Source organism: uncultured Campylobacter sp. (genome assembly GCF_937921625.1).
In the GTDB taxonomy this organism is placed as follows: Bacteria; Campylobacterota; Campylobacteria; order Campylobacterales; family Campylobacteraceae; genus Campylobacter_B.
Genome location: NZ_CAKZTI010000028.1, coordinates 1 through 57,671, shown reverse-complemented (window position 1 = coordinate 57,671; position 57,671 = coordinate 1). Strand labels below are relative to the sequence as shown.

54 protein-coding genes and 2 pseudogenes (1 of these 56 running past the window's edge) are annotated in these 57,671 nt (G+C 47.5%); 26 read left to right on the top strand and 30 right to left on the bottom strand.

Features of this window, described 5'->3' with window-relative positions:
• The 10 genes from Q0101_RS04495 to Q0101_RS04450 all read left to right on the top strand — a co-directional run.
• On the top strand, positions 1 to 705 hold the 3' portion of the coding sequence (locus Q0101_RS04495) for an inorganic phosphate transporter (RefSeq protein ID WP_297942761.1). It extends 858 nt beyond the left edge of the window; 705 of the gene's 1,563 nt are visible here — the last part of the coding sequence; its start codon lies beyond the left edge, outside the window; it ends in the stop codon at positions 703 to 705.
• A gap of 221 nt (positions 706 to 926) precedes the next feature.
• Positions 927 to 1,685 carry an AzlC family ABC transporter permease gene (locus tag Q0101_RS04490; protein WP_297942759.1) on the top strand — a complete coding sequence of 253 codons (759 nt, stop codon included), beginning with the start codon at positions 927 to 929 and terminating at the stop codon, positions 1,683 to 1,685.
• Positions 1,685 to 2,032, top strand: a complete 348-nt coding sequence (locus Q0101_RS04485; protein WP_297942757.1) for an AzlD domain-containing protein — start codon at positions 1,685 to 1,687, stop codon at positions 2,030 to 2,032. The genes Q0101_RS04490 and Q0101_RS04485 overlap by 1 nt, the downstream gene beginning before the upstream one ends.
• Positions 2,033 to 2,101: 69 nt before the next feature.
• Positions 2,102 to 3,454: a coproporphyrinogen III oxidase family protein gene (locus tag Q0101_RS04480; RefSeq protein WP_297942755.1), complete on the top strand. Its 1,353-nt coding sequence runs from the start codon at positions 2,102 to 2,104 to the stop codon at positions 3,452 to 3,454.
• Positions 3,455 to 3,569: 115 nt separating this feature from the next.
• Positions 3,570 to 3,923, top strand: a complete 354-nt coding sequence (locus Q0101_RS04475) for a hypothetical protein (RefSeq protein ID WP_297942753.1) — start codon at positions 3,570 to 3,572, stop codon at positions 3,921 to 3,923.
• Between the two features lie 91 nt (positions 3,924 to 4,014).
• The gene (locus Q0101_RS04470; protein WP_297942751.1) at positions 4,015 to 4,290 is read left to right on the top strand and encodes an Imm53 family immunity protein; all 276 of its coding nucleotides are present in this window, start codon (positions 4,015 to 4,017) and stop codon (positions 4,288 to 4,290) included.
• A 25-nt stretch (positions 4,291 to 4,315) separates the two neighbouring features.
• A complete protein-coding gene (locus tag Q0101_RS04465; protein ID WP_297942749.1) occupies positions 4,316 to 4,852 on the top strand; it encodes a hypothetical protein in 537 nt (178 codons plus the stop codon).
• Between the two features lie 64 nt (positions 4,853 to 4,916).
• A complete protein-coding gene (locus tag Q0101_RS04460; protein WP_297942747.1) occupies positions 4,917 to 5,549 on the top strand; it encodes a hypothetical protein in 633 nt (210 codons plus the stop codon).
• A 69-nt stretch (positions 5,550 to 5,618) separates the two neighbouring features.
• Positions 5,619 to 6,416 (top strand): hypothetical protein, encoded by a 798-nt coding sequence (locus Q0101_RS04455; protein ID WP_297942745.1) that lies wholly within the window; start codon positions 5,619 to 5,621, stop codon positions 6,414 to 6,416.
• A gap of 63 nt (positions 6,417 to 6,479) precedes the next feature.
• Positions 6,480 to 6,752: a hypothetical protein gene (locus Q0101_RS04450; protein ID WP_297942743.1), complete on the top strand. Its 273-nt coding sequence runs from the start codon at positions 6,480 to 6,482 to the stop codon at positions 6,750 to 6,752.
• 476 nt (positions 6,753 to 7,228) lie between these two features.
• Here Q0101_RS04450 and Q0101_RS04445 read toward each other — a convergent pair whose 3' ends face one another.
• The 7 genes from Q0101_RS04445 to gltX form a co-directional block, all read right to left on the bottom strand.
• Positions 7,229 to 7,960, bottom strand: a complete 732-nt coding sequence (locus Q0101_RS04445; RefSeq protein WP_297942741.1) for a DUF4197 domain-containing protein — start codon at positions 7,958 to 7,960, stop codon at positions 7,229 to 7,231.
• Between the two features lie 376 nt (positions 7,961 to 8,336).
• Positions 8,337 to 9,695, bottom strand: coding sequence for an NADP-specific glutamate dehydrogenase (gdhA, locus tag Q0101_RS04440; protein ID WP_297942739.1), 1,359 nt, complete (start codon positions 9,693 to 9,695; stop codon positions 8,337 to 8,339).
• The gene (locus Q0101_RS04435) at positions 9,692 to 10,384 is read right to left on the bottom strand and encodes an MqnA/MqnD/SBP family protein (RefSeq protein ID WP_297942738.1); all 693 of its coding nucleotides are present in this window, start codon (positions 10,382 to 10,384) and stop codon (positions 9,692 to 9,694) included. The genes gdhA and Q0101_RS04435 overlap by 4 nt, the downstream gene beginning before the upstream one ends.
• Before the next feature lie 77 nt (positions 10,385 to 10,461).
• Positions 10,462 to 10,833, bottom strand: coding sequence for a hypothetical protein (locus tag Q0101_RS04430; protein ID WP_297942736.1), 372 nt, complete (start codon positions 10,831 to 10,833; stop codon positions 10,462 to 10,464).
• Complete coding sequence (locus Q0101_RS04425; RefSeq protein ID WP_297942734.1) at positions 10,826 to 12,274, bottom strand: nicotinate phosphoribosyltransferase; 1,449 nt, start codon at positions 12,272 to 12,274, stop codon at positions 10,826 to 10,828. Before Q0101_RS04425 ends, Q0101_RS04430 begins: the two co-directional genes overlap by 8 nt.
• A gap of 44 nt (positions 12,275 to 12,318) precedes the next feature.
• Positions 12,319 to 13,575 (bottom strand): malic enzyme-like NAD(P)-binding protein, encoded by a 1,257-nt coding sequence (locus Q0101_RS04420; RefSeq protein ID WP_297942732.1) that lies wholly within the window; start codon positions 13,573 to 13,575, stop codon positions 12,319 to 12,321.
• 1 nt (position 13,576) lies between these two features.
• A complete protein-coding gene (gene gltX, locus Q0101_RS04415) occupies positions 13,577 to 14,956 on the bottom strand; it encodes a glutamate--tRNA ligase (RefSeq protein ID WP_297942730.1) in 1,380 nt (459 codons plus the stop codon).
• Positions 14,957 to 15,040: 84 nt separating this feature from the next.
• Here gltX and Q0101_RS04410 point away from each other — a divergent pair, with 84 nt between their 5' ends.
• On the top strand, positions 15,041 to 15,931 hold the full coding sequence (locus tag Q0101_RS04410; RefSeq protein ID WP_297942728.1) for a peptidylprolyl isomerase: 891 nt from the start codon (positions 15,041 to 15,043) through the stop codon (positions 15,929 to 15,931).
• Positions 15,932 to 16,049: 118 nt separating this feature from the next.
• Entirely contained in the window at positions 16,050 to 16,286 is a 237-nt protein-coding gene (locus Q0101_RS04405) for a hypothetical protein (RefSeq protein ID WP_297942726.1), read from the top strand.
• Between the two features lie 114 nt (positions 16,287 to 16,400).
• Here Q0101_RS04405 and Q0101_RS04400 read toward each other — a convergent pair whose 3' ends face one another.
• From Q0101_RS04400 to Q0101_RS04340, 13 genes are all read right to left on the bottom strand, one after another.
• Complete coding sequence (locus tag Q0101_RS04400; protein WP_297942724.1) at positions 16,401 to 19,496, bottom strand: type I restriction endonuclease subunit R; 3,096 nt, start codon at positions 19,494 to 19,496, stop codon at positions 16,401 to 16,403.
• Positions 19,497 to 19,516: 20 nt separating this feature from the next.
• Positions 19,517 to 20,608, bottom strand: a complete 1,092-nt coding sequence (locus tag Q0101_RS04395; RefSeq protein WP_297942723.1) for an AAA family ATPase — start codon at positions 20,606 to 20,608, stop codon at positions 19,517 to 19,519.
• A complete protein-coding gene (locus Q0101_RS04390) occupies positions 20,608 to 21,195 on the bottom strand; it encodes a restriction endonuclease subunit S (RefSeq protein WP_297942721.1) in 588 nt (195 codons plus the stop codon). Before Q0101_RS04390 ends, Q0101_RS04395 begins: the two co-directional genes overlap by 1 nt.
• Positions 21,182 to 21,847 carry a restriction endonuclease subunit S gene (locus Q0101_RS04385; RefSeq protein ID WP_297942719.1) on the bottom strand — a complete coding sequence of 222 codons (666 nt, stop codon included), beginning with the start codon at positions 21,845 to 21,847 and terminating at the stop codon, positions 21,182 to 21,184. Before Q0101_RS04385 ends, Q0101_RS04390 begins: the two co-directional genes overlap by 14 nt.
• Positions 21,844 to 22,836 carry a RhuM family protein gene (gene rhuM / locus Q0101_RS04380; protein ID WP_297942717.1) on the bottom strand — a complete coding sequence of 331 codons (993 nt, stop codon included), beginning with the start codon at positions 22,834 to 22,836 and terminating at the stop codon, positions 21,844 to 21,846. The genes Q0101_RS04385 and rhuM overlap by 4 nt, the downstream gene beginning before the upstream one ends.
• Positions 22,833 to 24,389, bottom strand: a complete 1,557-nt coding sequence (locus tag Q0101_RS04375) for a type I restriction-modification system subunit M (RefSeq protein WP_297942715.1) — start codon at positions 24,387 to 24,389, stop codon at positions 22,833 to 22,835. Before Q0101_RS04375 ends, rhuM begins: the two co-directional genes overlap by 4 nt.
• Positions 24,390 to 24,534: 145 nt before the next feature.
• Positions 24,535 to 27,798: a carbamoyl-phosphate synthase large subunit gene (gene carB, locus Q0101_RS04370; protein WP_297942713.1), complete on the bottom strand. Its 3,264-nt coding sequence runs from the start codon at positions 27,796 to 27,798 to the stop codon at positions 24,535 to 24,537.
• Complete coding sequence (gene mreC, locus Q0101_RS04365; protein ID WP_297942711.1) at positions 27,798 to 28,547, bottom strand: rod shape-determining protein MreC; 750 nt, start codon at positions 28,545 to 28,547, stop codon at positions 27,798 to 27,800. The genes carB and mreC overlap by 1 nt, the downstream gene beginning before the upstream one ends.
• On the bottom strand, positions 28,540 to 29,574 hold the full coding sequence (locus tag Q0101_RS04360; protein ID WP_005869818.1) for a rod shape-determining protein: 1,035 nt from the start codon (positions 29,572 to 29,574) through the stop codon (positions 28,540 to 28,542). Before Q0101_RS04360 ends, mreC begins: the two co-directional genes overlap by 8 nt.
• A 9-nt stretch (positions 29,575 to 29,583) precedes the next feature.
• Positions 29,584 to 30,822 (bottom strand): ATP-dependent protease ATP-binding subunit ClpX, encoded by a 1,239-nt coding sequence (gene clpX, locus Q0101_RS04355; RefSeq protein ID WP_297942709.1) that lies wholly within the window; start codon positions 30,820 to 30,822, stop codon positions 29,584 to 29,586.
• On the bottom strand, positions 30,822 to 31,610 hold the full coding sequence (gene lpxA / locus Q0101_RS04350) for an acyl-ACP--UDP-N-acetylglucosamine O-acyltransferase (RefSeq protein WP_297942707.1): 789 nt from the start codon (positions 31,608 to 31,610) through the stop codon (positions 30,822 to 30,824). Before lpxA ends, clpX begins: the two co-directional genes overlap by 1 nt.
• A complete protein-coding gene (fabZ, locus tag Q0101_RS04345) occupies positions 31,610 to 32,059 on the bottom strand; it encodes a 3-hydroxyacyl-ACP dehydratase FabZ (protein WP_177386946.1) in 450 nt (149 codons plus the stop codon). The genes lpxA and fabZ overlap by 1 nt, the downstream gene beginning before the upstream one ends.
• A gap of 33 nt (positions 32,060 to 32,092) precedes the next feature.
• Positions 32,093 to 33,226 (bottom strand): epoxyqueuosine reductase QueH, encoded by a 1,134-nt coding sequence (locus Q0101_RS04340; protein ID WP_297942705.1) that lies wholly within the window; start codon positions 33,224 to 33,226, stop codon positions 32,093 to 32,095.
• A 65-nt stretch (positions 33,227 to 33,291) separates the two neighbouring features.
• Here Q0101_RS04340 and Q0101_RS04335 point away from each other — a divergent pair, with 65 nt between their 5' ends.
• From Q0101_RS04335 to Q0101_RS04310, 6 genes are all read left to right on the top strand, one after another.
• The gene (locus Q0101_RS04335; protein WP_297942703.1) at positions 33,292 to 36,654 is read left to right on the top strand and encodes a DUF748 domain-containing protein; all 3,363 of its coding nucleotides are present in this window, start codon (positions 33,292 to 33,294) and stop codon (positions 36,652 to 36,654) included.
• Positions 36,655 to 36,704: 50 nt separating this feature from the next.
• On the top strand, positions 36,705 to 37,466 hold the full coding sequence (dapB, locus tag Q0101_RS04330) for a 4-hydroxy-tetrahydrodipicolinate reductase (protein ID WP_297942701.1): 762 nt from the start codon (positions 36,705 to 36,707) through the stop codon (positions 37,464 to 37,466).
• Between the two features lie 28 nt (positions 37,467 to 37,494).
• Positions 37,495 to 37,686: a nucleotidyltransferase domain-containing protein gene (locus Q0101_RS04325; protein ID WP_297942699.1), complete on the top strand. Its 192-nt coding sequence runs from the start codon at positions 37,495 to 37,497 to the stop codon at positions 37,684 to 37,686.
• A gap of 52 nt (positions 37,687 to 37,738) precedes the next feature.
• A complete protein-coding gene (gene purF / locus Q0101_RS04320) occupies positions 37,739 to 39,085 on the top strand; it encodes an amidophosphoribosyltransferase (protein ID WP_297942697.1) in 1,347 nt (448 codons plus the stop codon).
• Between the two features lie 19 nt (positions 39,086 to 39,104).
• Positions 39,105 to 39,461 carry a DUF488 domain-containing protein gene (locus tag Q0101_RS04315; RefSeq protein WP_297942695.1) on the top strand — a complete coding sequence of 119 codons (357 nt, stop codon included), beginning with the start codon at positions 39,105 to 39,107 and terminating at the stop codon, positions 39,459 to 39,461.
• Positions 39,462 to 39,933: 472 nt separating this feature from the next.
• Complete coding sequence (locus tag Q0101_RS04310) at positions 39,934 to 40,359, top strand: TOBE domain-containing protein (protein WP_297942693.1); 426 nt, start codon at positions 39,934 to 39,936, stop codon at positions 40,357 to 40,359.
• An 887-nt stretch (positions 40,360 to 41,246) separates the two neighbouring features.
• Here Q0101_RS04310 and Q0101_RS04305 read toward each other — a convergent pair.
• Positions 41,247 to 41,795 (bottom strand): NAD(P)H-dependent oxidoreductase, encoded by a 549-nt coding sequence (locus Q0101_RS04305; protein WP_297942691.1) that lies wholly within the window; start codon positions 41,793 to 41,795, stop codon positions 41,247 to 41,249.
• Positions 41,796 to 41,956: 161 nt separating this feature from the next.
• Here Q0101_RS04305 and Q0101_RS04300 point away from each other — a divergent pair, with 161 nt between their 5' ends.
• The 5 genes from Q0101_RS04300 (at position 41,957) to Q0101_RS04280 (ending at position 43,997) form a co-directional block, all read left to right on the top strand.
• Positions 41,957 to 42,097, top strand: a complete 141-nt coding sequence (locus Q0101_RS04300) for a hypothetical protein (RefSeq protein ID WP_297942689.1) — start codon at positions 41,957 to 41,959, stop codon at positions 42,095 to 42,097.
• Positions 42,098 to 42,163: 66 nt separating this feature from the next.
• Positions 42,164 to 42,691: a thioredoxin-dependent thiol peroxidase gene (bcp, locus tag Q0101_RS04295; protein ID WP_297942687.1), complete on the top strand. Its 528-nt coding sequence runs from the start codon at positions 42,164 to 42,166 to the stop codon at positions 42,689 to 42,691.
• Between the two features lie 257 nt (positions 42,692 to 42,948).
• Positions 42,949 to 43,521 carry an NAD(P)H-dependent oxidoreductase gene (locus Q0101_RS04290; RefSeq protein WP_297942685.1) on the top strand — a complete coding sequence of 191 codons (573 nt, stop codon included), beginning with the start codon at positions 42,949 to 42,951 and terminating at the stop codon, positions 43,519 to 43,521.
• Positions 43,522 to 43,592: 71 nt separating this feature from the next.
• Positions 43,593 to 43,790: a hypothetical protein gene (locus Q0101_RS04285; protein WP_297942683.1), complete on the top strand. Its 198-nt coding sequence runs from the start codon at positions 43,593 to 43,595 to the stop codon at positions 43,788 to 43,790.
• A gap of 21 nt (positions 43,791 to 43,811) precedes the next feature.
• On the top strand, positions 43,812 to 43,997 hold the full coding sequence (locus Q0101_RS04280; RefSeq protein WP_297942681.1) for a hypothetical protein: 186 nt from the start codon (positions 43,812 to 43,814) through the stop codon (positions 43,995 to 43,997).
• 30 nt (positions 43,998 to 44,027) lie between these two features.
• Here Q0101_RS04280 and pepT read toward each other — a convergent pair whose 3' ends face one another.
• From pepT to Q0101_RS04255, 5 genes are read right to left on the bottom strand one after another with little or no spacing between them, the layout of a single operon-like run.
• Positions 44,028 to 45,260 carry a peptidase T gene (gene pepT / locus Q0101_RS04275; RefSeq protein WP_297942680.1) on the bottom strand — a complete coding sequence of 411 codons (1,233 nt, stop codon included), beginning with the start codon at positions 45,258 to 45,260 and terminating at the stop codon, positions 44,028 to 44,030.
• An 11-nt stretch (positions 45,261 to 45,271) separates the two neighbouring features.
• Positions 45,272 to 46,615 carry a C4-dicarboxylate transporter DcuC gene (gene dcuC, locus Q0101_RS04270; RefSeq protein WP_297942678.1) on the bottom strand — a complete coding sequence of 448 codons (1,344 nt, stop codon included), beginning with the start codon at positions 46,613 to 46,615 and terminating at the stop codon, positions 45,272 to 45,274.
• 11 nt (positions 46,616 to 46,626) lie between these two features.
• Positions 46,627 to 47,325 carry a dipeptidase PepE gene (gene pepE, locus Q0101_RS04265; RefSeq protein WP_297942676.1) on the bottom strand — a complete coding sequence of 233 codons (699 nt, stop codon included), beginning with the start codon at positions 47,323 to 47,325 and terminating at the stop codon, positions 46,627 to 46,629.
• Positions 47,326 to 47,335: 10 nt separating this feature from the next.
• Positions 47,336 to 48,652, bottom strand: a complete 1,317-nt coding sequence (locus Q0101_RS04260; protein WP_297942674.1) for an amidohydrolase — start codon at positions 48,650 to 48,652, stop codon at positions 47,336 to 47,338.
• A gap of 10 nt (positions 48,653 to 48,662) precedes the next feature.
• A complete protein-coding gene (locus tag Q0101_RS04255) occupies positions 48,663 to 49,901 on the bottom strand; it encodes a Zn-dependent hydrolase (RefSeq protein WP_297942672.1) in 1,239 nt (412 codons plus the stop codon).
• A gap of 236 nt (positions 49,902 to 50,137) precedes the next feature.
• Between Q0101_RS04255 and Q0101_RS04250 the strand changes: the two genes are divergently transcribed.
• Positions 50,138 to 51,145: a hypothetical protein gene (locus Q0101_RS04250; protein ID WP_297942670.1), complete on the top strand. Its 1,008-nt coding sequence runs from the start codon at positions 50,138 to 50,140 to the stop codon at positions 51,143 to 51,145.
• A gap of 616 nt (positions 51,146 to 51,761) precedes the next feature.
• Here Q0101_RS04250 and Q0101_RS04245 read toward each other — a convergent pair.
• From Q0101_RS04245 to Q0101_RS04235, 3 genes are all read right to left on the bottom strand, one after another.
• Positions 51,762 to 53,099 carry an acetyl-CoA carboxylase biotin carboxylase subunit gene (locus tag Q0101_RS04245; RefSeq protein WP_297942669.1) on the bottom strand — a complete coding sequence of 446 codons (1,338 nt, stop codon included), beginning with the start codon at positions 53,097 to 53,099 and terminating at the stop codon, positions 51,762 to 51,764.
• Positions 53,096 to 53,554 (bottom strand): acetyl-CoA carboxylase biotin carboxyl carrier protein, encoded by a 459-nt coding sequence (gene accB / locus Q0101_RS04240; RefSeq protein ID WP_297942667.1) that lies wholly within the window; start codon positions 53,552 to 53,554, stop codon positions 53,096 to 53,098. Before accB ends, Q0101_RS04245 begins: the two co-directional genes overlap by 4 nt.
• Positions 53,555 to 53,975: 421 nt before the next feature.
• The gene (locus Q0101_RS04235; RefSeq protein WP_297942806.1) at positions 53,976 to 54,974 is read right to left on the bottom strand and encodes a type II asparaginase; all 999 of its coding nucleotides are present in this window, start codon (positions 54,972 to 54,974) and stop codon (positions 53,976 to 53,978) included.
• Positions 54,975 to 55,148: 174 nt separating this feature from the next.
• Between Q0101_RS04235 and dcd the strand changes: the two genes are divergently transcribed.
• Together dcd and Q0101_RS04225 are read left to right on the top strand one after the other, a co-directional pair.
• On the top strand, positions 55,149 to 55,712 hold the full coding sequence (dcd, locus tag Q0101_RS04230) for a dCTP deaminase (RefSeq protein ID WP_297942665.1): 564 nt from the start codon (positions 55,149 to 55,151) through the stop codon (positions 55,710 to 55,712).
• 3 nt (positions 55,713 to 55,715) lie between these two features.
• Positions 55,716 to 55,850, top strand: a pseudogene (locus tag Q0101_RS04225) (toprim domain-containing protein); the annotation flags it as partial.
• Positions 55,851 to 57,121: 1,271 nt separating this feature from the next.
• Here Q0101_RS04225 and Q0101_RS04220 read toward each other — a convergent pair.
• A pseudogene (locus Q0101_RS04220) lies at positions 57,122 to 57,352 on the bottom strand (cyclic nucleotide-binding domain-containing protein); the annotation flags it as partial.
• Between the last annotated feature and the right edge of the window lie 319 nt (positions 57,353 to 57,671).

Genomic DNA, 57,671 nt, shown 5'->3' with positions numbered 1-57,671 from the left:
CACAAGGCCCTAGAGTACGGGATCCCCGCCGTAGCGGGTATCGGAGCTTTCGTGATCTCGGCGATGTTGATATTTAAGGGGTTGCATAATCTAAATTTCGGGCTTACGAATTTTTACAACTACCTCATCATCGGTATGTCGACGCTGATTACCTGGCTTTTAATGTTTATTTTCGCTAAAACCCTGCGCCGCTCAAATTTAAACAAATCCGCGTTTTTGATGTTTAGCTGGCTGCAGGTGCTCACCGCTAGCGGCTTTGCCTTTTCGCACGGCAGCAACGACATCGCAAACGCCGTGGGTCCGTTTGCCGCCATCATCGATACGATGGCTACGAATAGTATCAATCCCTCCACTCCCGTGCCGCAACAGATTATGATAATGTTCGCAGTAGCCCTCATAGCGGGGCTTTGGTTCATCGGCAAAGAGGTAATCGCCACCGTAGGCACTAATCTTACCAAAATTCACCCCGCTTCGGGCTTTAGCGCCGAGCTCGCAAGCGCCGTCGTCGTCATGGCGGCATCGGTGCTGGGGCTTCCGATCTCCTCGACCCACGTGCTAATCGGCGCGATTTTAGGCATCGGCTTGGTAAATCACAGCACGAACTGGTCCTTGATGAAGCCGATCGGGCTAGCGTGGATCATCACCCTGCCCGTCTCGGCGCTGCTTTCGGCGTTTGCATTCGTGCTTTTGCGCCACGTATTTTAGGCTAAATTTAAAAATCCACTCTCTGAAATTTTAAAATTTCGCAAAATTCTACGCAGGCTAAATTTTAAAATTTTACGGCGCCGAAGCGAGTAAATTTTACAGCTCCTCTTGCGACGCATAACCGCGCAAAACCAGCTCGCAGCGGCGCAGATCCCGCCCGCACGCCTTTGAAAATTTAATAAAATTTTAGCTACAATCGCCCTTTTAAATTTAGGAAAGCTATGAGTAAATTTGAAATTTTAAGATCCACCCTTGCCGTGATGATGGGCTACGTACCGCTGGGGCTGGCGTTTGGCATCTACGGCATCAGCCAAGATCTGCCCGTCTGGGCGCTCGCGCTGACCTCGCTGCTTATATATGCAGGCAGCGTGGAGTTCGTGCTGATCGCATTCATCGCAACTCACGCCTCGCTCGTAGATACCTTCGTCGTGGCGTTCTTGCTAAATTTCCGCCATTTTTTCTATACGATGTCGCTCCTGGACGAGCTGCGCTTCGTACGTCATAAAATTTACGCCGTATATGCCCTTACGGACGAAACCTTTGCCCTGCTAAAAGCGCGCGCTTTTTTGCGTCCCGAGGAGCTTAGCGGCGAGCGACCCGTAACGTCGCAAAGACTAAAAGAGCTTGATCTGCTCTATAATCTAACCGCGGTTTTAAATCAATCCTACTGGGTTGTGGGCGTCGTTGCAGGGGCTGTTTTGGGGGCAAGCTTAAAGCTTGATTTTAGCGGGGTCGAGTTTAGCCTGACGGCGCTTTTTGCGATGCTAACCTATGAGGTTTTTAAAGCAAATCCGCAATACAAAGTGCTATTTCTGGGCTTTGCGTGCGCATTTATGGGGCTTTTTATCTTTCCTGCAAAATACTTTTTATTCGGCACCCTGATTTTCGGCACAGCGGTATTGCTGCTCTTTCGTAAATACTTCGAGCAGCCTTTGCGCACGGGACGCAGACTGCGAAAATTCTTAAAAAGGGGTAGGTAGTGGAAATTTTGCCCTATATCTTTCTGGCCTCGCTCGCTACGATTTTGACGCGATTTTTGCCGCTGCTGCTTTTTAAGAAAAAGACCGCGAGTCCAAGCTTATCGTATCTGCAGAAAAACTCCGGACTTTTGATAATGGTCGTTTTGACGATATACGCGCTTAAGACGATGCTGCCTAGCTTTTCGGGCGAGCGGACTTTTAGCGCAGACGTGCTGCAAACGGCAGCGCTGATACTTTGCCTGATTATGGCGTTTGTCGTGCATGCTAAATTCCGCAATTCGCTCGTTACGATAGCGCTTCCTACGCTAATATATATGGCGGTGCTACGCTTTTTATTGAATTATTGATAAATTTATAAGTTAGTTTTCGATAAACTTCAAAAATTAATTTTTAAGTTTAAAAAAGGTTCAAGTTTTATGAATTTTATCAGTCAAATGGTGCATAGCTTCGCCAAAAAATACGCCGCCGAAACTATGCAAAAATCCCTATACAACTCCCTTAGAATCGACATCACGCAGGAAAATATCGCCAAAATTCCAAACCCCGATAAAAAATATATGTTCTACATGCACGTGCCCTTCTGCCACACGTTTTGCCCGTACTGCTCCTTTCACAAATACGCCTACGAGCGCGGCGCGTGTAAGGCGTATTTCAGCGCGCTACGCACCGAGATGCAGCGCACGAAAGACGCAGGCTACGACTTTGAGACGCTTTATGTAGGCGGCGGCACGACGCTTATCGACGAGGATGAGCTAGCGCGCACGCTGGAGCTTGCCAAGTCGCTTTTTAGCATCAAAGAGGTCTCGTGCGAGAGCGATCCTAACCACATCGAGCCTGAGAGCTTGCTACGATTTCGCGGGCTAATAGACCGCCTAAGCGTGGGGGTTCAGAGCTTTGATGATGATATTTTACGTAAAGCTTCGCGCTATGACAAATTCGGCTCGGGCGAAATTTTGCAAGAAAAGCTATCTCGAGCGGTCGGAATTCTACCGATTTTAAGCCTGGATCTGATCTTTAACTTTCCGTTTCAAACTCGCGAAATTTTACTTCGCGACATTGAAGCGGCAAAAGCGGTAAAACCGGAGCAGATCACGCTGTATCCGCTGATGAAATCGCCTTTGACGCGCGATCAAATAGCGCGGAGCCTCGGCGTTAGCAATGTAGATCACGAGGAGGAGTTTTACTCCATCATCTGCAAGGAATTTTCTAGCTGGCACCGCAGCAACGCATGGGCCTTTGCTCGCGAAAAATCAAATATGAGCGACGAGTACGTAGGCACGAATCACGAATACGTGGGCATCGGAAGCGGTGCGTTTAGTTTCTTAGGCGGCAGGCTGCTCGTAAATGCGTTCAACCTCGAAGACTACGCAAGCAGAGTGCATAAAAACGAAAGCACCGTCATCGCCACTTGCGATTTTAGCAGATCCGAGCGCGCGAAATACCTCTTTTTGACCGAGCTTTTCAACGGCGAGATCGATATCGCTAAATTTAACGCCGCAAACGATCTAAATTTGCGCCGCGAACTGGGCAGAGAACTTAGCCTGCTAAGGCTTGCAGGAGCCGTGCGCATCGAGGGCGAGATCATCCGTACGACGGAATTTGGCGCGTATTTGTGCCTTGTTTTGATGAAGGAATTTTACACCGGCATGGACAAGGTGCGTGCGGCGTTCCGCGACGATGCCAAGATTAAGCGCGCAAAACAGCTCATCATTATGGACGAAAGCGAATCCGCCGCAACCGGCGCAGCAAAAGGCGAGATAGCGTCGTAAATTTTGTGCCAGACCGCTACTAGCGCTTGGACGCACCCGCGACTTAAGCGCAAATACCGTTTATGTATTTAAAACACAAACGAATCTTTGATTTCAAAATTTAGGAAGCGCCGCAATGAAACGCAGAATGATCAAGCTATTCATTTTATTTCTGTTTTTTGTCCTTGTATTTGAGCTCGTCGGCAATCTTTTTAACTTCGGCCGCTTCCCTTTTCATAAAAGCTGCGAGCCGTTTATGATGATAAACCGTCATATAACCGGTGATTCAAACGATAGGTGCATAATGCAACTTATGGAGCAGGGCAACAAAAGAGATCTTTCGCTATATTACTATAAAACTAAATTTAATCTTGAGGAGCCATTGTCCGAACTGGATGAAAAAGCTATAAAATTTTTAAATATTCCAAACTCGAAGATAATCACCGTAAATAAAGACGGCGTGGAAAAGAAATTTTTAATAAGCGATTAAATTTAAATAGCAAGGAAGCCCTGCTTCAATTGCAATATCAAAGCCCAATGGATCGGGAATTTTAAAATTTATGAAATTAAAGGAGGAAACAATGAGTAATCTAAAACTCATACAAAACTGGTACGCTTCCAAATGCGACGGAGAATGGGAGCATGAATATGGCCTTACGCTAGAAACGGTCGATAATCCCGGTTGGTGGATTGAAATCGATGGCGAGAGCGGGAAAAAGCCGATCAAAATAAATATCGATAGAGATGACGAGGATTGGTTTTTCATCAATGCCACGGAAAACGAACTCAAAGGAAGTTGCGGAGCCGAGAATTTAGAGGAATTATTGGAATATGTGGTACAATGGCTAACGGATTAAAATTTAGCTAGATAAAGGAGCCTAGATGATCGAAGTCGAGATAAAAAACGAATCTTGCAAAAAGACCGAAGTTACGCTTGCAAATATCGAAATTGTTAAGGACGCCGTAAAAGAATTCGCCTATAAAAGCTTTAAGGGCAGCTATCTGTTTTTTGATATTTACGGCGAGATAGATATGGATTTTCGCGCGCTTGGAGCAATTGGCGAAGGAGATGAAAACAATATCCGAAAAATAGATCTTAAAAAATATGAAAAAAGCTCCGTAGGCGCCACCGACATATCGCAAGATATGGAGGACGCGAAATTCTGCACCTATTTTAAGCTGGATCAAAGTGAAATTTTAAAGCAAATATTATATTATATAGCCTATGAAAGATTTGAAGGCGGCTATTACGCAAAGGGTAAATTTATAGGCAAAAACAGAGACGATCTTATTTTTATCGGTATCTGCGGCGATGTAAAAAATTGCGCCGAAATAAAGAGCGTCGATTTAGATGAAATAATAAAAAGTATGCCCAAGCTCTCGGAATCAAATAATTTTTATATTAGCGAGTTTATATGAGACCGCTAATGGATCAATAAGATAAATTCTATCGGCAACCGATTAAATTTAAAAAGGAGATACTATGAAATTTAAAATTTTGAAACCGAATGAACTATACGGCTGGGTTTTTAACAAAGATGAAGAACTTTATAAGGCTTTAGGATTTGATTGCTGGATGGATTCGTTTATTCGCATATTAGCTCAAATTCCCGGTACCAGAAAAAAAGATATTTTAGATTACATTGAATATGAAATCTTTGATTGGTACGAATGGTTTGAACTATATGGGATTATCCAAAGCGACTATAAGCTAGCGGACGAAGATAATCCTGAAATTTCAGCCTATCCGACATACGCGGGAGAGTATTTCGGAGTAATGGGCCAACTATTTTTAGGGGGTATGATAGACTTCGGCATAGAGCGCGGAAATTTAAGAAAGAAATGGGCTGACTTCGATACGAATTTATCCAAGATCGATCTAGGGATGTCGCTTTATGAGAAGTGGATCTATTTTAGAGATAATTTCTTTTTTGAGTATAAATTTTTAGAGGAGGACAAAATAACTCCCCAAGCAGAGATAACTTGGAAAGACCCTAACACATGGAGCAGATTTAGCCATTGGATATGTATGACTAATGCGGGCAAAGAGTATCGTGATAAAATTTTAAAGCCGAGGCTTTATGAAAAGTATAAAGATGTGGTTATAGAGGTGTAATTTAGCGATTACAAATAACGAAAATTTATTATGAACATGTTTAATCTAGCAAGCAAAAAAGGACTTTGAATGACTATCTTACCAATATCAACCTTCGACAATGATTTACAAAGAGGCGATATTATAAAATTTAACGACGATGAGCTTATGGTCTGCGATGAGCGATGTTTCTGGACAGAAAATCCTTGCCTTTTAAATTTAAAAAATACCAGATATTTTGAACTTCCTAGCGAGATGCTATCAAGCAAAGCGGGGTTTGTCGTGGATAAGGAGCAATTGATTCGTAATTTAGCAAATTTCGGCATCAATGCGAGCCCCCAGGAGGTATTTATATGCTCCGATAATTACCTTAGTAGCGATGAACTCAAATATTACAAAGAAGATTGCGACGAAGCGATCCCCGGTTTCAGACTGACAAAACCTAGGGATAAATTCGGACGCAATAGACGCATAAAGACAAATTTGATAGAAAAGCTTAGCGTTCCCCTCTTAAAATTTCGCGGAAAGATCAAAGTCGGAGATATTATCGAGTGTAGAAAATCCTGCTATCCATATGAGAAAAATGTAAGCTTTGTCGTAGTAAAAGCAAAAGACGATGATGGAGTAAATTTTATAAAATTGATCGTAATTAGCGGCTACAAGGCGGGCTTATGGGTTTTGCCGTTTTTATTTGAAACGGATAAAAACACAATAGAAGCAGACTGGCTAATTAAAAATTGGAAATATATTTTTGATAGCTGCTGCGATATAAGGCACACCTATGTAAATTTACAAAATCGAAAAGAGGTTTTAAATTTTACCGATAAGCAACTGGAAAATTTTATAAAGATTAAGCAAAAGAGATTTAAATTTAAAAATAAGAAGTGATATAATGCCTCGCCAATCGACATTAACAATATATACGGGCAAGAATACACACAAGGAGAAAATATGGTTAAAGTATTAAAATTTATAATTTGCGCCGTAGTACTTTTGTTATTATTTATAATTTATGAAAGTACTTTGTGTGCAAAGTGCGATTATACGTTTTTTGTAGAGGAAAGGCTTATGGGTAGATTATTGATAGCAATCGATACAAATGATATAAATTTAGTAAGATATATTGCTGCTGAAGGTAGAGTTTGCAAGCAAGCCAATGTCCATAATAGAGCGCTTAAAGAATTAAGAAAAATGGAATCGGAAAATAATAGAACTAATGAGTAAACCGGTTTTTGCGAAACAATAAAGAGAGATATGAAAGAAGCGAAATTTACAAGATGGCTTTCTTGCTTTACTCTTACACGCTTATCTGTTACCGCTCTGCTATCCCGATACTTTGCCGTTTTTTAAAATTTTAGATATAAACGCTAATTTATGCGCACACCTAAACACCGCGTAAAATTCTAAAACTCCGCGTGAAATTTTAAAATTTCAAATCCTTTGCGTCTTGCTAAATTTCTAAATTTTACAGTTTCAAATTTCGCAGACTAAACTCCGCGCTAAGGTTATCGTCTAAAGCAAACAGGCTCCAAGCGCGCGGTAAACGAACTTCTAAATTTCGCCGTGCGCTCGCTTTAATGCAAGCAGTCGCTTCGCGCGAGCGGGCACTTTGCGCGAAGCTTTAGACTACGCAGGCAGCAGCGCGAAGCAACCGAAAGTAGCTATACGGCGAAATTTACGCCAAAACCTCGCCGCGAGCTTTATTTCAGCACCTTGCCTAAAATCCCGGCACCTTTGCCGACGGCGCCGCCGCGAAGCGCGCTTTCTTTTTCCCTCATTACCGCAAACAGCCCATCCAGCGTCTTTTGCGTGATGTAATCGTTCAAATCCTCGCCCTGCTTAGGCAGATACTCGCTCGCGCCCAGTCCGCGCGCGATGTTTTGCACCGCTTCATTGCCCGCGATCTTATTTTGTGCGAAGGAATTTAGCCCATTATACGCCGTCGCGAAGCTGTTTTTGCTCATCATGTCGCTTACGATCGGTCTGAAAACCGCCCGTAGCTTCGCGCCCGATTTGCTCTGTAAATACTCGCTAAGCGCCGTGTCGCCGCCGCCGATGAGCTTTTTAACGTCGGCATCGCTCATAGATTTCAGATCTTGCAAAAATATCTTTGATGCGCCGCTCACCGCCTTGGTAGCGGCATCGTTCATACTCACGACGAGCTCGCGTTCCCATTTATCGCCGCCCACCTTTCTCGCAAGCTTCGCAGCGGCCTTCAGCGAAGGAGGAAGCTCGATTTTAGCGGTCTTGCTGTGGATGTAGCCCTTGGCGAGCTCGCTTGCGGCTCGGTTCGTAGCGGAAGCGAACAGGTCTTTATAGTTTCCGCTCTGAGTCGCACCGAGCACGTCCGCGCCCTGCTTTAGGATATCCGTAACGTCCGCATGCGCAAGCGACAGCGACGCAGCGGCGAGTAAAACCATAAATTTTTTCATATTGCAACCTTTGGATAAAATTTGTGCCATTATGCCAAACTGCGGTAAACGCTCAGCCCGTGCTCGGTTTAAATTTACGCGCTGCGCGGGCGAGCTGAGATAAAATTTTAGGCTAAATTTTAAAGCGGCTTCGAGGCTAAATTTTAAAAGCATTGCTACGACGAGCTAAAATTTTAAAACCGCATTGCGCCTGAGCGTCATTTAAAATTCACGCAGCGCATACGATGCCAACGCAAGACGCACAAAGCATATCGATGAGTGGTTATATCCTCGGCGAAAACGATTGAAATTTTATCAAAGCAGCCAAAAAGCTTGCCGTAAATTTAAAAATCTTAAATTTAAAAGCGAGCTGCGACTTTGGGCGCGATAAGTAGACCTAAACCAGGCCTTGATCCAGCATCGCATCGGCTACGCGGCGAAAGCCCGCGATATTCGAGCCCAGCACGAGATTGCCCTCCGCGCCGAATTCCTTCGAGGTCTCGTAGCTGGTACGAAATATGTGGCGCATGATCTCGCGCAGCTTGCCGTCGACCTGTTCGAAGCTCCACGACGCCATCTGCGCGTTTTGCGCCATCTCAAGCCCGCTTGTAGCCACGCCGCCCGCATTCGCCGCTTTGGCAGGACCGAAAAGAAAGTCTTTTTGCGCGAGCATAAAATCGATCGCCTCAAGCGTGCTTGGCATATTCGCGCCCTCGCAAACCATGCGACATCCGTTGGCATAGAGAGTCTTTACGTCTTGCAGATTAAGCTCGTTTTGCGTAGCGCTCGGAAACGCGGCGTCGCACGGCACGCTCCACACGCCGTTGCGGCCTGCGGGATAGGCGCTTACGGGGATAAATTTTGCGCTAGGGCGCTCCTTGATATATTCGCAAAGCCCCACGCGCAGTTGCTCTTTTAGCTTTTTAAGCAGCGCCACGTCGATTCCCTCGGCATCATAGATAAAGCCCGTAGAATCGCTCACGGTGACGGGCTTAGCCTGCATTTGATATAGCTTTTCGGCTGTGTAGATCGCGACGTTGCCGGCGCCCGAGATCGTGCAAATTTTGCCGTGCAGCGAATCGCCTCTGGTAGCGAGCATCTCGTTTGCGAAATACACGGAGCCGTAGCCCGTAGCCTCGGTGCGCGCGAGGCTGCCGCCCCAGCTTAGCCCTTTGCCCGTAAGCGCGCCGTCAAATCTGCGGGTGAGCTTTTTATACGCGCCGTACATATAGCCGATCTCGCGACCGCCCACGCCGATGTCGCCCGCAGGCACGTCGGTATTGGAGCTGATTAGGCGGTGAAGTTCTAACATAAAAGCTTGACAAAATCTCATAATCTCGCCGTCGCTCTTGCCCTTGGGATCGAAATTTGCGCCGCCTTTTGCGCCGCCGATATTAAGACCCGTGAGGGAATTTTTAAAAATTTGCTCAAACCCTAAAAATTTTAAAACGCCCAAATTTACGCTCGGATGAAAGCGCAGGCCGCCTTTATAAGGACCCAGAGCGGAGTTGAACTCTATGCGATATCCCGTATGCACGCAGGGCTCGCCGCCGTCGCTCATATAGACGACGCGAAACATCATCGTGCGCTCGGGCGCCAAAATACGCTCTAAAATTTTATTTTTCACGTATCGCTCGTCGCGCTTTAGAAGCGGTATGAGCGAGTATAAAATTTCGGTCGATGCCTGGATAAAGACCTCCTGACCGGGATTGGCGCGCTTTAAATTTAGCAGCAAGTCATCGATGTAAGACTTCATAGTTCCTCCTTTTGAACCGGATTAAATTTTAATTTTTTGGCTTTAGCGATAAATTTTTTCAGAGCCAGCTCCTCGCGGACGCCGATCTCATAACCGATAAATTTCAGATAATTTAAAATTTCGCGCTCTTTTATGCCGCGCGAAAGAGCGTAGCTCTGCAGGATATATCTTGGAATTTTAATGTGCGAACGCAAAAATTTCGTCGCCAGGCGTGAGTAAATTTTATCATTTTTCACGCAGCACAGCCGCCCGAAAACAAAGGGCAAGCCCGTACGCTGCTGCCAAATTTTGCCAAGATCGTAGAATTTATCCCCGCCCTGCGAAAGCAGCGCCTTTAGAGCATTATCGCCGATCAGCACCTCGCCGCTAAGATCCAGCACGCGGGCTAGCATATTTGAGCTCATCGACGCAGGATCAAGCCTGGGCGCCGAGTTTTTGCGAACGAGCACGCTTAGCACTTCGCGCTTTGCAACGATTCCCAGAGGCAGCTTGCAGTATTTTGCACGGCGGCTTTCGATGCTTGAGATCACCGCAGCGTCTATCCTGCGGCTATAAAGATCGGCGCAGAGCTTGCTCGGCACCCCTTTTTTAAATTCTATCGATTTTTTAACATAAGACGGCAGCGGAAGGGATTTTAAAAATACGTGAAATGGGAGCAAATTTAGATAATCGATTTTGCCTAGTAACATAACTTTCTCCGAATTTAGCGCAGAAAAGAGGTCAAATTCCGGCGCTAAATCGGAATTTAACCAAAAAATTTCAGGATTTATTTGACCTCGGTGATCGGGATGGATTTGTATTTGCTAAACTCCACTATGCCCTCACCTTTTTTGAAGTGGATGCTCACTCCGTCTTTGTTCTCCATATAGATGCCGTCTGCGGCTCGCTCGCGCTTGAGGTTGTAGCTTTTGCCGCTATCGTCCTCTAGCACGGCGGTATTAAAATCGTCGTTTGAGCTAAGCGAAAGTTTTTTGCCCTGCTCATCGACGAAATAGAAGGTCTTTGCGTTCTCTTGAGTTATGGTTTTTTCGCTCTGTGCTTGCTTATTCATAGCGCTATCCGGGGATTGGCGGAGCTGGTTTGAGCCGCATCCTAGCAAAACTAACGCCAAAGCGGCGCACGATAGAACTTTAAACATATTTCTCCTTTAAATTTAGGTTACACTCGTTGATGAGTGATTTTCGGATATCCCAAAGCTTTTGAGAGAGATCCACTTTGTAGCTTTGCGGATGGACGTTGCGAAGGTGCTCGAGCCAAAATTTGCTCTTCTGCTCCTTGCTAAAACGCGCGATCTCGCTTACCGTGCGGCGCATGCCTACGAATTTGCCCTCCTTGAAAACGGGGCGTAAGAGCTTATGCGCGCTGAAATTCGTTAAAATTTTGCGTTTGTAGGTGTAAAGCGGGTGAAAAATTTCAAGCGGCGCGCTCTCGTCTATACTCTCGTCATCAAGCACGATAAGATCGGCAAGCGCCATGCCGTTATCTTTGTCGTAGAGCCTAAAGACCTGTTTGTAGCCGGGATTATTGATCTTGCGCGGATCGTTTGAAATTTTGATCTTAGCCACGATCTCACCATCTTTTTCGATACCGCTTAGTTTATACACGCCGCCGAGGCTCGAACTGTCTCCGCCGGTAATAAGCCTCGTGCCGATCCCCCAGCTATCGATTTTAGCGTCGAAAAGCTTGAGCTGATCAATCGCGTATTCGTCCAGATCATTCGACGCAGTGATCTTTGCGTCATTAAAGCCTGCTGCGTCGAGCATCTTGCGCGCCTGTTTGGTTAGATACTCCAGATCGCCCGAATCTATGCGGATTCCAAGCGGCTTATGACCGCTTGCGCGCAGCTCCTCAAAAACCTTGATTGCATTCGGCACGCCGCTTGCGAGCGTATCGTAGGTATCGACGAGCAGAAGCGCGCTATCCGGATAAATTTCGGCGTAAGCGCGAAACGCCTCCAGCTCGCTATCAAAGCTCTGAATCCACGAGTGCGAGTGAGTGCCGATCGCAGGGACGTCAAATTTCTTTGCGGCGAGCACGTTTGACGTGGCGCTGCAACCGCCTATAATCGCAGCCTTTGCGCCGTAGATACCGGCGCTTCGCCCCTGAGCGCGGCGCAAGCCAAACTCCATCACCGAATCACCTTTGGCGCTAAAGTTTATGCGCGAGCTTTTCGTAGCGATGAGAGTTTGGAAATTTATCGTATTTAGGATCGCGGTCTCGATGAGCTGCGCTTCCATAATGTTTGCCTTGACGCGGATCAGCGGCTCGTGCGGAAATACGATCTGCCCCTCGTCCATTGCGTAAATTTCGCCGCTAAATTTAAAGCCTCTTAGAAATTCCAAAAATTCCGGCTTAAAGAAATTTAAACTTTTTAGATACGCGATGTCGTCCTCGCTAAATTTTAAGTTTTCGATATAATCCACGACCTCGTTTAAGCCGCAAAATATCGCGTAACCGCCGCCGCTTGGGTTTTTACGATAAAAAACGTCAAAAACCGCTGTCTGATCGGGCTTCGTAAAAAAATAGCCCTGCATCATACTAAGCTGATAAAAATCGGTAAGTAAAGCCAAATCTTTCATTTACGCCTCTTAAATTTAATCTCGCCTCGCGCAGGAGCAAGGAATCATAGCTTTTTAGCTTCTAGGCTCTTTTTATAAGCTGCAGCGTCGAACTCTTTGACGCGAGCGACGCCGTCATCTACCGCAGCTTTTGCGACGGCCGTCGAGATCACGGCAAATACGCGCGGATCGAAAGGATTTGGGATCACGTAGTCTTTACCGAATTTTAAGTTATCCTTGCCCAGCATCTTGCGGATTTCTGCAGGAACTTCTTCGCGAGCAAGATCCGCCATCGCACGAGCGGCCGCAATTTTCATATTTTCCGTAATCTTTTTGGCTCTTACGTCAAGCGCGCCACGGAAGATATACGGAAAGCCCAAAACGTTATTGATCTGATTTGCAAAGTCGCTTCTGCCGGTGCCTACGATCGCGTCGCTTCTTACTTCCTCCACCTCGCTCGGATAAATTTCCGGTACCGGATTTGCAAGCGCAAAAATGATCGGATGCGGCGCCATAGTCTTTACCATCTCTTTGGTTAAAACGCCCGGCTTACTAAGTCCTAAAAACATATCCGCGCCCTTCATCGCATCCTCTAGCGTGCGATCTGCGGTGTCTAGGGCAAATTCTTTCTTTTGCTCGGTAAGATCGGTGCGGCCCTTGTGGATCACCCCTTTGGAATCGAGCATTATGATATGTTTAGCGCCTAAATTTTGATACATCTTCGCACACGCGATGCCCGCAGCGCCCGAGCCGCTAACTACAATCTTCATATCCTCGATCTTTTTGCCGCTGATGATAGCGGCGTTGATTAACCCTGCACCCGTAATCATCGCGGTGCCGTGCTGATCATCGTGCATGACGGGGATATCGACGGCTTTTTGTAGCTCGCGCTCAATCTCGAAGCACTCGGGAGCTTTAATATCCTCTAAATTTATACCACCGAACGTAGGCGCAAGCGCTTTGCAAATTTCAATTATCTTTTTAGGATCTTTTTCGTCGATCTCGATATCGAAGGCATCTACGCCGCCGAATTTTTTAAATAAAACCGCCTTGCCCTCCATTACGGGCTTTCCGGCGATCGCGCCGATATCTCCGAGGCCTAAAACCGCCGTGCCGTTAGTGATGACGGCTACGAGATTGGCTTTATTAGTGTATTTAAACGCGGCTTCGTGATCATTCTCGATCACCTTGCAAGGCTCTGCGACGCCCGGCGTATATGCAAGCGCCAAATCCTCCGCCGTAGCGCACGGGGTTTTTACATTCGTTCCGATTTTACCGCCTATGTGGTACTTCAAAGCCGCTTCAACGTTTACTTTAGCCATTTTATAATCCTTTTTTGATTAAATTTGAAATTCTCGTTTTAACTTCGTCGCTTCCTAAAATTTCACAAATTTCAAAAATCGACGGACTTACGCTTCCTCCCGTGATCGCAACGCGCAGCGGCTGAGCAAGATCCTTTAGCTTGGCGCCGTTTACGTCCAAAAATCCCATCGTCCTTTCCTCGCACTCCTTTGCATTTAAATTTGCGCTTAGAGTATCCGAAAATTTTGCGAGTAAGCTTAGCGAACTTTCGGTTACAAATTTCTTATACGCCTTCTCGTCATAGCAGCTCGGGCGGTTTAGAAGAATTTTAATGCCCTCGGCCATCTCCACTAGCGTCTTTGCGCGCTGTTTGTACTGCTGGGCGATGAGATGTTTTTTCGCATGCGAGCGTATATCGACGCCGAATTCCACAAGCTGCATGGCAAGCTCATCATCGCTCGAGTTTTTAATATAATGCGCATTTAGCCACTCGAGCTTGGTTTGATTGAAGGTGCTAGCGCTCTTGCTAATATGGTTAGGATCGAAGTATCGCTTCATCTCCTCCATGCTAAAAATTTCATCATCCCCGTGGCTCCAGCCCAGGCGCACTAAAAAATTTAGCAGAGCCTGCGGCAGATAGCCCATGCGTTTGTACTCCATCACGTCGGTAGCGCCGTGGCGTTTGCTTAGCTTGCTGCCGTCGGTGCCGTTGATCATCGCGACGTGGTAAAATTTCGGGATTTTAAAGCCTAGCGCATTATACAGCACGATCTGCTTCGGGGTGTTGCTTAGATGATCGTCGCCGCGGATCACGTCTGTGACGCCCATCAGCGCGTCGTCTATCACGACCGTGAAGTTATACGTAGGCGTGCCGTCGGAGCGCGCGATGATGAAATCGTCCAAAATATCGGCGGCATTAAATTTTATCTCGCCCTTTATGCCGTCGTTAAATTCTATCATGCCGCTAAGCGGGGCTTTTATACGCACTACAGGCTCGATCCCAGCAGGCGGCGTGCCGGTAAAGTCGCGATAGCGATTATCGTAGCGCGGGCGCTCTTTGCGAGCTTCCTGCTGCGCGCGCAGCTCATCCAGCTCGTCCTTACTCATATAGCATTTGTATGCCTTGCCCTCATCTAGCAGCTTTTGGACATATTGTTTGTAAAGATCGAAGCGTGAGCTTTGATACACGATCTGCCCGTCATAGTCTAGATTGCACCACTTAAAGGCTTCCTCGATTGCCTTAGCAGCCTCCTGCGAATTGCGCTTCAGATCAGTGTCCTCAATACGCAACAGGAATTTGCCGCCGTTTGCCCTAGCGTAAAGATAACTAAAAAGTGCCGTTCTAAGTCCGCCGATATGTAAATATCCCGTAGGACTCGGCGCAAAACGAGTTACTATCATAAAATTCCTTTGCAAAAATTACCATTTAATGTTATAATCGCGATCTTGTAATTATAAAGCAAAAAGACTAAATAAAGGTTAAAAATGATAAAGAAACTGCTTTTTTCCGCAATGATCTGTGCTGTTTGTGCAAATGCCGAAATAGTAAACGGCGTCATCGCCGTGGTAGATAATGAGCCGATCACCGGCTACGAACTAGCCAAAGTGCAAAAGCTAACGGGCGCTTCGCCGCAAGCCGCGATGGAAATTTTAATCGGGCAAAAGCTGCAACAATCCGAGATTAAACGCCGCGGCATCGCGGTAAATGACGCGGAGATCGACGCGAGACTCAAAGCAATCGCCGATCAAAATAAGCTTAGCTTAGACCAGCTCAAAACCGCTGTGCAAAAGCAAGGTATAAACTACGATGACTTTAAAGCAAATGTCCGCCGCACACTGCTTGAAGAAAAGCTCTACGGTTCGATCTTTTCTGAAGTGCAGCACCGCACGACCCCTGAAAATGTCAAAAAATTCTATAGCCAAAATAGTTCATTATTCACGACTTTCGACAGCATCACGCTCACCCGCTATATCGCAAAATCGCAAGCTCCGCTCGATAAGATCCGCGCAAATCCGAAGCTCCGTCCGAGCGATGTTTACGTGATGCAAGGAACCCTAAAAGCAAACCAAATGGATGAGGGGCTCAAATACATCGTCACGAACGTCGAACAGGGCAAATTCTCGCCGATCATTCCTACGCGAAACGGCTACGAGATGTTTTACGTAAACGACAAAAAAGGGCTTCGTACGCTTGATTTTGACAGCGTGCAAGACAGAGCGATCGAGGGCTACGTGACCTCTGAGCGCAAAAAAGCGATCACCGAGTTCAACGATAGGCTCCGCTCAAATGCCAATATCCGCATTATCGAGCGCCCACAGGCAAAAGCGCAAGGCACAAAAACCGCTCCGAAAGTTAAAGTGCAAAAAAGGCGGTAAATTTTAAAATCCGATGCCGCGCATTAAATTTTATAGAATTTAACGCCGATAACGCAAGGGTAAGCGCGCAGCTTATCCGCTCGCGCGTAAAATTTTGATAAAATTTAAAGGCTTCGTGGTGATAACTATCAAAAATTTTACCGAACTTAAAAGTGATCCTAGAAGTAGCGGCATAAGCGCTGCGGACTTTGGCGCGAGTAAATTTTGCTCCCACATCGATGCCGCCTCAAAACTCGTCGCCGTTTGGAGCGATAACAACAGCGGCGAGGAGCTAAATTTTAAAATTTATACGAATCTACATCATCGTATTGACACAAATTATACTTCTTTGTTTTCAATGCAATATATTTTATAACTCAACAACAATTTTTCTAATAATTTTCGTCTGTAAAAATATAATCTAAACGCATAAAACGCCTATTTGCATCGCTTATATAGTACAAAATAATACATCCAAATTAAGTCGTGCCTAAACCTCAATACCGACTTCCTTAAATTTATCCACAAAAAAGGCGATTTTTTCAAAAACATTTTGCTTCACGCTTAGATACTTTGGATTTAGAGGACTCATTTTAGGTAAAATTTCGTTTAAATCAGTTCCGCTTTCGCTAGCATATCCGCGTTTTAACGACGCGCTAATATACCTTTTTGCAGCATTTTCATTTAAATTTAACGAGCCAATCAGTTCTTTTGCTTCGTGCAACATCTCGCCTTTTGCAAATTTAAAAAATGCCTCAACAACGCCAGCTCTATCTTTTAACTCGTCCAAATCGGTATTATTTATAAAGTCCACTATCAGCCCCTCTTTTGAGCGATTTTCTAGGCTGGCGCGTATGATTCGGCGGATCTCCTCAGCGAGTGCAACTTTATCTTTGATCTTTTTGTTATGCTCAAATATCAATCCTAGAATGTAATCTAAATTTATCTCCTGCGACTTGAGTAGGTCAATCTCAAAGACTACGTCGTCCCAGTCTATTTTTTGTGCTTCTTTTTGCTCGCCCGCTCTTTCTTTTCTTAGCCAGTCTCTTATATCGTTATAGGTAGAGCGGTAGTCTTGGAGCGCTCGCACGCTGGGCACTTTTATGCTTTGCATCTCCTGCAAATCCTCTTCGCTTAGATAAAATTTTTCTTTAAATTCGCGCACGGCATTCTCATCATTCAAATTTACCCCTTGCAGAGCCTGCAGCGCCGCAAATTCGTCATAGTTTTGCAGAGCATTTTCTACGCGAAGATACTCGCCAAAAAGCTTAACAAAATCCTTTTTATCCTTTTGCGTTTCTATTGCGTTAGGATCTGAGAAGCGCGCCTCAAGCTCGCTCGCAACTTCTAGAAATCCTCGTCTGGCCTCGCCGGTAGCAGCATCGGTAAAGCCCTGCATATATTCCTTATAGCTTTTTTCCAAAATTACGTTTTTGGTACTGTTTTTACCAAAAAGCGTGATGGCATCGATCGTAGCTTGCTGCAAGTCTCTAAAAGTCACGATATTGCCAAAGGTCTTAGTGGCGTCTAGGATTCTATTCGTACGTGAAAAAGCCTGCATAAGCCCGTGATAACGTAAATTTTTATCTACGAATAGCGTATTTAACGTAGGTGCGTCGAACCCTGTTAAAAACATGCCCACAACCAAGAGCAAATCGACTTCTTGCTTTTTCATGCGTTCACTCAAGTCGCGGTAATAGTCCTGAAACGACCTGCCCTCGATGCTAAAATTCGTCCTAAAATAGGCGTTATAATCTTTTATCGCCACATTTAGAAATTCTTTTGAGCTCATATCCATCGTCTCTGGCTCAAAATTTTCGTCTGCTATCTCACCTATAACACCCTGCTCCTCGTTTTGCGAAAATGAAAAAGTCGTTGCTACTTTTAGCGGTCGCTCTTTATCTTTTTGTAAATTTTTAAACGCCTCGTAGTATAGCTTCGCGGCCTCGATAGAGCTTACTGCAAACATAGCGTTAAAGCCTTTACCGCTTGCGTTTAGTCGGTGCGTTTTTTGCCTAAAACGATCCAGGATATACTGCGAAATCTCTTTTATACGATCAGGGTGCAAAAATGCCTCTTTACTCTCCGCAGCGCTTAGTTTTAGCTCATCTTTTTCGGTCTCAAATTCTCTAAATTTAGGTCTTACGTTGTTATAATCAACCTTAAATTTAAGCACTTTTTCGTCTCGTACGGCATCGGTTAATATATACGAGTGAAGCTCGCTTCCAAATACGCTTTGCGTCGTCTCCGCCCCTGACGCATTTTGCGGAAATATCGGCGTACCAGTAAAACCGAACTGGAAAAATCGCTTAAATTTTTTCTTTAAATTTTTCTGTGCCTCGCCAAACTGCGAGCGGTGGCACTCGTCAAATATAAAAACGACCTCCTTTTGATATACGGCCAGCTCGCTTTCGCTTTTCATTAGATTATTTAGCTTTTGTATGGTCGTTACTATTATTTTGCCGTCCTCTTTTTCCGTATTTCGTTTTAGTTCGGCGCAGCTTGCGGAGCCATTTACGCTATCTTTTTGAAATTTTTGATACTCCTTCATCGTCTGATAGTCTAGATCCTTACGATCTACTACGAAAAAGACCTTATCTATAAAATCAAGCTGAGTAGCGAGCCTTGCTGCCTTAAAGCTAGTTAGAGTTTTGCCCGATCCTGTCGTATGCCAGATATATCCACCGCCCTCCGGCTTTGCATAGCATTTGCTAAGATGCGAGCTATTTATCTTCCACAATATACGCTCGGTTGCTGCGATCTGATACGGACGCATGATTAGCAGCGTATCGCTCGCATCAAATACGCAGTATTTTATTAGCACGCTTAAAAGCGTATTTTTCGCTAAAAAAGTCGCAGTAAAGTCCTTTATGTCCCTAATTGGCAAATTTTTAGAATCCGCCCAGTTGATAGTAAAATCGAAACTACTCTTGTCGCGTTTTGTGGTATTTGCAAAGTAACGCGTATCCGTGCCGTTTGAGATAACAAAAATTTGCAGGTATTTAAATAGCGAATTTGACGTATTAAAGCTCTCTTTGGCATAGCGGTGGATTTGATTGAACGCTTCTCTTATCGCCACGCCGCGCTTTTTTAGTTCGATTTGCACGAGCGGTAATCCGTTAATCAAAATAGTAACGTCGTATCTATTGACAAACGATCCCGTTTGCTCGAATTGATTAACGACTTGCACGCTATTTCGCGCGATATTTTTCTTATCGAGAAGGTAGATATTTTGTATATGCCCATCATCAAAAACAAAATCATAAATGTGATTGTCTTGGATTTTGCGAGTCTTTTCATTCACTCCGTCGTTTGGCGCGTCGAGATATTCGCTAAGAAACCTAGTCCATTCAGATGACGTAAATTTAACCTCGTTTAGGCTTTCCAGTCGCTGTTTTAAATTTTCTAACAGCTTTGCAGGAGAATTTATTTCTTTTGCATATTCGTAGCCTTGTGCAACTAGATCGTTTATCAGCTCGCGCTCCATATCCGCTTCGCTTTGGTAGGTTGACGGCTGGATGATTTTTTCATAAACGTCCAGGACTATGAAATTTTTACTCTCGGCTATCGGCTTGATTTCGGTCATTTTCTTCCTTTGTTAGTTTCTTATTTAAAATGGTATATTGAGCTAATTTCCTGAATTAAAAATCCTAATACTCTTTTGTCGTTATCGTTTGGCTCAACACTCTCTTCGGCAGAATGTTTAGAATGACTTGAAATATTAATCAGTCTTGTTTCATACGGTTTTGAATCTCCGCCTGGAGTATTCGGCAAGAGATCGCCCCAGCTTTTATAACCAAGAAAAGTAGAAGTCTTTTCCAAAATATTTCTTAGAAAATTAAAATGGTACTTCTTGATTTGATTGCTCTCAATGGCTTTTTCTATCTCGGCTTTTAAATACAGATGATAAGCAAAGGGCGAATCGTTTTCTTGTTCTTCTAAAATATACACCCCGTCTTCATTGTTTTTTAAAACAAATTTATAGGCATTTAGTCCATTGTGCAAAACATTATAAAATAGGGGATTATGCGTAGTAATGATAAATTTTATATCAGATTTGCTCCCCTTTATTCTCTCAGCTAAATTCACAGCTATTTCTATTAGATTGTTCTCGTCCAGCGAACTAACTGGATCATCTATAAAAAAATATTCCAGATCATCAAATTCGTGAGTTGATCGATTATCTGGTTCCGCTATATTTAATTCATTTATTACTTGCCTTATTAATACATAAAAAATACTCCAAATAAAAATACTTTCTTCTCCTTTTGAAATTTTAATATTATCTTCGGAGGCATTGTCATCTATAAAAGAAAAAGAAACTTCTGAAAAATTTGCATCGAATCTAGGTTCAAGCTTTTTACCTACATAAAGCTGAAAAGTATCAATAACCTCTTTATCCAATCCTTGTTCTTGAAATACCCAGCTAGTAAAAGAATTCGGTTGTATTTTTAATTTTGGCTCGACATCATTTTCTATATCGTTATCCCAATAAAATAAATCCTGCGTAAAAGCATTATAATAAATAATTTTCTTTTGGTCAGAGTCACTGTTTTCATCGGCTCCTGATTCTATTAAATTTTTAAATTCTACAGATAAACGAGTCTTGCCCGTACCGTTAAAAGCATAAATTAGCTGTGCTTTCTCATTTGCACTTTTAAGCTGGCTAGCTATCTCATTAAGAGTACCTATAAACACTATATCTCCTTTTTAATTTCCGTAAAGCTTAATAGCCTTTCTCTGTAATATTCATACTGCTTTTGTCTTAGCTTTATCTCACACGGAAGGCCCTCGGCTATAGAGTTCACGAGCGTATCGAATTTGTCAAGGACTTCGACGATTTTGCGCTGGGTTGGTAGTGATGGAACAGGGATTTTATATTCCAAAATAGCATTCTTATTTCCTCGTGGCATTTTTGCGCCTTTTGCATTTTTCATATTATAATCGAAAAATTTATCATCAGCCAAAATTTGATACAAATATCTAGAATTGACGCTTTCGTCGTTTAAACGCAAAACCAAAACGTCGCCACTTGCTCCACCAGTGCAGTCAGCTTGCCAAATTTTCTTTAAATAAGGACGAATATTGCCTATCAAAATATCGCCGCTTTCAAACTTAGTACAATTTCCGCTCGCCGGAACGTATTTTGACGATACTTTCCCTGCTTTATTTTGAAGCAAATTTTCCACGCCGACGTAATTTAGCTCATTTAAAGAGTCAAATTTAATTCTATCGCTCGAGTAGTCTGCAATGCTCCTAAGTGTTTTTAGTTCATACCCCCCCATTTTTATTGAGCTCGTCAAAGCTTAAAAGAAAGTCGCGATAAAATTCGTATTGCTTTTTCCTAGCTGTAAGCTCTGCTGTAAGCTCTGCTGTAAGCAGCGTGAAACAGTCCAAAATGCGGACTATTTCACGCTGTACTTCCAGAGGAGGTACGGGGAGTTTGATTTTTTGAAATTTTGTTTTTGAAATATTAAAACGAGTTACTCCATTGGCCGTCTTAATAATTTGTGCTCTCAGAAATTTACTTCTAAAAATATATTTTAGAAATTCTGGTTCAAATAAACTTAAATCATTTAAACGAAAGCCAAAGCAAAAACTATTTAAATAAATTGGTTCTTCTGGTTTTTTAGTAAGAACAGATGAAAATCCACATTCGTTTCTAGTTTCAGACGAGCCTGTAAATAAAACATCGCCGTAAGCAACTAAATTTTGCCTTTCATTATTTTCTATTTTTACAAATTCAAGCGCATTCAAATCTATACTTAAATTTGAAAAAACATTCATATAGGTTATATATTTTACGTTACCGTGTTTTACAAAATCATCTTTTGTTTTTCCGTTTAAACCACCATAAAAATAACCAATCTCTCCAAGCTCCCTAAACTCCACCCCTTGCGGACAAAGCTCGTTTATCAAATCAAAAATTTTACTCATTTCTTGCCTTTGTCTTTTAGCTTTAAATTTATACTTTTGACGGCGTTTATATATTCTTTCTCGACCGGAGTTAGGTTGTTTTGTCGGTATTTTGCATATTCGGTGTCAACTTTTTTCATAGCCTCGCTATGACTTACCGAGCCAGCATTTTGCAAAACGCCTTTGCCGTAAGTTACGCTAAATTTATCCAGCTCGCTTATCCAGTCTCTCATATACATCGGCTCGCGCTCGTGCGCCTTCACCTCGGCAAGATCGAAAAACGCCGAAACCAAGCGATTTAATCTAAAAAGTTCATCCTCGCTTAGGTAATTTTTCGCCGTTTTAGCCTCGTTTAGCGTCGGCATTTGGCCTTTAAAATTTGTAAGCCCCATAAATTCTTTATCTCCGTTTACTCTACTAAAAATAATCTCGGAGGCGGTTTGCTCGCTAACGGCGTAATGAAGCTTGTTTTGAACTATTTTAAAAAATTTAATACTCTCGTCGCTTTTTGGATCGTAGTCGTAGCTAGTGGCGTAAAGGTCGAGTACTTGGCGATACATCGCTTTTTCGCTACTACGGATATCGCGAATGCGTTCAAGCAACTCTTTGAAATAATCGCCGCCGCCCGTGCCTTTTAAGCGTTCGTCGTCAAGCGCAAAACCCTTTTTTATATATTCTCCTAAGCATTGCGTCGCCCACTGACGAAACTGCGTACCGCGAGATGAACGCACGCGGTAACCTACGGCTATAATCAAAGGCAAAGGATAATAAGCCATTTTACGCTTTATATTGCGCCCGCCTTCATTTTGAACTGTCAACTGAAAGTTGACAGTTGCTTTTTCATCTATCTCATTTTCTAAAAAAATAGCCTTTATATGCTTGCTAATATTTTGTTTGGTCGTCTGGTAAAGTTCCGCGATTTCAAGTTGCGTCAGCCAAAGCTGTTCATCAAATTTTTGCAAAGAAAATCTTGACTTGCCATCGCTTGTCGTGTAAATAATAGCTTTCATATTTCGCTGCCCGAATTTATTTCCGCAACGATTTCGTCGATTTGTTCGCGCAAATTTGAGATTTTAGCCACGGTCTGCTTTATCTGTAAATTTAACTCGTTTATGTCGATAACCTCGCGTGTATCTTTTGCCTCGACATAAGAGCTTACGGCTAGATTGTAATCGTTTTGGACTATTTTTTCATTATCTGCGAGTGCGCATACATGGGCGATATCTTCTTTTTTACCAAAAATTTCTATTATTTTCGCAATGTGTTCGTCAGCTAGGACGTTGTTGTTTGTTCTTTTTTCAAAAAACCCGCTAGCATCTATAAACTGCGTTTTAGTCTCTGTTTTATGCTTTGAAAGAACAAGGATATTAACAGCTATCGGAGTGCCATAAAAAAGATTTGGGGCGAGCGCGATGACGGTCTCGACAAAATTTTCTTTTACGAGATATTCGCGGATCTTTTTTTCCGCACCGCCTCTATAAAAAATGCCCGGGAAACTAACTATCGCGGCTCTGCCTTTTGCCGAAAGGTAGCTGAGTGCGTGCAAGATAAAGGCAAAATCCGCCTTGCTTTTTGGCGCAAGAACGCCCGCAGGAGCAAATCTAGGATCGTTTATGAGCGTCGGATCGTCGCTACCGATCCAGTTGATGGAGTAAGGAGGATTTGAAACGATAGCGTCAAAAGGCCTATCATCGCTAAGCTTTGGATCTAGTAGCGTATCGCCAAGCTCTATGTGAAATTTAGAGTAGTTAACGTTGTGTAAAAACATATTCATACGCGCTAGGTTGTATGTAGTGTGATTTATCTCCTGACCGAAAAATCCATCTTCAACCTCATGTTTGTCAAAACGCTTTTTAGCCTGCAAAAGCAGCGAACCAGAACCGCATGCCGGATCGTAAATTTTATTTACGCGCTCTTGTCCGTACATGGCAAGCGTGGCGATGAGCTTTGAGACATTTTGAGGAGTAAAAAACTCGCCGCCAGATTTGCCTGCATTTGCGGCATAGTTCGAGATAAGAAACTCGTACGCATCGCCGAAAAGATCGATATGGTTGTTCTTAAAATCGCCGAAATCAAGTTCGGCTATACCCTTTAAAACCGCTGTGAGTCGCCTGTTTTTCTCGGTAACGCTGTTTCCTAACCGATTGCTCGTAGTATCAAAATCAGCAAAAAGACCCTTTATGTCCTGCTCCGACTCATATCCGACTGCTGAGCCTTCGATACTTTTAAAAATTTGATCTAAATCAGTGTTTAAATTTGCGTTATTATCGGCATTTTTTAATACATTTTTAAATAGCTGGCTAGGGTAGATAAAATATCCCTTTGTTACAATGGTATCATGCTTTATCGCTTCAAGTTCTGGTGAATCGTCAGACAAACTTGCATAGTCAAAATCATCGTCGTCGCCCTCTATATAATCCGTAAAATTTTCGCTAATATATCTATAAAACAACGTACCTAGGACGTATTGCTTAAAGTCCCAGCCGTCAACAGCGCCTCTTACTTCATTTGCAATACTCCAAATTTGGTTTTGCAAGGCCTTGCGTTGTGTCTCTTCGCTCATTTAATAGTATCTCCTAAAAAATTTATGCATATAGAATGGGGGGGGCTACCGATAAAATTTAGAAATTCCATACTTTAATTTTCGCAGCAAAATTTCGCTTCCTAAAATTTCATCGCAGCATGGTGCCGGCAGAAGGCTGCTCGCGCTACCTTCCGCTTAGATACTCCTGCAGCGTTTTAACTTCAAGCGCAGAGTCGTCCTTTATCGAGCAGATTGAGCGCGTAGCGGCGATCGCCGCCTTCATCGTCGTAAAATACGGCAGTCTAAAGCGCAGTACGCTCTGGCGGATCTTCGCGGCGTCGGTAGAGTTTGATTTGCTGTCGCTAGTGTTGATGACGAGCGAAATTTCGCCGTTTTTGAGCTTGTCCTCGATATTTGGGCGACCCTCGCTGATTTTATAGACAAACTCGCACTCTACGCCGTTTTCTCTCAGCAGCTTGTGAGTGCCACTCGTAGCCGCGATACTAAAGCCCGCATCCGTAAACGCGCGCACAAGCTCCACGGCTCGCAGCTTGTCATGATCGGCTAGAGACAAAAATACCTTGCCGCCGCTTGGAAGCGCGTTGCTCGCGCCAATTTGAGATTTAGCGAAACTTTTGGCGAAATTTTCGCCGATACCCATCACCTCGCCGGTGCTTTTCATCTCGGGCCCCAAGATCAGATCCGCGCCCGCAAGCTTGTTGAAAGGAAAGACACTCTCTTTTACGCAGATATGGTTTTTAATACGCGGCTTTAAAATTCCCTTCTCTTCGACCAGCACGCCGAACTCGTCGTAAAATTTCAAAGCCTCGCGCAGACCCCCTTGCCACATTACGCGGGTAGCGACCTTAGCCATCGGAATTCCGGTCGCCTTGCTCACAAACGGCACGGTGCGACTCGCGCGCGGATTTACCTCGATGATGTAAAGCTCGTTTTCAAAAATCGCGAATTGAATATTCATAAGCCCCACGACGCCGAGATTTAGCGCGATCTCTTTGGTTTGGCGACTTACCAGATCGATCATCTCCGCGCTTAAGCTAAGCGGCGGCAGAATACTCGCGCTATCGCCGCTGTGGATGCCCGCCTCTTCAATATGCTCCATTATCGCGCCGATATACACGTCGCGTCCGTCGCAGATCGCATCCACATCAAGCTCGGTCGCGTCAAGTAAAAATTTATCTATCAGCACCGGCGAGTGGTGGCTCACGCTCACGGCTTCGCTCATATACAGCCTAAGCTCGGCTTCGCTATGCACGCGCCGCATCGCGCGACCGCCGAGCACGTAGCTAGGGCGCACAAGCACCGGATAGCCGATCGCTGCGGCCTTTTCGATCGCTTCGGCTTCGCTTATGGCGGTATCGTTTTTCGGCTGCTTAACGCCGATGCTTGCGATAAACTCACTAAATTTCTTGCGGTCCTCCGCTACGTCTATCGTGCGCGCGCTCGTGCCGATGATCTTGGCTCCCACGGTGCTTAGACGCTTGGCGAGCTTTAGCGGCGTTTGGCCGCCGAAATGCACGATCACGCCGTCCGGGCTTTCAGCCTCGATGACCGCTCTAACGTGCTCGAAATCGATCGGCTCGAAGTATAAAATATCACTCGTGTCGTAGTCGGTGCTGACGGTTTCGGGGTTGCAGTTATACATTATCGTGGTGATGCCCATATCGCGCAGAGCGTAGCTGGCGTGCACGCAGCAGTAGTCAAACTCGATGCCCTGCCCGATGCGGTTCGGACCGCCGCCGATGATGAGGACTTTTTTATTATCTTTTGAAATTTTACGGCTTGCAATGGCGGGCGTTATGTTGGTGCTGGAGTACAGATACGGGGTAAGCGCCGCAAACTCGCCCGCACAGGTATCTACTTCGTTGTATTCAAGGTCGATACCCTGTCTGGCGCAGGCAAAATGGATATCGTTTTGCGTAAGGCCCAGATTGTCCTTTTTGTTGATCAAATTTGCGATCATCTTATCGCTAAAACCCCAGCTCTTGGCCTGCCTTAAAAGCGCCGCGTCGTTGATGATCTCCATATCGATGCGCTCTTCAAATTTTACGATCTGCTCGATCTGGCTCAAAAACCAGCGATCGATCTTGCTAAGCTCGTAAATTTGATCCACGCTCATACCCGCTCTAAAGCCCTGAGCGATATATAAAATTCTATCTTGCTGCGCGTTGCGAAGCCCGAAGATGAGATCTTTTTCGCTCAAATTTAATTCTACGAAGCCGAAGTAGCCCTTCTCCAGCGAGCACAGCGCTTTTTGGATGCTCTCTTTAAAGCTGCGCCCGATCGCCATCACCTCGCCGATACTTTTCATAGCGGTGCCCAGATAGGGGTTTGCGCCGGGGAATTTTTCAAACGCAAAGCGCGGAATTTTAGTCACGATGTAATCGATCACCGGCTCAAAGCTCGCGGGCGTGCCGGTGATATCGTTTTTGATCTCATCCAGGCTAAAGCCCACCGCCAGCATCGTAGCGACCTTGGCGATCGGATAGCCCGTAGCTTTGGACGCGAGAGCCGAGCTGCGGCTTACGCGCGGGTTCATCTCGATGACGATCATCCGCCCCGTTTGTGGATTTACCGCAAACTGCACGTTACTGCCGCCCGTATCCACGCCGATCTCGCGTAAAATTTTAAAACTCGCGTCGCGCATCCTTTGATACTCTTTATCGGTAAGCGTCAGGGCGGGCGCAACCGTGATGCTATCGCCCGTATGCACCCCCATCGGGTCAAAATTTTCGATCGAGCAGACGATGATGCAGTTGTCCTTATGATCGCGGATCACTTCCATTTCGAACTCTTTCCATCCAAGCAGGCTCTCTTCGATCAAAATTTCATTTATCGGGCTTACATCTAGCCCATTTTGCGCGACCTCTTTAAACTCGTCGATATTGTACGCTACGCCGCTACCAGCTCCGCCCAGGGTGTAGCTAGCGCGGATAATGAGCGGAAAGCCGATCTCATTCGCCGCAGCCATCGCCTCTTCGATGTTGTAAGCATATTTGGATTTAGGCAGATCCATTCCGATCTTAATCATCGCCTCTTTAAATTTTACCCTATCCTCGCCTTTTTTTATCGCTTCAGGCTTGGCGCCTAGAAATTTCACCCCTGCTAGCTCGCCGCTTTCGTAAGCCTGCATCGCGACGTTTAGCGCGACCTGTCCGCCCATCGTAGGCAGGATCGCATCGACGCCCTCGCGCTTTATGATACGTAAAATGCTCTCTTTGGTGATCGGCTCGATATAGGTAGCGTCGGCAAAATCGGGATCGGTCATAATAGTAGCGGGGTTAGAGTTTATTAGCACTACGCGGTATCCGAGGCTCTTTAGCGTCTTGGCAGCCTGCGTGCCGCTGTAATCGAACTCGCACGCCTGACCGATTACGATCGGACCGCTGCCGATCAGTAAAATCGTCTTAATATCATCTCTTTTGGGCATCAATTTTCCTTTGTAACGACATACAAAAACGCCGGCATCTCGGAGCTCACATAGGGCTCTACGACGGCGCTTTTGTATAGCTTCCCGCTTTGAATCTCTTTGACTTTCCCTACTGGCACGCCGGCAAAGAAAATTTCATCTTTCCCGCTCGTAAAGACCTCGTCGCCTACCTTAGGATCAAGCCATTGCGGGATATATCTAACTACGAGCTCGTTATTTTCGCCGCCTGCGACGCCAGGAATTTGAGCATCTCCTATGAAAACGGAGAAGTTGCTCTTTTCGTCGCGCTGTAAGATCGCAAGCGGGCGCCCGTCTTTATTTACTAAAATCCCTGCGGTCTTGCCCTCGCTGATGAGACCGTAAATTTTGTTTGGGTTAAAATTTTCAAAATTTACAAAGAATTTGTTGTAGTCGTTTAGATTCGCGTAGCTCAACGCCTTTACGAGCTGGACTTTGGGCTCATAAATGGAGCTGTTTTTATCGATCAAAATTTTATTCAGCTCGCCCGCGAACGTACTAAGTAGCATCGCCGATTTTTTTAGCTCGGCGTTTTCTTCTCGTAGAGCTTTGATCGTCTCTGCCTGGTTAAAATGCTCGTTCACAGCGCTTTTTACCCGATCACTCACGCCGTAATAAACCTCTAAAATTCCTCCTGCAAATCCGATAAATTTGCCGTGGATATACGAGCCGAACGTAAGCGAAACGGCTACCAGCAAAACCGCGACGAGGAGGAGTTTGAGATTAGTCATTTGCCGCTTGTTTTAGCGATTTGATCTCTTCTAGGGCTTTTCCAGTGCCGTTTGCGACGCAAAGCAGCGGCTCGTCCGCGACGAAAACCGGAAGCTTTACGGTGTCGCTTAGATATTTATCTAATCCGCGAATGAGCGCACCGCCGCCCGTTAGCACGACGCCGTTTTCGACGATGTCGGCGGCGACTTCTGGCTGAATGCTCTCAAGGACAAATTTTAACGCATCGGCAATCTCTCTGATTGAGTCTTTGATCGCCTCTCTAACGTCCTCGCTCGTAAGATCGACCGAGCTTAAAAGCCCGCTAATCTGGTCTTTTCCTTTGACCGTGTATGTAAGATCTTTTTGCTGTTGTACCGCCGTGCCGATCTTGATCTTGATCTCCTCGGCGGCGCGCTCGGATATGAGTAGGCTATATTTTTCTTTGACGTAATTAACGATGCTTGCGTCGATCTTATCGCCCGCGACGCGAACGGATTTGGCGCTAATAATACCGCCCAAAGAGATAACGCCAATCTCTGTGGTACCACCGCCGATATCCACGACCAGCGAACCGCGCGCTTCATTTACGGGAAGTCCCGCACCGATCGCTGCAGCCATCGGCTCTTCGATTAGATAAACCTCGCGCGCGCCCGCTATCATAGCACTTTCGCGCACGGCTTTACGCTCGACCTGAGTTAGCCCGTAAGGAACCGAGATGATGATGCGCGGGCTTACGAAAAAACGGCGCTTGTGGGTCTTTTCGATGAAATACCTAATCATCTTCTCCGTCATATCAAAATCCGCGATAACGCCGTCCTTCATCGGGCGCACCGCTTCAATATCGCCAGGAGTTCGCCCGAGCATCTCTTTAGCCTCGGCGCCCACGGCGATGATCCTTTGCTTGCCGTAGCGTTCGTTTTGTACCGCGACGACGCTTGGCTCGTTGATGATGATACCTTTATCTTTTAGCAGCACGAGCGTATTTGCCGTGCCTAGATCGATGCCCATATCCCTAGAAAATAATCCTAGAATCGAATCAAGTAACATTTATCCCCTTTATGCAGTTAAATTTTGTTTTACAAGTATCGGCTTAGAAACGCCGTCTACGACCTCTTTGGAGATAATGACGTCATAGCCCTTAAGCTCAGGCAGATCGAACATAATATCGATCATGATCTCCTCGATTATGCTGCGAAGTCCGCGTGCACCGGTTTTGCGCTTTATCGCCAGGCTCGCAACCTCGTTTAGCGCGTCGTCGTCAAATTTTAAATTTGCGCCGTCTATCGCAAAGAGCTTTTGATATTGTTTTAAGATCGCGTTTTTCGGCTCGGTTAAAATTCTAACCATCGCCTTTTCGTCGATCTCATTTAGCGTAGCCACTACGTGCAAGCGCCCGATGAGCTCGGGAATTATGCCGTAATGCACCAAATCGTCGGCCTCGACCATGTTTAGCAAATTTAAGCTCTCTTTCTTGCTGCGCTTGGTTTGGTTAAACCCGAGCACATTCTGCCCGATGCGGCGGTTGATGATCTCGTTTAGCCCATCGAACGCACCGCCGCAGACGAATAGGATATTAGTAGTATCGATCTGTATGAAGTCCTGATTCGGATGCTTGCGGCCGCCCTTGGGAGGGATATTTACGACGCTCCCTTCGATGATCTTAAGAAGCGCTTGTTGTACCCCTTCGCCGCTTACGTCGCGCGTGATACTGCGGTTTTCGCTCATCCGCGCGATCTTATCGATCTCATCTACGAACACGATACCGCGCTGCGCCTTTTCTACGTCGCCGTCCGCGGCCTGTAAAAGGCGGGTGAGGATGTTTTCTACGTCCTCGCCGACGTAGCCCGCTTCCGTTAGGCTCGTAGCGTCGCTAATGGCGATCGGCACGTCCAAAAATTTCGCCAAGGTCTGCGCCATAAGTGTCTTACCGCTGCCGGTAGGCCCGATAAGCAAGATATTTGATTTTGAAATTTCGGTATCGTCGCCCTTCGCGTCGGTCTGCCTGAAAATTCTTTTATAGTGGTTGTAAACGCCGACGCTAAAAATTTTCTTAGCGCGCTCCTGGCCGATGACGTAGCGGTTTAGCACCTCCATCAGCGCCTTTGGCTTGATAGCCTCGAAATCGATCTCTTTATTTTGATTTTGTATCGCCTCATTTTGACCCTCGCTGCCGTGGATAGCGGCGTATGCCATATCGATACAATAGCTACAGATAGCTGCCGTACCGTCGTCGTTAGGATAGATACGACGCCCGTCTGCGCCCGTCTCACCGCAAAAACTGCACTTATTTGCCATTAAATTTTACCTTTATCTAGCGGAATTCCGCGTTTTGTGTTGATTATAAACTCGCACATCTTGCGCACGTTTTGATCGCTCGTTTCGTTTAATAAAATTTGCGCCTGCTCCTTTAAACCCCCGCCTTGGTTGAATAAAAATTTATACGCCCGATTTATCGTCTCGACCGTCTCTTTATCGAAGCGGCGGCGGATGCCCGTTAAATTTAGCCCGCGAATATAGGCGCGATTTCCCTCGGCTAAACAAAACGGCACCACGTCCTGACTAAGCGCGCTAGCGCCTGCGATCATGCAGCTCTCGCCGATACGAACGAATTGATGTACGGGGGTAAGCCCGCCTATAACGGCATAATCGCCCATTACGACGTGGCCTGCGAGCGTGGCGTTATTGGCTAAGATTATGTTGCTGCCCAGCACGCAATCGTGCGCGATATGGCAATACGCCATCATAAAGAGATTATCGCCGATGCGCGTAAATCCGTCGCCCTTATGCGAGCCCGAGCTGATCGTGCAAAACTCGTGAATCGTAGCGTTTTTGCCGATGATTAGCCCCGTGCGCTCGCCATCTTCAAAGCTCATATCCTGCGGAATTTCACCCACGATAGCGTATGAAAAAATTTTAGAGTTCTCGCCGATTTGAGTATCTCCGATGATGCGCGCGCCCTGCTTGATCGTGCAGCCGTCTGCGATTTTAGCCTGCGCGCTTACGAAAGCATACGGCTCGATCGTGACCTCAGCTCCGATCTGCGCACCGTCCTCGATGATCGCCGTGTGGTGAACTTTAGCCATCATTTATCCATTATCATCGCTTGAAGTTCCGCCTGCGCGGCCAATGTGGCGCCATCGTTGATGTAGGCTTCGCCCTTTAGCACCCAGATACGTCCGCGGTGTTTGATTACGCTGATGCGATACTCAAGCTTGTCGCCTGGGCGAACCGGGTTTCTAAATTTAGCGTTGTCGATACTCATAAAATACACGACCTTGTCGCTTAGATCGACGCCCTCTTTCTCCATGCTCTTAAACGCCAGCACGCCGCCCGCCTGCGCTAAGCCCTCGATTATCATTACGCCCGGATAGATCGGATGGCCTGGGAAGTGACCCTGAAAGATCTGCTCATTGTAGGTTACGTTTTTATAGGCCTTGATGCTTTCGCCTATGCTGAGCTCTTCGACGCGATCTATCAGCAAAAACGGAAAACGATGAGGTAGGATGGAGAGGATTTCGTTTATATCTATCATTGATCTGCCTTTTTTAGAAATTTTGGAATCTTATCAAATTCTTACTAAAATTTCCCTAACGTCTAAAAATATGCGCGAGAGCCCGTAAATTTGAACTTTGGCGGCTCTTATCTCGTCCGTGACGATGATCGGCGAGAGCGAGCCCGCAGCGCACAGGGCGGCGCGAGTTTTATTTTGACGCGCGAGACTCGGCGGGGTTTTTAGCATTTCGGATACGCTTTTGAAATTTGATCTTGAAATTTCGTTAAATTTCGCCAGGCTTAAAATTTTAATCTCGCCCTTGTCGCTGCAAAAAATTTCGCACTCGCGCTCTATGCTAAAGCTCACGTTTTCGCGCGTAAAATGCGAGCCAAATAGCACAAACGAGGGCACTGCACGCCCGTCAAATTTAATCCATGCGCGCAACAAGCGGTAGTTTAAAAACCGATCGCGCAGCACGCTAAATTTAACCCCTTTTCTTTCGAGCGAGCAAAGCTTTTTGTAAAATTTCAACTTCTCCTCTACCGAAGCGGGCAAGATTTGCCTATCGATCGGCGACATTAGCTCGTAAATTTCGGCGCCTTGGGCTAAATTTAGCCTCAAATCCGCCGTCAGACTTCCGTCCGAATTTCGTTCAGCCCTTCGCTGATCATTCCGCTGCGCCGCAAGCGCGTAGATACAGCCGCAGTAGTTTTGATGATAGAGCGCGTCTTTTTTCGCAAGCGCAAACTGCTCGTTCGTGCCGCCATTTTTGCGAAAATCGGGCGCGATAAACTCCAGTCCGCAGCGCTCGCAAATGCGCTGTAGCGAGGCGCAGAGCTGAGAGTGCGATTTTTTGGGACTCATAAGAAGAGTCGTGGTGATTTTACGCTCGCCCAAACTTAGCGCGAGCTCGGCTGTTTTTTGCATGCGAAAATCAAAGCAAAACTCGCAGCGCGCGCCTTTTTCGGGCTCATTTTCAAGCCCGCGCGCGCCGTCTAGCCAGCCCTGAAAATCATACTCGCCCGGGATAAATTTAATCCCCAAATTCTCGCAAACCCGCTTCACGTCATGCATTCTAAGAACATATTCGCCGCAAGGGTGGATGTTTGGATCGTAGAAATAGCCTATTAGCGGCTCTTGCGTGAGCTCTTTTAAGCGGCGCAAAAAATAATCACAATCGACCGAGCAGCAGATGTGAACCAGCAAAATTTAACCCTTTGCACGAAATTTTTGGATATAATTTTACGCTATCAAAATTAATGAGCGGAAAAATGAAAAAATTTTTTATAAACCACTGGCGTAAGTTTGCTTGCGGCTTGGGCGGATTTGCGCTATTTTACGTGCTTGCGGGCTTTTTCGGCGTGCCGCTTTTTATCGAAAAAGCGCTGCCTAAAATTCTAGAAGGCAGAGCGAGCTTTAGCGTGCAGGATGCCAAATTTAACCCCTTTACCTACGAGCTAAATATTACGCGCCCCGAGCTTAGCACCTTTAAGCCGCTGTTTAGCGCCGATGAGATAAATTTAAAAATCGGTTTTTCAAAGCTTTTTAAAAAGACTCTCGCGGTAGAAATTTTGCATCTTAAATCGCCTAAATTTCATGTCGAGCGCGAGCAAAACGGCACTTTCAATTTCGAGCCGCTACTTTCGGAGCAAAAGAGCGAAAGCAAGGATGAAAACTCCAGCTTCAACGTCACGCTGAATAATTTTAAGATCGAGCGCGGCTCTCTGGGCTACGTCGATAACTCCCTGAAAAGGCCGTTTTCGCTCATCTCGACCGAGCTAAATTATGAGATCAACGGACTAAATTTAAAGGACGAAACGATCGGCGAGCACGATTTAAGCGCCATTTCGCGTACATACGACGCGCTGAGCTTCGATGGAGCCATCGACCTGGCGCCTCTTCGTCTGCACGGCAAGGTAGGTATCTCGCGGCTGAAAATCGATCCGTTTTGGCTATCGTACCTCGATCCGAGCGGCGTGCGATTTAAGAACGGCTTCCTTTCCGCTACTCTAAATTACCGATTGAGCCTCGATGAAAATATAAAATTTGCGCTTGAAAACTCAAAGCTCGAGCTGCAAAGCCTAGAAATTTTGCAAGATCAAAATTTAATTTCGCTAGGCTCGCTGAAAATCCCGAGCTTTGAGCTAAATACGGACATTTCGAATGAAATTTCAGGCAAAGTGATGATTCCGCAAGTGCTAGTTTCGGGCGCAAAATACGATATGGGCGAAACCAAAATTTCCACAGGCTTTGAGGGCGCGCGGGTCGCGGATTTGGCGCTCGATTTTAATAAAACGGGGGCAAACTTGCGGCTAAACTCCGCCGTAAAAAGCGTAGATCTAAACCGCTCAAGCTTTGCAAACCCGCAAATTTCGGTCGTCTCAAACGACACTAAAATCACCGAAAATTTTTTGAAATTTAACGCCGAAGGTAACGATACGGCCCTTCATACGGGTTTTGGCGCCTTTAATATCGCGGACACGCAGATTACGCTAGCGCGCAGCGACAAAATTTCACTCGCCGCAACCGAGCTGGGCGCGTTTAGCTACGACAAAGAGGGCGCGCAAAACGGCGCAAGCCTGAAGTTTGCTAAAATTTCAAACTCCAAAATCGCAAACAAAAACGGAATTTTTAGCGGATTTGAAAGCTTCGGCGTGCAGGGGGTTAAATTTAACGTCGCGGATCTAAATCTGGGCGTGGATAAAATTTTGCTAAACGCGCCGTTTTTCAACTCGGAAGTGGGCGCTGGCGGCGCCAAAAGCATAAACGATCTGGCGATCTTAAGCGCGATCTCTAAAAATCACGCGAGCCCCAAAAAAACGGCGAGCGCGGGCGATACAAACCCGGCGGATGTAAACTCTACAGCAAGCGGCGCAAATTCGGATTCTAAAAAGCCCGCCAAAAGCCCCGCTTTAAAATTTAAGATCAGCGAGGCCTCCGTAATGGGCGCAAAGGCTAAGATCAGCGAGAGCTTTATCGTTAAAAACAACGTGCACGAGATCAAGGATTTCAGCGCCACGCTAAGCGGGCTAAGCTCAAATTTCGCCGAGCCTTTCGGCATCAAAGCAAACCTTATCGCGGGCGAGATCACCGCTAGCGCGGACGGCAAGGCTAGCATCGCGCCGCTTAACGTAGGCGTGAACTTCAGCCTAAATGCACCAAATTTGAGCGTTTTTAACAAATATGCAGCGGAATTTATCGCAGGCTCCATCGCCGGCGAGCTCGCTACGCAAGGGCAGCTGAAGTTTTCAAACGCCTTCTCGCTCGAAGCAAAGCTTTCAGGCAAAGGCTTGGCGCTAAGCTCGGGCAGGGATAAAATTTTCTCCCTTGCGTCGCTGAATGTCGCGCAAATCGCGCTAAGCCCAAGCTCCCTCACGCTAAACAAGATCGCTCTTGGCTCACCCTCGGCAAATATCTCGCTAAATAAAGACAGGCGTTTAAATTTGCTCTCGCTGATAAAGCCCGCCGCGCAGGCAAAACAGACCACAAAGCCCGCCGAAGCGGTACCTAGCAGATCCGCAAAAAACGGGGCAAACTTTGCGTGGAGCGTAAAAAATATCTCGCTTAGCGGCGGAAGTTTAAATTTCACTGATGAGAGTCTAGCAACACCCTTTAAACTGCGCATCAGCGATATGAAAGCAAGCATCAGCGAGATCAGTCCGAAGCGAGCGGCGGATATCAAGCTTAGCTCGCTCGTAAGCGGAAGCGGGCTAGCGAGCATCACGGCGCGCGCCTATCCGCTGAATTTTAAACGCAAAAGCGATATAAGCGTCGTTTTAAAGGAGATCCCGCTTGTGCCCGCATCGCCCTATACCGCCAAATATATCGGCAACGAAATCGCGGGCGGCAAGTTAAATTTAAAACTTGCCTACAAAATCGAAGACGGCAAGCTGAATGCAAGCAACGATCTAAATTTAGACCGCTTCGAGCTCGGCAAAGAGGTGCAGAGTAAGGATGCGCTGAGCCTTCCAATCGGGCTAGCGGTATCGATCCTAAAGGACAGCGACGATCAGATCGATATTAGCCTGCCTCTAAGCGGTACGCTGAGCGATCCGAAATTTAGCTACGGCGCGCTCGTTTGGGGCGCGGTCAAAAAGCTGCTCTCGGACATCGTGCTAAGTCCGTTTAGATTTATGGGAAAGATCGCGGGCGTGGATACGAAAAAGCTGGAAAGTATCGATTTTGAGGCGGCGAGCAGCGAAATTTTAATCAGCGAAAGCTCTAAAATCGATGATTTAGCCAAGGTCGCAAAAGCTAAGCCCGATCTTAAGATCATCCTAAACTCTGCGTATAACGAAAAGCTCGATACTCACGAGTTTCAAAGGCGCTCGCTTCAAAACACGCTTACGCTGATGTCTAATAAGCAGGGGCTCTCTACGGATGAAGCCATAGCGGCGCTTAAGATCAAATACGGCATCAAAGCTAGCGGCGATGAGGCGATGGAGGAGCTGATAGCAGCGCAGAAATTTACCCGTTCGCGTCTTGATGAGTTAGCCCTTGCTAGAGCGGCCGCCGTGCAATCGGCACTCGTGCAGCGCGGCGTAAGCGCCTCTCGTATAGAGATCAAAAAACCTAGCGAAGCGGAGCTTAAACAAAACAGCTTCATCCCGCTAAACCTGGGTCTTGAAAAATAGCGTAAGCAAAATTTGGCTATACTAAGCGGATTAAAATTTAAGGAGCGGCGATGATAAATATAGGAATTCACGGCGGAAGTGGCAGAATGGGCACGATGATCTACGAATGCCTGAAAAATTTCGATCAGGCGCGAGCAAGTGTGATCTACACGGTCGCTCCGCTTGATTATACGCCAAACTGCGCCGTAACGAGCAGCTACGACGAGCTTTTTAGCGGCTGTGACGTCGTGATAGACTTCACGATCCGAGACGGCGCAATAAATTTAATGGAATTTGCGCTTTCGCATCCAAAGCCGCTTTGCATCGGCACAACGGCTCTGGGCGAGGAGGGCGAGCGGCTACTGCGCGAATGCGGCGCGAAGATGCCCGTACTGCACGCTACGAATATGAGCCTGGGCGTCGCGGTGCTAAACAAACTCGTAGCGCTTGCTAGCAGGAGCCTGCGCGATTTTGACTGCGAAATTTTAGAGATGCACCACCGCCACAAAAAAGACGCCCCGAGCGGCACGGCGATGAGCCTTGCTGGGAGTGCCGCAAGCGCACGCGAGCTAAACTTAAAGGACGTGCGCGTAAGCGGTCGCGACGGGCTCATCGGCGAGCGCGGCAAGGACGAGATCGCCGTGATGTCGCTACGCGGCGGAGACATCGTCGGGCGCCACACCGTGGGGTTTTACGGCGAGGGCGAGTTCATCGAGCTAAATCATACGGCGACTTCGCGCGCGACCTTTGCCAGAGGTGCGATAAAGGCCGCGGTTTGGCTAGCATCGCAAAATAGCGGGCTTTACGGCATCGACGACTGCTTAGGAATCTAGGCTTTGCGGCTAAATTTAAAAGGAAAAAATGCCAACCAAAGATGAAATTTTAAATTATTTGCGCGAGCTAAAGCCCGAGCTTGAAAGCTTTGGAATTTACAAAGTCGGGCTATTCGGCAGCTACGCCAAAGGCGGAGAAAATATCGCCGAGACGTTTAAAATTTCAGCCGATCTGTTTGATGAGGCGCCGGCAAAATGCCGGACGGCGAGCCGTCGATGATAAAACAAAATATAGATAAATTTCTAAAAAATAAAATTTAAGAGGTTAGAAAATGTGCGCAATCGTGGGAGTCATAAATTCCGAAGGTGCGGCTAAAACCGCGTATTACGGGCTTTTTGCCATGCAGCACCGCGGCCAGGAGGCAAGCGGCATCAGCTCGAGCTTCAACCATCATATCAAAACGATCAAAGCTACAGGGCTCGTGACGGAGGTTTTTAGCCCCGCGAGTTTTGAAATTTTAAAAGGCAACATCGCGATCGGCCACAACCGCTACGGCACCGCAGGCGCAGACAGCCTAAAGGACGCGCAGCCCGTTGCGGGCAACTACGCTCTTGGGGAGATCTCGATCGTTCATAACGGAAATTTGATCAACAAAGACGAAATTCGCCGTAAGCTCGTAAGTGAGGGCGCGATCTTTCAATCCGGCATGGACACCGAAAACATCCTGCACCTCATCGCACGCAGTAAGCAGGAGCATCTAAAAGACCGCATCGTCGAAGCTCTGAATCAGTGCGTGGGCGCGTATTCTCTTCTGATTTTAAGCCGCTCGAAGATGTTTGCCGTGCGCGATCGCTACGGCGTGCGTCCGCTCAGCATCGGCAGGCTCAAAGACGGCGGCTACATCGTCGCGAGCGAAACTTGCGCGTTTGATCTCGTAGGAGCCGAGTTCGTCCGCGACGTAAAGCCCGGCGAGATGGTGATTTTCGAAGAGGGCAAGGATGAGTTCAGCTCGGTTCAAATTTTAAAAGCCGCGGAGGCTAGAATTTGTGCGTTTGAATACATCTACTTTGCGCGCCCAGACAGCGTCGTAGAGGGCAAAAACGTATATGGAGTCAGAAAAAAACTGGGCGCTGCGCTCGCGCGAAAATGCGGGAGTTTAAAAGCCGATTTCGTCGTACCCGTGCCCGATAGCGGCGTACCGGCGGCGCTGGGTTTCGCGCAAGAGAGCAAAATCCCTTTTGAGATGGCGATCGTGCGCAACCACTACATCGGCCGCACCTTCATCGAGCCGACGCAAGAGGTGCGAAATTTAAAGGTTAAACTCAAGCTAAATCCGATCGGCGCGGCACTGCACGGCAAGAGCGTCGCGGTGATCGACGACAGCATCGTGCGCGGCACCACGAGTAAAAAGATCGTCGAGCTTCTGCGCCATGCGGGCGCAGCGCACGTGCATATGTGCATCGCAAGCCCCGAGCTAAAGTATCCCGAGCGCTACGGCATCGACACGCCGAGCGTGCGCGAGCTGATCGCCGCAAATATGAGCACGAATGAAATTTGCAAATTTATAGACGCCGACAGCCTCACGTTTCTTAGCGTACCGGAGCTCGTAGAGGCGCTTGGGGGCGAGCGCAAGTACTCGCTCGTAAGCTTCGACGGCGATTATTTCATCAAAGATTAGCAAATTTAAGGAGCAAACTATGACAGAATTTAAGATTAAGCGCGTCTATGAGAGCGCAGAGGAAGAGGATGGATTTCGCGTGCTTTGCGATAGGCTATGGCCGCGCGGCGTAAAAAAAGATGCGTTGGAGCTTGATATGTGGGCGAAAGATATAACGCCTAGCACCGAAATACGTAAGCTTTTCGCGCATAAGCCTGAGAATTTCGCCCATTTTAAGGAGCTTTACTTAGCTGAGCTTGAGCAAAATCCCGCCGTAGCTGAATTTTTGAAAAAGGTTAAAAACGAGCCAGTTGTCACGCTGCTATACGCCGCAAAGGACGAGCACTGCAACCACGCGATGATTCTGCGCGATTTTTTGCAAAGTAAGGCGTACTAAAATTTTGCGCTCAAAGCGCACCGCTCGCCATAATTTTAAAGCAAATGTAAAACCGCCTCACTCGCCAATCCACTAGTAAAACCAATGTGCGAGGCATAAAATTCAGCGAACAAGGCTTAAGCGGAGCGGTCTTAAAGCCTTATCAGGCGCGATTTGAGATAAATTTTCATCCGGATGTACACTTTGCAAATGAGCATAAAACAAACGCTAAATTTTGCGTCAGAGCTTTAAAAACGCATAATTTTATAAAAAGCGAATAAAATTTCAAGAAAAATAACTCGATTTAATATATGCAAATTTAGAATTTCATCTATTTTTTAACGCTACTTTTAATAATGCAAGCTAGGAATTTAAAAAGTGAGTTTAATATAAATTCGCAACAAATCAAATTAATTTCTTACACGCAGCACTTTTAAATTTCATTTAAGGATTTACCGCTAACATTGCTCGTAATTTTTCACAAGGAGAAACAATGGCAATCAGTGCTAGAAATCAGCTTCATGTCGTGATAAGCGATGTAAAAACAGGTGCGGTAAATTCGCTAATCACAGCTAAAACCAGAGGCGGCGACGTGCTAAAAGCGACCGTGACGGTTGATTCTGAAAAAACTTTGGATTTAAAAGCAGGAAAAGAGGCGGTATTTTTATTCAAAGCCCCAAGCGTCATCATCTCCAAAGGCGAGAACGATCTACGCTTAAGCGCGACCAACCAAATAAAGGGCAAAATCACCGCCGTTAAAGAGGGCGCAATCAATGCTGAAATCGATGTCAGAACCGCAGGCGGCGAGAATTTAAGCGCAACCGTCACAAACGAATCGGTTAAAAATTTAGCTCTTAAAAAAGATGATGAAGTAACCGCAATCATCAAAGCTACTCAAATCATCGTCGGCGTGAAATAATCAGGCGTAACGGTGCGTGCGATAGCGATGCGCGCGTTTTAAACATCACAAAATCAAGGAGCAAAATTTTATAAATTCTGCTCCTTCTTCAAAAATCTCTTTTGATAAATCAAATTTCGTAGCAACTCAAATCGCGCTATAAGTGCTCTTTTCCCTCATGCGCGCAGCTACACCCCGCGCGACATCCAGCCTCAATCACACCAAGAGCGGTCTTACCATAAGTACGCAGCGCGCGTTTCGCGCAGGCTTTGTATCCATGTAGCACGCAAGCCCCACTAGCACGAGATATCTATGAAACGCAGACCCGCCCTTGCCCTACCTCGCTAGGTTATAACGACTTTATTTGCGCGCTCGCTACACTACTTTGCTCGGTAATGACCGATCACCACACTTTTACAGCGGCAGGCTCGGCATATCTTTTCGCGGCGGCGGTACGATGTTTTGCAAAATACTACGCGATGCGGTAAATTTTAAAATTTAAACTCTCCAAGCGCGACAGAGACCGCTTCGCAAAACCCAGACCCGATCCAAAGATCACGACACACACTTCATTACCCCTACTTTGCTGCTTGCTGCGAAATTTAACCATTCTTGCGAAATAAACACGATGAGTTTTATGCCGATGACTTCGAGCCGAACGCCATTCGTGCCTCCATAGATGACAACATTAGCTAGCCGATGTGCACCTTTTAAATACACTTGTACCTTGCAAGCAATCAACACTGGCTACGACGAGTGCACGCACGTATTAGTCGTAGCCATCCATAGCGTGTTTCGATCCACTTTGAGCTTTTGCCGATCGGCTCGTTAAAAGGCGTAGATTCTGCGAATAAAATCACTCTTGTAAAATTTCAGCTCTTAACCCCAGATGGCGGGCATTTGCTTTGCTAAATTTGATACTCGCCTGGGCTCAACTCGCCTCGCAAAAGCTTACTAAAGCGTGCGGCTGCGGCCTCTACGGCATCGTCGCTAAACTCGCCGGGCTCAAACCCGCTACTGATAAACGGCACAGCAAACTCCATCCCGCAGTAGTTTGCCGCGATTTTAAGCGGCGTTAAAATTTCATCCAGGCTAAAGCCTATCGCGCCCTGTTTAGAGTACTCGCTAAGCGGTGTACTGGCGCTTAGCGCGAGCTGCAGGACCTTGCCCTTAAGCGCGCCGGAGCCCACCAGCTCGTGCGAAAAGACGATGTCGATATAGGCTTTTAGCATAGGCGGCACGTTTAGCCAGTACAGCGGGTACAAAAATACGATGCGATCTGCGCCGCGTAGCGCGTCTTGCTCTGCGCGGGCGTCGATGCGCGTAGTATCGGTGCCGTAAAGTCCCTCCAAATGGCGCACCTCCACGCCGGCAGCCCCCTTTGCGACCTGCGATAGGGCTTTGTTCACGCGCGAGGCGGCGAAATTGGGATGCGATAAGATCACGAGCGTTTTCATGTTATTTCCTTTGTTAAAATTTGCAGAATCATATCGTCAAAAAGCTAAAAGTAGATTAAGAGGGGTTGTAAAAATGAAGAGTTGTTTTTTCTTGTGAGTAACCGGAGTTTGCGTGGCACAATAGATACGAGGCGCTCTCGTACCATACTGCCTCAAGGCATGTGCAACAAAATGTTTTTACGCGTGCCGCAAAGCAAGCCCCTAGCCCGCTCTTGTCTAAAACGATCTCGCTTGCGATCCACCCGATCGCGTGCAGCCGCGGCGCGGGGCAAAATTTCATCCAAGCAAGGATAAATTTATGAAAAAAGATTAAAATTTAGCCGCGATTTGGGCTACGAGCCCGAAAATTTCAAAAAAAAGGACACGATATGCAGAGAAAAACACAGATCGAAGACGAGTTTAGCGCAGAGGATCGCGAGCGCAAAATCACGCTGCGAGCGGGAGATGCGGCGCCCGCCTTTACGCTGCAAAACGCCGACGGAGCGAGCGTCGCGCTAAAGGACTTCGCGGGTAAGAGAGTTGCGCTGTATTTTTATCCCAAGGATAACACCCCCGGCTGCACGACCGAAGCGTGCGAATTTAGCGCCGCATACGATGATTTTATCGCCGCAGACTGCGTGATCGTAGGCATCAGCCCCGATAGCGCCAAATCCCACGCGGGCTTCATCGCCAAGCAGAGCCTAAAGCACATCCTGCTAAGCGATCCGCAGCACGAGGTAGCCAAGCTATACGGCGCGTGGCAGGTACGCAAAAACTACGGACGCGAGTATCTGGGCATCGTGCGCTCGACCTTTCTGATCGGCAAGGACGGCAAGATTTTAAAGGTCTATAAAAGCGTCAAGGCAAAGGATCACGCGGCAAAGGTGCTTGCAGATCTGCTAGCTGCGGGGAAATAAAGCGCCAAGCCAGCGTTTTGAAATAGAACTCCGGCGTATTTGGGCGCTAAGCTTTAATTATAAAATTTATGCACTGGAATTTGCTATGGAATTTCGGCGTCAAATTTAGGCGCCGAAGCTTCGGCATTAAAATTCGGTCTTGAAATTTTGCCTTAGAATTCCGCCGCTAATTTGAAAATAAAATTTCAAAGCGGAGCTCTATCTGCGATTTTAGCGGCAAATTTTATCGCCCAAAAATAAAATTTTAAAGGAAAAATATGAAAAGCTTAATCATTCTAGCTCATCCCGACATCGAAAATTCGCTCATAAACAAGCGGCTTTTAAAAGAGGCCGCCGCGCAAAGCTTCGCCGTGTGCGACCTAACGCGCGAGTATCCTAGCGGCGAGATAGACGGCGAGCGCGAACGCGCGATAATCAAAGCTCATGACGCACTGGTGCTGCAATTTCCGCTGCACAACTTCTCCTCGCCCGCGATTTTAAAAAGCTGGATCGATGCGACGATGACGTATGGATTTGCCTACGGGCACACGAGCGAGGGCATTCGTGGGCGCGCCGTGGCGCTGGCGGTGAGTGCGGGCATCAAGCGCGCCGATTACGCGCCTAGCGGGCGGTATCATTTCACGATGGAGCAGATTTTAGCGCCGTTTGAGCTGGCATTCCGTTACTATTTTCATGCCGACTGGCGCGGATTTTTCGCGTTTTACGGCGCCGAAGAGACGCCGGGCGCGGATTATCAAAGCAGCACCGAACAGATAGAAAAAGGCGCGGCGGAGTACGCGGAATTTTTAAGAAATTTAAGCGCAAAGAACGGCGCGGGTAAAAAATTTTAAGTCAAAAACCAAGGCTGGGTTTTTGGGCCAAATTTTAAATTTAGGCTTTTTTTGAGGCACACATTGCGCCTTTGAAACAAGAAGGCTGCGATGAAATTTTAAATGGGATGCTTAAATTTAGCCTTCTTTGCTTGCCGCAGGGACAAAATTCTGCCAGAAAATACGGCGTATTTTCTGGCGCATCTAAATCGTCGAAATATAAAATTTACCGCGGTTTAATGCGACAAGCTGCAAAAATGCGCGGTCGCACCGTCTGCAAAGAGCATTAAAAACGCAATAATGAATGAGCCGTGAAGCAGGGGCGCGGCAAAATTTTACAACGCACCTTTTTGAGCTCGCCAAACCGTGCGCTCAGCAGAGTAAAGCAAAATTTCATAGCCGCATGGAATCCCGCTTGGCAAGATAAAATTTCACCTTGCCGGCGAAATTCCGCCGAGCAGGTAGAATTTCGCGGCGGAATGAACGAGCTAAATTAAAATCTGCGCGCCGAGTAGAAAGCGCCCGAGCTAAGCTTGCGCCGCCGCTAGCGTTATGATCTTCTTAACTACCTCGCTCGCCGCTTTTAAAGAGCCTACGGGCAGATACTCGTAGATCGAGTGGAAATTATGCCCGCCGGTAAAGAGGTTCGGGCACGGCAGCCCCTTTGCGGAGATGACGGCGCCGTCGTAGCCGCCTCGCATAGGCTTGATCTTGGGCTCAATATTTAGGCTTTTAAAAGCCTGCTTCGCAAAGCGTATCGCTGGCGCATCGTCGTTTTTCAAAAAGTTATAGACGTTTTTGTAGCGATCATTTAGCGAAATTTCGATCCGATCGCCCCAGATCGCGCGAAGCCCGTCCGCAGTTTTTTGCAAAAATTCCATACGCTGCTCGTATCTTTTCTCGTCAAATTCCCTCACATCGATCTTTAGGACGGTCTTTGCGCTGTTGCCGCTAAGCTCCTTGACCCAAAAATAGCCCTCCTTGCCATCGGTGTATTCGGGCGCCTCGCCCGCGGGCAGCAGCGAGATGAACTTATGCGCCAAAAGCAAGGAATTTACGAGCTTGCCCTTGGCGTTCATCGGATGAGCGGACTGGCCTTTGAAGGTAACGACGCAATCGCCCGCGTTCCAATTCTCGTAGATAAACTCGCCGATGCCGCAGCAATCAAGGCAGTAGCCAAAGTCCGCACCTATCTCGCTTACATCCAGTGCCTTTGCGCCCCGCAAGCCCTGCTCCTCGTCCGGTACGAAGCAGGCGATTATCTCTCCGTGTTTGATCTGTGAATTTTGGACGAAAAATTCCAGCGCATTCACGATCGCGGCGATCGCCGCCTTATCGTCGGCGCCTAGCAAGCTGGTGCCATCCGTTACGATGATCTCATCTCCTTTATAATTTTGCAGCTCCTCATTTTCGCTCTCTTTAAGATAGATCTCTAGCTCTTTATTTAGGCAGATATCGCCGCCTTCGTATCTTACGATCTGAGCCTTGGTATCATTCGTCTGCTCGGCGCTGGTATCAAGATGGGCAAAAAACGCTACTTTCGCAGCGGGCGAGTTTAAATTTGAGGGAATTTTAGCGATTAAAATCGACTTTTCGTTCAGGCTGATATTTTTTATGCCTAGAGCTTCTAGCTCGCCTTTTATGAGGCCTGCGAGCTCAAGCTCCTTGGGGTTTGAGGGCATTATGCCCGCAGCGCCCGCGACTCTATTTGTGGTGGTGTTGATCTTGGTGTAGTTTAAAAACCTCTGCACAATATCCACAAATGAGCCTTTTATAAAATGACAAATGCGATGACGCAGACGGATATAAACATCCCTAGAGCCGTTCTTTTGGCGATCTGAATAGGATTTACCATCGCAAGTCCCGCGCAAACGATGCAAGCGCCCGCGATCGGCGATGCGCTCCTGCCTAGCGCGCCGCTTATCGCAACCGCCATACCGAGCTTATCTTGTTCAAAGCCTAGCGCGTCGGCGTGCACGGTCACGGCGGTGTTAAACGCCATCGACGCCGCATCTCCAGAGCCCGTTACGACGCCCATAAAAAACGGCACGAAGGTTCCGCCGAATTTTACGTAACCCTGCTCGTTTTTAAGCCACTCGATTACGAAATCGATCGCCCCGCACGCGCTAAGACCCGCGACGAAGACGCCTGCTGCGATGATGATACCTATGATCTCGGCATACGCGCTACCCATTCCTTTGAAAAATTCCTTCGTAATTTTTTGAGGATCGGTTAGAGTAACGGCGATGGTGAGGATAGCGCCCAGCAGCATCGCTTCGGCGACGCCCATCTTCGTCCATTTTAAAAAAGAGACCTGATTTAGGCTCGTGCCGCCGATTACTAAGATCACTAGCGGCACTAACGGCATAAGCGCGTATAAGACGTTTATCTTTTGAGGCTGCGCCTCTAAATTTGAACCTTCGGCGGAATTTGACGCAACGGAATTTGCGCCGCCCTCTTTTTGTGCGAGATAATTAACCCCCCTGGTGTAGTCTTTGCAAACTATCGCCGTTATACTCATTACGATCAAAACCACGATCAAAGCGGTAATCGCGCTAGAAAACTGCACGGCGATGACGTCTTGAACCGTATAGGATGGGTTGTGCGCCTTTACCATATCGGCGACAAATACGTTGTGCGCCGAGCCCGGGCTTAAAACGCTACCGAAAGTTCCCGCAAATACCGCAGCTCCCGCCATCTCCGGTTTAACGCCCGCAGCCATCATCACGGGGATCAGCGTAGCGCCGACCGCAGCCGAGCAGCCCGCAGCGGAGGGGATAGCGATATTGATAAAATATGTAAGCGCCACGACGAGCGGGATCAATAAAAACCCGATATTGCCAAGAGGCCTGGTTAGTAAATTTACAAGAGCGCGGTCGCAGCCGGTAAATTTCATCACGAAGGCAAAACCCATACTGGCGCAGATCGCCTTAATAAGCCCTGCTTTGGTCATATACGAGGTAAAGGCGCCCAGTCCGTCCAGCGGCTTTAGACAAAGCACGCACAGCACCAAACCCACGCCGATAAGCACGGTTTTGGTGTCCTTCTTCATAATCAGTAAAGCGACGACTGCGACGATACCCGCAAGCGCCAAAAGTAACCTAAGTGTCTGCACGATAACTCCTTTTAAATTTTAAATTTACTTCCCACGGCGATGCGCGAGATCTCTTTTTTATACTCGAATTTTAGCACGTCCGCATATCCCATCACCTCACACTCGTTTCCGTTTATCAAAAACGCGCTACCCTCGGGCATAGCATAGACGCTGTCGTTTTGATTGACGATCAAAAACTCCTCCAGCCGCTCCTCCCTGCTCTCGCCGTTGTGGTTTGAAATTTTGCCGCTTATGAAGTGCGGATTGATCTGATACGGAAAGATCCCCAGAGCTACCGGCGAGGGCGGAAAGACGATCGGCATGTCGTTGGTAGTCATCATCGTCTTGCCCGCGACATTTGCGCCAGCAGACCAGCCGAAATACGGCGTACCGCTATCCACGGCCTCTTTGATCGCACCTAAGAGATCAAATTTATAAAGTTCATTTAGCAGCACGAAGGTATTGCCGCCGCCGATGCAGATCGATTTGGCATTTTTAACGGCGGCCTTCATATCGGAAAAGCGGTGGATCGATCTGATATTGTTGCTCTCCAAGCAATCCGCGACCTTCTGCTCGTATTGCTCGTTCGTGCGTCTAACGCCCGCAAACGGAATGAATAAAATTTCATCCTCCCAAAGACTTCCTAAAAATTCCTTGATCCACCCCTTGCAGTGGTTCAGATAGCCGCTGTCTTTGTAACTAGAAGCGCTTAGAAGTAGTGCTCTTTTCATGCCGCTCTCCTTAAATTTTGCCGTTTAGCTTATACGCGCAGCGCAGATACACGTCCACTCCCGCAAGCAGCGAGTCCTCGTCGAAGTCGAATTTGGCGTTGTGATGCCCCGCCGCAAGCGTCGTGCCGATCATCAAATATCCGCTCTTGCCGCCCGCATCCTGTACCGAGCGCATAAAGTGCGCGAAGTCCTCGCATGCGCCAAAGCTTAGCTCCCTTACGATCTTGTCGTTATCAATAAACGGCGACGCCTTCGCCGCATCCTCGTAAAGCTGCGTGGTAGCCTCGTCGCTATCGCCGCCCGCGGTGCCGCCCGTAACCTGCACGTCGTAGCTGACGCCGTAAATTTTAGAAACGCCCTCCACTATGTCCATGCATTTGGCCTTCATAAACTCATTCAGCTCCGTGCTCTCGCCGCGCGTCTCGCACGCGAGGTAGCCGTTAGGCGCGATGACGTTGCGCCCTTCGCCCGCGCGTAGCACGCCGACGTTGATACGCGTGACGCCGTCTGCGTGTCTAGTGATGCCGTGCATATCAAGCGCCATCTCGGCTGCGGCGAGCAGAGCATTGGCTCCGTTTTGCGGTGCGCCCGCTGCGTGAGCGGACTTACCCTTTAAATTTACGTCAAATTTAGTGGTCGCAAGTAGCTTTTTTGTGCCGCAGATGATGCCTCTCATAGTGGTCGCCTGAAAGCCGATATGACCGCCTAGCAGATAATCCACGCCCTTGGTGACGCCCGCAGCTTCCATACCTACGGCGCCCCTGGTGCCCTCCTCGGCGGTTTGGAAGATAAATCTAAATTTACCGCTAAAATCATTCAAATTCTGCGCGATCAGCTTTGCTAAAGCAAGCCCCATCGTGATGTGCCCGTCGTGCCCGCACGCGTGCGTGATGCCGCTAATATCAGAGCGAAAGCCCTCCTTAAAAGGGCGGTGATCCGCGTCCGTGCTCTCGGTGACGTCCACGCCGTCGATATCAAATCTAAAAGCGACCGTCTTGCCTGCGCGCCCCGTGTCTATTTCGGCTACAAGGCCCGTTAGCCCGTCCTCCATCGCATCAAGAAATTTCATCTGATCTGCGTTTAGCAGCTCTTTGGCGCGCTGCTTCGCCTTCTCGCAGGCATCCTTGCTACCTACGCCCTGCCTCGCCTCAGCCTTTACCACCTCGCGACCGAGCTTTATCTCATAGCCCAAGCGCTGCATACGATCCGCGATAACCGCGGTCGTAAAAAAGGTAAACCAGCCCGTCTCGGGATGCGAGTGAAAAAACCTGCGATCCCCGATCATCTCGCCCTTGAGCGCCTCTACTTTTTGTGCGATAGCATCCATCTTCTCTCCTTTATTTTTTGGCTAAGTTTAACATCGCCGCGGCTAAAACCTTCGTAGCGGCGAAGGCGTCGTTCCAGTTTATGCTTTCGTTTACGTTGTGGCTGATGCCGTCCTTGCACGGCACGAAAAGCATCCCCACGCGATCCGCAAGCCCCGTCATATTCATCGCGTCGTGTCCCGCGCCGCTAGGAAGCCTCAGGCTTGGAATTTTAAGCTCGCCGGCACAGCTCTCAAGCAGATCTATCATCTCCTCGCTTAGCTTTACGGGGCGATCTTTGATGAGATTTTTTAGTTCAAATCTACACCCTCTGCGAGCGCAAATTTCATCTATCGTGGCGCAAATTTGATCGTCCACCGCTCTAAGCGCATCCTCGTCTATATCGCGTATATCAAGACCTAGCGTGCAGGAGCCCGGGATCACGTTTAGCACGCCGGGAAGCGCGTTTGCATAGCCCGTCGTCGCAACCGTGGTTTTGCCCTCCTTAGCGATCCTCTCCGCGCTTAAAATGATCTCGCTAGCGCAAGTTAGGGCGTCGCAGCGCATATCCATCGGCGTAGCGCCGCTGTGATCGGCTCTGCCCTCGATCCGCAGCTCGTATCGCACGGGCGCGGCGATACCCGTGACGATGCCTACGGGGATACCGCGTCGCTGCAATACCGGCCCCTGCTCGATATGAAGCTCGATATAGCTATGAAAGCTGGATTTTGGCAGGACGCAGCTTTTTAAATTTGCGGGATTTAGCCCGAAATCTTGCATGGCGTCAAATAGCGAAATTCCGTCTTTATCCTTTAGCTCGCCTAGCTGCTGCCGCGATAGTTTGCCGCTAATTATCTTGCTGCCTACGGTCGCCATTTTAAAGCGGCTCGACTCCTCGCAAACAAAGACGATGAACTCCAGCGGGCGCGCAAGCTTTTCGCCGCTATCTCGCACCGCTCGGATCGCCTCCAAAGCGGCCATGACGCCTAGCGTGCCGTCGTAAAAGCCGCCTTGCGGTACGCTATCGATATGCGAGCCAGCGCTGACGGACGGCAGATCGGGATTTTGAACGCCTCCAAATTTAGCGAAAATATTGCCCGTATCGTCGATTCTGATCTTGAAATTTTCTTTTTGAAGTAGCGATATGAGGAAGTTGCGCGCCGCTTTGTCCTCGCGCGAAAACGCAAGCCGCGTAAGTCCACCGCCCGCCAAAGCCCCAAAACGGCTTATCTGCTCGAACTCGCTTTTAAAGCGCTGCATGTTTATGTCCATAAATCCCCTTTTTTAAAAAATTTATGAATACAGCATTTTAATATTAAATTTATATAACAAAGCTGAAATTTGCCTATCGCGGCGGCAAACAGGGCGCTAAAATGGCGCGAGCAAAGTCGCTTTTAAGATAACGCTATAAATTTTAAATTTTGCCTTTTGGGCTTTAAAATCGCGATAAGCTGCTTAGCTTCAGATTAAACGGATATAATTATCGCAAAATTTAATAAGGATCAGGAATGAAACAGGGCTCGCTAGAGGGGCTTTATGAAAAGCTAAGGCAATTTGATAGGTTGGCGGATAAGGAGGAGTATCTGTTTGATGCGATAAAAGACGCCGTAGAAGCGGAAAATTTCGAATTTGCCGCGCAAATTTGCGACTTTGTGCTAAACGAGGAATTTGAAAAATTCGGCGCGGTTTTAAGAACGAGGGCGCTAATGTGGCTCACGGGCTACATCGCGCAAAATTTGAAAGATAGCAAGAGCGAATACCCGAATTTTAACGACTTTACGGACTGCCTGTGGAAATTTAAATGGATCGTTTCGGGAGTCGCCAAAAGCTCCATGATAGAAAAAGAGCTCATAGACGAGGTAAACGAAGCGATGCTGTTTTACTACGAGCGCTTGGAGCTCTCGCTGGCGGCTTATTACAAGGCTTTGATGAATCAAAACATCGATATGGGCGATGCTAGAGAGGCGAAGGCAAACTATGAGCTGTGGAAAAAGCTCGCCAAAGACGATATGTCCGACTGCGAGGCGTGCGAGGCATCAAGCGAGATCGCGTATTTAAATTTTGCAGGCGAACACGAAGCGGCGCTGGGTCTTGCCGAGCCGATACTCTCGGGCGAACTAACCTGCTCCGAGGTGCCGCACATAACCTACGCGCCGATACTTTTTAGCATGATAAAGACGGGCAAGATAGAGGAGGCAAAAACCCTGCTGCCAAAGGCCGCGGCGACGATCGAGTCAAATCCTCGCGTCATAAACCAGATCGCGCCGCTAATCGAGATCGCCGTTAGGCTGGATGAGCGCGAGACGGCGTTAAGCTTAGCGCGCAAGCACTCCGCGGCGATCCTTGACGGCAACGACGATCTAAACGACCTACGATTTTTTATCGCCGTTAGTGCATTCGGCGATGAGAGCGACTACAAAACGGCTTTGGAGCTAGCGGGCAAATTTGACGCTAGAAATCAAAACTTCTACTACGCCGATTATCTGAATAAATTTTACGAGGAATTTGGAGTTTGAAATTTGATAATTTAAAAATCTCGCGCACTTTGCCCGCAAAGCATGGCGCTGTTTTAAGCGCATACGGCGAGATAGTTTAAAATTTACTGCTCGATACTGCTTTTTCATACTCGCAACGACGAGCGCGATAAAAATTTATGCAGAACGTGCGTTGGCGGCGCGCGGTAAATTTTATACCGCTTACTCGCATACATCGGCAGCCGGTCGCCAAAATAAATCATAGAGCGCGCAATACTAAATTTAACTCGATCGCTACGTATGAAAGAAAAATATCGTAGCGGCGCATATCAACGCTAAACCGCATGGACAAGAGCAAATATTTGCGACAGCAAGACACGTATTCTAAATTTCAACCGCCGCAGAACGTAAACTTTAACCGAGCCCGCCGTCAATCTCGCCGCAAAACACATAAGCTACAATAATGGCGTATCTCGCGCATCTTCACCTAAATTTGACGGCAAATTTAATAGCAAAATTTAAAGCATGGAGCGACGGGATTTTAAAACAAAATTTCAAGTAGCTTTTTAAATGTAAAATTTCAGATGGAATTTTAAATGTAGAATTTCAAATAGAGTTTTAAAATTCCAAGAGAATTTTATCCCTTGGAATTTTAAATTCAGTGCTTGGCTAGGTAATTTGTGTCGTAGTTATTATCCACGAAATCGGGGTTATTCATCATTCTAAGATGAAAATCGCGCGTCGATTTTATACCACCGATGATGAGCTCATCTAGCGCGACTTTCATCTTCGCAATCGCACGCTCGCGGTCCTTGTCGTAAACGATGAGCTTACCGATCATGCTGTCGTAGTAAGGCGGCACCGAGTAGCCCTCATAGACGTGACTATCCATACGGACGTTTCTGCCGCCCGGAGCAACGTATTTTGTGATTTTACCCGGGTTTGGCATAAAGCTTTTAGAGTCCTCGGCGGTGATGCGGCACTCAAGCGCATGCCCGCTAAATTTTATCTCGCTTTGAGGCAGCAGCTTCTCGCCCTGCGCGATGCGGATCATCCACTCAATCAGATCGAGCCCGCTTCGCATCTCGCTTACGGTGTGTTCGACCTGCAAGCGGGTATTCATCTCGATGAAATAGAATTTTTTATCCTTGCTATCGTATAAAAACTCAAACGTTCCCGCGCTTGCGTATCCGATCGCCTTAGCGGCGCGAACCGCCGTTTCGTGCAGGCTCTTTCGTGTCGGCTCGTCCAAGATCACGGCCGGGCTTTCTTCGATCAGCTTTTGATGGCGGCGCTGCATCGAGCAGTCGCGCTCGCCGATATGCACGACGTGTCCATGCTCGTCGCCCAAGACCTGAACCTCGATGTGGCGCGGGTTTGTGATATATTTTTCCATATACATCGTGCCGTCGCCGAACGCGCTCATCGCTTCGCTCTCTGCCGACCAAAAGAGCTTTTCGATATCCTCTTCGCGCTCGACCACGCGCATTCCGCGCCCACCGCCACCGGCTGCGGCTTTAATGATGACAGGATAGCCGATTTCGGCGGCTAGCTTGCGTGCCTCTTCGACGCTTGCGATCGCGCCGTCGCTGCCAGGCACTACGGGGATGCCCGCGCGCATCATCACTTGCTTGGCCTTGCTCTTATCGCTCATCAAGGTCATCGCCTCGACGCTCGGGCCGATAAATTTAATGCCGTGCTTAGCGCAAATTTCTACGAAATTTTGACTTTCGCTCAAAAAGCCGTATCCCGGAAATATCGCGTCGGCTTCCGTTAGCTCACACGCCGTGATGATCGCGGGGATATTTAGGTAACTATCGCTGCTGCGCGGTCCGCCTATGCAGACCGACGCGTCGGCGTATTTGACGTAAAGCGCGTCCTGATCGACGGTAGAGTGCACGACGATGGCTTGTTTGCCCATCTCTTGGATCGTGCGAAGCGCTCTAAGCGCTATCTCGCCGCGATTTGCGATTAGAATTTTCTTAAGCTCCCTCATAGCTTCTCGACCTCAAACAGCGCCATAGCGTATTCGACGGGTTGTCCGTCTTCGACGAGAGCTTTTTTGATGCGGCAGTCGAATTCCGCTTCGATCTCGTTCATAATCTTCATCGCTTCGATGATGCCGATCGTATCGCCCTTATGCACGACCTGGCCCACGCTTACAAACTCTGCCGCACCGGGGCTCGGCGCCTTATAAAAAGTACCTACCATCGGGCTGTCGATCGTATCCATCGAGCCTTTTGTGGCGGGCTTGTCGCCCAAGAGCACGTTTACTGAAGGCGCAGCAAGCTGCGGAGCGGGTGCCGGTGCGGCGAGCTGAGGCGTGCTCCCACCGCATGGGCCATATTTTTTTATCTCGATTTCAAAATCTTTATCTTTAATTTTTAGCTCATTAATGCCCTGCTTCTCGCCGAAAAAGTCCATTAACTCTTTGATTTCTGCTTTTGTCATAAATTTCTCCTGAAAAAATTTGCGAAATTTTAGCTAAATTTTTATAATTGTTTCTTTAAATGGATTTTCGCAGGGCTTTTAAGAAGTGCAAAGCGAAATTTACGACAGAATTTGCGGACTGATTTTAAGGATTTATAGGCTGCAATTTGCCTCGTTCATTTTAAGCTCGAACTTCGCAAGCGAGACACGAAATTTTGCCGTAAGGGCGCAGGATGATTTTAAATCCTTCAAAATTTAACGCTTAATTTTACGACCGAAATTCTACGCCCAGGCTCAGAGCGCAAAAATGCCACGCTTTGCTTTAAAATTCCACTTTTGGGCTCGTATCAAAATCCTGCGCCTTACTTTTCTTTAAAATTTCGCGCCGAAATTTTGTTTTAAAACCCCGCGCCGAAATTCTATCCGCGCGAAGCCCTATGCGTTAATGTGTCGCAAAAAAGCTCTGAATTTTCGCTTTATCGCTCGTTTTGCTAAGAGCCAGCATCAGCAGCACGCGCGCCTTTTGCGGATTTAGATTATCGGCGGTTAAAAAGCCGAGCTTAGCGTCGTCCACCTCTGAGCCTACGCTAGTTGAGCCGCTGCCCGTGCGACTTGAGCGCACGACTATCACGCCCGCTTCGCTAGCTTTTGCAAGCGCAACCTCCGTATCGGGGTATAAATTTCCGTTTCCCATGCCGGCGACTACGATGCCCTTAGCGCCCTTTTGTACGGCAGTCTCTACGAAATCGCTCACGTCTTGCGGATGCGCGTAAATAATATCGACGCGCGGCAAGGATTTGAAATCCTTGATATTAAACTCGCTTGCGACGGTGTGTTTGCGAAGCGGTGCCATATAGAAATTTACGACTCCGTAATTCACGGTGCCGATTTTGCCGGAATTCGGCGAGGCAAAAGCCGCAACGTTAGTAGTATTTGTTTTCGTAACCTCGCGCGCAGCATGAATCTCGTCGTTCATCACTACAAGAGCGCCCTTTTCGCGAGCGTTTTTATCTGCCGCAACGCTTACGGCGTTAAAGATATTTAAAGGGCCGTCCGCACTCATAGAATCAGCGTTTCGCATCGCCCCCACCAAAACGATCGGTTTTTTGGATTTTACTACCAGGCTTAAAAAATACGCCGTCTCCTCCATCGTATCGGTTCCGTGCACGATGACGATGCCGTCGACGTCGTTTTTGGTAAGCAGCTCGCTTACGCGGTTTGCGAGCTTGAGCCAAATTTCATCATTCATCTCCTGCGAGCCGATATTTGAAATTTGCTCACTTTTAATCGTAGCTAAATCCCCCAGCTGCGGTACTGCCGCTAAGATATCTTCTACACCCTTAGAGCCTGCGGTATAGTTGCCCTCCGTGGCACTTGCGCTGCTTCCTGCGATCGTACCGCCGGTAGCTAAAATATAAATATTTGGCTTCGCAGCAGCCAAAGATGACGCGATAAAAAACGTAATAAACGCAAATTTCTTGAGTAGTCCCATAGTTGCTCCTTAAAAAGTGATAAAATTTTTATAATTTAAGCAAAATTCTAGCATAAAATTTTTATTATATTTTATTTTGCTGCTATAATGCGCGAAAAATTTTGATTATTTTAAGGAAATTTTATGGGACTGAAAAGCGATAAATGGATCAGACAGATGTCGCAGCAGCACGATATGATAGCGCCTTTTTGCGAGGAAAATATCGGCCGCGGCGTCGTTAGCTACGGACTTTCCAGCTACGGATACGACATACGCGTAGCGCGCGAATTTAAAATTTTTACAAACGTCGGCGGAACGGTCGTCGATCCTAAAAATTTCGACGCAAAAAACGTCGTGGATTTTGAGGGCGATGTCTGCATCGTGCCGCCTAATTCCTTCGCGCTAGCGCGCACTATCGAATACTTCAAAATGCCGCGCGACGTACTTGCGATCTGCCTCGGCAAAAGCACCTACGCGCGCTGCGGCATCATCGTAAACGTAACGCCCTTTGAGCCCGGTTTTGAGGGACATATCACGATTGAAATTTCCAACACCACGCCGCTGCCTGCAAAAATTTACGCGAACGAAGGCATCGCGCAGGTTTTGTTTCTGCAAGGAGATGAGCCGTGCGAGGTGAGCTACTGCGATAAAAATGGCAAATACCAAAGCCAAAAGGGCATCACGCTGCCCAGAATTCTAAAGGATTAAGCAATGAAAAAATTAATCATCGTAGAATCCCCCGCAAAAGCCAAAACGATCAAAAATTTCTTAGGCGACAATTACGACGTAATCGCGTCTAAAGGCCATATCCGCGATCTGCCGCAGAAAAAATTCGGCATTAAAATCAAATACGGCTTAATCTCCGTATTGTAGACGAAATGCGTAATCTTCAGATCGGGGAATTCCGTCAGCACCGGACGATAGAAGCAGCCGAAATCGATCTCTGTCACCTTGTCGAAGGCCGCCTGCACCTGATCTGGACCAGCGAAGCACTTATCCAGCGGCCGAACCACGTCCTGCGCCGTGAAAACAGGCACGAACGACGCCATTCTCCCATTCGTGATCCGATTGGCGCTCTTGAACATATTCTGGATCTCAAATTGTACCATGGCCCGCCGGTCATTTAGCAACTCATCCGCCTTCTGCTGAGTGATCGACGCCGTCCTCACTTCTTCGCGGAGATACTCCGACCAGTCGTTATCGAACTCATTCTTGGACGGGATCGCCGTTCCCCGGTAAATCCTGGTCAGCCAATCATAGACGGGAAGGATCCGCCCCTCCGGGTTTTCCTCCCAGCTCACAGCAGCGCGGTACAGCGTCTCCGTATTGGCCGCCCCGGCCAGCCCCTCATCCATGAAGCCGAACAGGAAAAACATCCGCACCTCGGCGGGAATGTGGCTTGTCTCCATGCTCTTGAAAAAGGCGGCTTCATAAATCTTATAGAACCCCTCGGCGAGGCTCATGCGCAGATGCCGCATCTCATCCGACTTCGCCCGTCGATCCTCCGTCTCCGCATACTGTTTAAGGTCCTTGCGAAACGTCTCCGCTACCTCGCTCCTGACCCCGGAGAACGCCAGAATCACGTCCAGCGCGTTACTGATGACCGGCGTTTCCTCCGATCCGCCGCGCGTCTCGGCATCCACCCGCGACTTGACGTCATAAAACGCCGTCACGAAGGACGACGTGGCCGCCCTCGTCTGGCTGATAAATTCCGTCGCCGCTTCCAGTTCCTTCCGCACCCGTCGGCCCGTCTCCGAGGCCCGCATCACCGTTTCCAGGCAGAAATTCACATCCAGGGCGTAGAACTTCTCCCGAAGCGCTGCGTCGTGTTCACAGAAAGCCCGGCAGACTTCTGCTTCCCAGCCCAGGCCCAGGCCGGAGGGCTCGAACACAGTCAGCCCTTCCACAAAGGCAAATCGCGTGGGCGCCGTCTGCAACTTCACACACAAAAACTGGTAATCGTTGTAATTATACTTGATCTCCTTGCAGAGTTCGGTCGCCGCTTCTTCCGTTGCAGCTAATGCGCTCAGCATCCGTTCCGTGAGTGCCATGCTGGCCGCCGCCATCACCGGCGCGATAGAAGGCGTGCTGGCCACGGCCTCCACCACATCCTCTGCCGCCAGATACGGCAGCGTCATCAAGGTGGAATCCTCAGAAGCCACGTAATCGAACGTGTACTTCTCGCCGGGAAGGTAAACGGCGCCCGCCACGGTGCCGCTCCCCAGGCGGACTTCGACCTCATCCCCGTCCGTCATCACCAGCGCGCCCGAAAGCACAATCTCCAGTGCCCGAACCTCTTCCCCCTTTCTGTGAAGTACCTGTCCCTTGCCAACCGTTACCTTCTCCATGAACGAAACACCCTCCCCGTGTTTGAATTCTCCTCTCCAGAAACGTTCCCACGCTCTCTCGGGGGGAGAAAATATCCTATTCCCAGTTTGCCTATTCAGATCGGCGCTGCTGCTTCGCCGCCATATGGAATTTATTTTCTTCCAACGGAAAATTAAACTTCTTCTTATTCTATAATATCAGGCCCAAAAATGCAAAGCATCCTCTGTTTGAATTTTAGCAACGCCCCCTGCCCCGCAAAAGAATTTTTATTTTTCCTTGCCAAACGGCGGCTGATCCGCTATAATATTGATTGTTTCAAACAAGCGCTGTTAGCTCAGT

Bases quoted from the DNA above. Each gene is read 5' to 3' on its own strand.
- Q0101_RS04490 (WP_297942759.1), top strand. From the start codon at position 927: ATGAGTAAATTTGAAATTTTAAGATCCACCCTTGCCGTGATGATGGGC.
- Q0101_RS04480 (WP_297942755.1), top strand. From the start codon at position 2,102: ATGAATTTTATCAGTCAAATGGTGCATAGCTTCGCCAAAAAATACGCC.
- Q0101_RS04475 (WP_297942753.1), top strand. From the start codon at position 3,570: ATGAAACGCAGAATGATCAAGCTATTCATTTTATTTCTGTTTTTTGTC.
- Q0101_RS04470 (WP_297942751.1), top strand. From the start codon at position 4,015: ATGAGTAATCTAAAACTCATACAAAACTGGTACGCTTCCAAATGCGAC.
- Q0101_RS04465 (WP_297942749.1), top strand. From the start codon at position 4,316: ATGATCGAAGTCGAGATAAAAAACGAATCTTGCAAAAAGACCGAAGTT.
- Q0101_RS04460 (WP_297942747.1), top strand. From the start codon at position 4,917: ATGAAATTTAAAATTTTGAAACCGAATGAACTATACGGCTGGGTTTTT.
- Q0101_RS04455 (WP_297942745.1), top strand. From the start codon at position 5,619: ATGACTATCTTACCAATATCAACCTTCGACAATGATTTACAAAGAGGC.
- Q0101_RS04450 (WP_297942743.1), top strand. From the start codon at position 6,480: ATGGTTAAAGTATTAAAATTTATAATTTGCGCCGTAGTACTTTTGTTA.
- Q0101_RS04445 (WP_297942741.1), bottom strand. From the start codon at position 7,960: ATGAAAAAATTTATGGTTTTACTCGCCGCTGCGTCGCTGTCGCTTGCG.
- gdhA (WP_297942739.1), bottom strand. From the start codon at position 9,695: ATGAAGTCTTACATCGATGACTTGCTGCTAAATTTAAAGCGCGCCAAT.
- Q0101_RS04435 (WP_297942738.1), bottom strand. From the start codon at position 10,384: ATGTTACTAGGCAAAATCGATTATCTAAATTTGCTCCCATTTCACGTA.
- Q0101_RS04430 (WP_297942736.1), bottom strand. From the start codon at position 10,833: ATGTTTAAAGTTCTATCGTGCGCCGCTTTGGCGTTAGTTTTGCTAGGA.
- Q0101_RS04425 (WP_297942734.1), bottom strand. From the start codon at position 12,274: ATGAAAGATTTGGCTTTACTTACCGATTTTTATCAGCTTAGTATGATG.
- Q0101_RS04420 (WP_297942732.1), bottom strand. From the start codon at position 13,575: ATGGCTAAAGTAAACGTTGAAGCGGCTTTGAAGTACCACATAGGCGGT.
- gltX (WP_297942730.1), bottom strand. From the start codon at position 14,956: ATGATAGTAACTCGTTTTGCGCCGAGTCCTACGGGATATTTACATATC.
- Q0101_RS04410 (WP_297942728.1), top strand. From the start codon at position 15,041: ATGATAAAGAAACTGCTTTTTTCCGCAATGATCTGTGCTGTTTGTGCA.
- Q0101_RS04400 (WP_297942724.1), bottom strand. From the start codon at position 19,496: ATGACCGAAATCAAGCCGATAGCCGAGAGTAAAAATTTCATAGTCCTG.
- Q0101_RS04390 (WP_297942721.1), bottom strand. From the start codon at position 21,195: ATGGGGGGGTATGAACTAAAAACACTTAGGAGCATTGCAGACTACTCG.
- Q0101_RS04385 (WP_297942719.1), bottom strand. From the start codon at position 21,847: ATGAGTAAAATTTTTGATTTGATAAACGAGCTTTGTCCGCAAGGGGTG.
- rhuM (WP_297942717.1), bottom strand. From the start codon at position 22,836: ATGAAAGCTATTATTTACACGACAAGCGATGGCAAGTCAAGATTTTCT.
- Q0101_RS04375 (WP_297942715.1), bottom strand. From the start codon at position 24,389: ATGAGCGAAGAGACACAACGCAAGGCCTTGCAAAACCAAATTTGGAGT.
- carB (WP_297942713.1), bottom strand. From the start codon at position 27,798: ATGCCCAAAAGAGATGATATTAAGACGATTTTACTGATCGGCAGCGGT.
- mreC (WP_297942711.1), bottom strand. From the start codon at position 28,547: ATGACTAATCTCAAACTCCTCCTCGTCGCGGTTTTGCTGGTAGCCGTT.
- Q0101_RS04360 (WP_005869818.1), bottom strand. From the start codon at position 29,574: ATGTTACTTGATTCGATTCTAGGATTATTTTCTAGGGATATGGGCATC.
- clpX (WP_297942709.1), bottom strand. From the start codon at position 30,822: ATGGCAAATAAGTGCAGTTTTTGCGGTGAGACGGGCGCAGACGGGCGT.
- lpxA (WP_297942707.1), bottom strand. From the start codon at position 31,610: ATGGCTAAAGTTCACCACACGGCGATCATCGAGGACGGTGCGCAGATC.
- fabZ (WP_177386946.1), bottom strand. From the start codon at position 32,059: ATGATAGATATAAACGAAATCCTCTCCATCCTACCTCATCGTTTTCCG.
- Q0101_RS04335 (WP_297942703.1), top strand. From the start codon at position 33,292: ATGAAAAAATTTTTTATAAACCACTGGCGTAAGTTTGCTTGCGGCTTG.
- dapB (WP_297942701.1), top strand. From the start codon at position 36,705: ATGATAAATATAGGAATTCACGGCGGAAGTGGCAGAATGGGCACGATG.
- Q0101_RS04325 (WP_297942699.1), top strand. From the start codon at position 37,495: ATGCCAACCAAAGATGAAATTTTAAATTATTTGCGCGAGCTAAAGCCC.
- purF (WP_297942697.1), top strand. From the start codon at position 37,739: ATGTGCGCAATCGTGGGAGTCATAAATTCCGAAGGTGCGGCTAAAACC.
- Q0101_RS04315 (WP_297942695.1), top strand. From the start codon at position 39,105: ATGACAGAATTTAAGATTAAGCGCGTCTATGAGAGCGCAGAGGAAGAG.
- Q0101_RS04310 (WP_297942693.1), top strand. From the start codon at position 39,934: ATGGCAATCAGTGCTAGAAATCAGCTTCATGTCGTGATAAGCGATGTA.
- Q0101_RS04305 (WP_297942691.1), bottom strand. From the start codon at position 41,795: ATGAAAACGCTCGTGATCTTATCGCATCCCAATTTCGCCGCCTCGCGC.
- bcp (WP_297942687.1), top strand. From the start codon at position 42,164: ATGCAGAGAAAAACACAGATCGAAGACGAGTTTAGCGCAGAGGATCGC.
- Q0101_RS04290 (WP_297942685.1), top strand. From the start codon at position 42,949: ATGAAAAGCTTAATCATTCTAGCTCATCCCGACATCGAAAATTCGCTC.
- pepE (WP_297942676.1), bottom strand. From the start codon at position 47,325: ATGAAAAGAGCACTACTTCTAAGCGCTTCTAGTTACAAAGACAGCGGC.
- Q0101_RS04260 (WP_297942674.1), bottom strand. From the start codon at position 48,652: ATGGATGCTATCGCACAAAAAGTAGAGGCGCTCAAGGGCGAGATGATC.
- Q0101_RS04255 (WP_297942672.1), bottom strand. From the start codon at position 49,901: ATGGACATAAACATGCAGCGCTTTAAAAGCGAGTTCGAGCAGATAAGC.
- Q0101_RS04250 (WP_297942670.1), top strand. From the start codon at position 50,138: ATGAAACAGGGCTCGCTAGAGGGGCTTTATGAAAAGCTAAGGCAATTT.
- Q0101_RS04245 (WP_297942669.1), bottom strand. From the start codon at position 53,099: ATGAGGGAGCTTAAGAAAATTCTAATCGCAAATCGCGGCGAGATAGCG.
- accB (WP_297942667.1), bottom strand. From the start codon at position 53,554: ATGACAAAAGCAGAAATCAAAGAGTTAATGGACTTTTTCGGCGAGAAG.
- dcd (WP_297942665.1), top strand. From the start codon at position 55,149: ATGGGACTGAAAAGCGATAAATGGATCAGACAGATGTCGCAGCAGCAC.